The organism is Micromonospora sp. NPDC005174, assembly GCF_040608495.1.
In the GTDB taxonomy this organism is placed as follows: domain Bacteria; phylum Actinomycetota; class Actinomycetes; order Mycobacteriales; family Micromonosporaceae; genus Micromonospora.
Genome location: NZ_JBEXIJ010000022.1, coordinates 57,672 through 110,650, shown reverse-complemented (window position 1 = coordinate 110,650; position 52,979 = coordinate 57,672). Strand labels below are relative to the sequence as shown.

33 protein-coding genes (1 of these 33 only partly in view) are annotated in these 52,979 nt (G+C 73.9%); 28 read left to right on the top strand and 5 right to left on the bottom strand.

From position 1 onward, the window contains the following. Positions 1 to 91 precede the first annotated feature (91 nt). On the bottom strand, positions 92 to 1,645 hold the full coding sequence (locus ABZU91_RS22780) for a helix-turn-helix domain-containing protein (RefSeq protein ID WP_355243816.1): 1,554 nt from the start codon (positions 1,643 to 1,645) through the stop codon (positions 92 to 94). Positions 1,646 to 1,779: 134 nt separating this feature from the next. Between ABZU91_RS22780 and uraD the strand changes: the two genes are divergently transcribed. The 21 genes from uraD (at position 1,780) to ABZU91_RS22675 (ending at position 40,451) form a co-directional block, all read left to right on the top strand. Further along, entirely contained in the window at positions 1,780 to 2,283 is a 504-nt protein-coding gene (gene uraD, locus ABZU91_RS22775; protein ID WP_355243813.1) for a 2-oxo-4-hydroxy-4-carboxy-5-ureidoimidazoline decarboxylase, read from the top strand. Beyond that, the gene (uraH, locus tag ABZU91_RS22770; protein ID WP_355243810.1) at positions 2,280 to 2,606 is read left to right on the top strand and encodes a hydroxyisourate hydrolase; all 327 of its coding nucleotides are present in this window, start codon (positions 2,280 to 2,282) and stop codon (positions 2,604 to 2,606) included. The genes uraD and uraH overlap by 4 nt, the downstream gene beginning before the upstream one ends. Positions 2,607 to 2,611: 5 nt before the next feature. Then, the gene (gene pucL / locus ABZU91_RS22765; RefSeq protein ID WP_355243807.1) at positions 2,612 to 3,478 is read left to right on the top strand and encodes a factor-independent urate hydroxylase; all 867 of its coding nucleotides are present in this window, start codon (positions 2,612 to 2,614) and stop codon (positions 3,476 to 3,478) included. After that, positions 3,463 to 4,854, top strand: a complete 1,392-nt coding sequence (locus ABZU91_RS22760; protein ID WP_355243804.1) for an 8-oxoguanine deaminase — start codon at positions 3,463 to 3,465, stop codon at positions 4,852 to 4,854. Before pucL ends, ABZU91_RS22760 begins: the two co-directional genes overlap by 16 nt. A gap of 40 nt (positions 4,855 to 4,894) precedes the next feature. Continuing rightward, positions 4,895 to 6,448: a malate synthase A gene (gene aceB / locus ABZU91_RS22755; protein WP_355243824.1), complete on the top strand. Its 1,554-nt coding sequence runs from the start codon at positions 4,895 to 4,897 to the stop codon at positions 6,446 to 6,448. Beyond that, the gene (locus ABZU91_RS22750; protein WP_355243801.1) at positions 6,448 to 7,620 is read left to right on the top strand and encodes a hypothetical protein; all 1,173 of its coding nucleotides are present in this window, start codon (positions 6,448 to 6,450) and stop codon (positions 7,618 to 7,620) included. The genes aceB and ABZU91_RS22750 overlap by 1 nt, the downstream gene beginning before the upstream one ends. After that, entirely contained in the window at positions 7,617 to 8,933 is a 1,317-nt protein-coding gene (allB, locus tag ABZU91_RS22745) for an allantoinase AllB (RefSeq protein ID WP_355243798.1), read from the top strand. The genes ABZU91_RS22750 and allB overlap by 4 nt, the downstream gene beginning before the upstream one ends. Continuing rightward, the gene (alc, locus tag ABZU91_RS22740) at positions 8,930 to 9,922 is read left to right on the top strand and encodes an allantoicase (protein WP_355243795.1); all 993 of its coding nucleotides are present in this window, start codon (positions 8,930 to 8,932) and stop codon (positions 9,920 to 9,922) included. The genes allB and alc overlap by 4 nt, the downstream gene beginning before the upstream one ends. A gap of 73 nt (positions 9,923 to 9,995) precedes the next feature. Next, complete coding sequence (locus ABZU91_RS22735; protein ID WP_355243792.1) at positions 9,996 to 11,522, top strand: RICIN domain-containing protein; 1,527 nt, start codon at positions 9,996 to 9,998, stop codon at positions 11,520 to 11,522. A 130-nt stretch (positions 11,523 to 11,652) separates the two neighbouring features. Then, positions 11,653 to 11,940, top strand: coding sequence for a WXG100 family type VII secretion target (locus tag ABZU91_RS22730; RefSeq protein WP_355243789.1), 288 nt, complete (start codon positions 11,653 to 11,655; stop codon positions 11,938 to 11,940). Between the two features lie 38 nt (positions 11,941 to 11,978). Continuing rightward, positions 11,979 to 12,266 carry a hypothetical protein gene (locus tag ABZU91_RS22725; RefSeq protein WP_355243787.1) on the top strand — a complete coding sequence of 96 codons (288 nt, stop codon included), beginning with the start codon at positions 11,979 to 11,981 and terminating at the stop codon, positions 12,264 to 12,266. A gap of 81 nt (positions 12,267 to 12,347) precedes the next feature. Further along, a complete protein-coding gene (locus tag ABZU91_RS22720; RefSeq protein WP_355243784.1) occupies positions 12,348 to 13,034 on the top strand; it encodes a hypothetical protein in 687 nt (228 codons plus the stop codon). A 3-nt stretch (positions 13,035 to 13,037) separates the two neighbouring features. Further along, the gene (locus ABZU91_RS22715; protein WP_355243781.1) at positions 13,038 to 15,413 is read left to right on the top strand and encodes a hypothetical protein; all 2,376 of its coding nucleotides are present in this window, start codon (positions 13,038 to 13,040) and stop codon (positions 15,411 to 15,413) included. Then, a complete protein-coding gene (locus ABZU91_RS22710) occupies positions 15,410 to 16,165 on the top strand; it encodes a hypothetical protein (protein ID WP_355243779.1) in 756 nt (251 codons plus the stop codon). The genes ABZU91_RS22715 and ABZU91_RS22710 overlap by 4 nt, the downstream gene beginning before the upstream one ends. After that, the gene (locus tag ABZU91_RS22705; protein WP_355243776.1) at positions 16,162 to 16,614 is read left to right on the top strand and encodes a YbaB/EbfC family nucleoid-associated protein; all 453 of its coding nucleotides are present in this window, start codon (positions 16,162 to 16,164) and stop codon (positions 16,612 to 16,614) included. The genes ABZU91_RS22710 and ABZU91_RS22705 overlap by 4 nt, the downstream gene beginning before the upstream one ends. Then, on the top strand, positions 16,614 to 16,931 hold the full coding sequence (locus ABZU91_RS22700) for a WXG100 family type VII secretion target (protein WP_355243773.1): 318 nt from the start codon (positions 16,614 to 16,616) through the stop codon (positions 16,929 to 16,931). The genes ABZU91_RS22705 and ABZU91_RS22700 overlap by 1 nt, the downstream gene beginning before the upstream one ends. 20 nt (positions 16,932 to 16,951) lie before the next feature. Then, positions 16,952 to 33,022: a hypothetical protein gene (locus tag ABZU91_RS22695; protein WP_355243770.1), complete on the top strand. Its 16,071-nt coding sequence runs from the start codon at positions 16,952 to 16,954 to the stop codon at positions 33,020 to 33,022. Then, positions 33,019 to 33,432, top strand: coding sequence for a hypothetical protein (locus tag ABZU91_RS22690; RefSeq protein WP_355243767.1), 414 nt, complete (start codon positions 33,019 to 33,021; stop codon positions 33,430 to 33,432). Before ABZU91_RS22695 ends, ABZU91_RS22690 begins: the two co-directional genes overlap by 4 nt. Positions 33,433 to 33,444: 12 nt before the next feature. After that, positions 33,445 to 36,081, top strand: coding sequence for a LuxR C-terminal-related transcriptional regulator (locus ABZU91_RS22685; protein WP_355243764.1), 2,637 nt, complete (start codon positions 33,445 to 33,447; stop codon positions 36,079 to 36,081). A gap of 27 nt (positions 36,082 to 36,108) precedes the next feature. Beyond that, positions 36,109 to 38,511 carry a right-handed parallel beta-helix repeat-containing protein gene (locus ABZU91_RS22680; RefSeq protein WP_355243762.1) on the top strand — a complete coding sequence of 801 codons (2,403 nt, stop codon included), beginning with the start codon at positions 36,109 to 36,111 and terminating at the stop codon, positions 38,509 to 38,511. Continuing rightward, entirely contained in the window at positions 38,508 to 40,451 is a 1,944-nt protein-coding gene (locus ABZU91_RS22675; RefSeq protein ID WP_355243759.1) for an AAA family ATPase, read from the top strand. Before ABZU91_RS22680 ends, ABZU91_RS22675 begins: the two co-directional genes overlap by 4 nt. Here ABZU91_RS22675 and ABZU91_RS22670 read toward each other — a convergent pair. Both ABZU91_RS22670 and ABZU91_RS22665 read right to left on the bottom strand, forming a co-directional pair. Beyond that, positions 40,429 to 42,831, bottom strand: a complete 2,403-nt coding sequence (locus ABZU91_RS22670; protein ID WP_355243756.1) for a hypothetical protein — start codon at positions 42,829 to 42,831, stop codon at positions 40,429 to 40,431. The two genes, ABZU91_RS22675 and ABZU91_RS22670, sit on opposite strands and share 23 nt — an antisense overlap. Continuing rightward, entirely contained in the window at positions 42,828 to 45,059 is a 2,232-nt protein-coding gene (locus ABZU91_RS22665) for a hypothetical protein (RefSeq protein ID WP_355243753.1), read from the bottom strand. Before ABZU91_RS22665 ends, ABZU91_RS22670 begins: the two co-directional genes overlap by 4 nt. Before the next feature lie 50 nt (positions 45,060 to 45,109). Between ABZU91_RS22665 and ABZU91_RS22660 the strand changes: the two genes are divergently transcribed. From ABZU91_RS22660 to ABZU91_RS22630, 7 genes are all read left to right on the top strand, one after another. Next, positions 45,110 to 45,391: a hypothetical protein gene (locus ABZU91_RS22660; RefSeq protein ID WP_355243751.1), complete on the top strand. Its 282-nt coding sequence runs from the start codon at positions 45,110 to 45,112 to the stop codon at positions 45,389 to 45,391. After that, complete coding sequence (locus tag ABZU91_RS22655) at positions 45,388 to 45,678, top strand: hypothetical protein (protein ID WP_355243748.1); 291 nt, start codon at positions 45,388 to 45,390, stop codon at positions 45,676 to 45,678. The genes ABZU91_RS22660 and ABZU91_RS22655 overlap by 4 nt, the downstream gene beginning before the upstream one ends. Positions 45,679 to 46,210: 532 nt before the next feature. Then, positions 46,211 to 46,756: a hypothetical protein gene (locus tag ABZU91_RS22650; RefSeq protein ID WP_355243745.1), complete on the top strand. Its 546-nt coding sequence runs from the start codon at positions 46,211 to 46,213 to the stop codon at positions 46,754 to 46,756. A gap of 123 nt (positions 46,757 to 46,879) precedes the next feature. After that, positions 46,880 to 47,437 carry a sigma-70 family RNA polymerase sigma factor gene (locus tag ABZU91_RS22645; protein ID WP_355243742.1) on the top strand — a complete coding sequence of 186 codons (558 nt, stop codon included), beginning with the start codon at positions 46,880 to 46,882 and terminating at the stop codon, positions 47,435 to 47,437. 9 nt (positions 47,438 to 47,446) lie between these two features. Then, on the top strand, positions 47,447 to 49,006 hold the full coding sequence (locus ABZU91_RS22640; protein WP_355243739.1) for a S8 family serine peptidase: 1,560 nt from the start codon (positions 47,447 to 47,449) through the stop codon (positions 49,004 to 49,006). Between the two features lie 98 nt (positions 49,007 to 49,104). Continuing rightward, the gene (locus ABZU91_RS22635; protein ID WP_355243736.1) at positions 49,105 to 49,896 is read left to right on the top strand and encodes a zf-HC2 domain-containing protein; all 792 of its coding nucleotides are present in this window, start codon (positions 49,105 to 49,107) and stop codon (positions 49,894 to 49,896) included. 133 nt (positions 49,897 to 50,029) lie between these two features. Beyond that, entirely contained in the window at positions 50,030 to 51,424 is a 1,395-nt protein-coding gene (locus ABZU91_RS22630; RefSeq protein WP_355243734.1) for a hypothetical protein, read from the top strand. Here ABZU91_RS22630 and eccB read toward each other — a convergent pair. Together eccB and eccD are read right to left on the bottom strand one after the other, a co-directional pair. Then, complete coding sequence (gene eccB / locus ABZU91_RS22625) at positions 51,313 to 52,719, bottom strand: type VII secretion protein EccB (protein ID WP_355243731.1); 1,407 nt, start codon at positions 52,717 to 52,719, stop codon at positions 51,313 to 51,315. The genes ABZU91_RS22630 and eccB overlap by 112 nt on opposite strands. A gap of 1 nt (position 52,720) precedes the next feature. Next, a protein-coding gene (gene eccD / locus ABZU91_RS22620; protein WP_355243729.1) for a type VII secretion integral membrane protein EccD crosses the window boundary here: on the bottom strand, positions 52,721 to 52,979 show its 3' portion. 1,136 nt of this gene lie beyond the right edge of the window; the window shows 259 of its 1,395 coding nt (coding positions 1,137-1,395); the start codon falls outside the window, past its right edge; the stop codon is at positions 52,721 to 52,723.

The window sequence follows — 52,979 nt, the reverse complement described above, 5'->3', positions numbered from 1 at the left end:
TCCACACCGCCACCAGCAGCGACACCACAAACCCGAAGTCCAGCAAGAAATCAACGAATCCTCGACCACGCCGCACAGGTTAAAGATCAAGCTAGTGGCGTTGCAGTTGCAGCGCGAGGTACAGGTCGACGCGGTCGTCGAAGCGGTGCAGCTTGCGACCGGTGAGCTGCTCGATGCGGTGGATGCGGTAGCGCAACGTGTTGACGTGCACGTGCAGCTCCTTCGCCGTGCGGGTCCACGAACCGTCGCAGCGCAGGAACATGTCGAGGGTGTGCACGAGGCGGGCGTCGTGGGCCCGGTCGTACTCGGCGAGGGGGCGTAACAGCCGGCGGTGGAACGCCCGTCGGGCCTCGGTGGGGACGCCGGCCAGCAGCAGCGCGTGCGAGGACAGGTCCACACTCGACACCACCGCCACCCGGTCCTGCCCGGTGACGGCGTACCGGTAGGCGTGGCGTGCCTCCTCGACCGCCGTGTCCAGCGCGTCGACGCCGGACGCCGCGGCGCTCAGCCCGATCGCGAACCGTGCCCCGCGCAGGACCGGTGTCAGCGCCCGCGTCGCCTGACGGATTCCCTCCACGAGGTCGGCCGGGCCGACGCCGGCGGGGGAGTCGACGGGAATGACCGCCTGGACCTCGTCGCCGACGGCGGCGATGGCGGACAGGGGCGCCAGGGGTCGGACGACCTCCTCGACGACCGTGAGCGCCAGATCGTCGGACGCTGGCGTGGCGGGTCCGGCGGTGAGGGCGACGAAGGTGGCGTCCGGGTCCAGGCGACACGCTTCGAGACGCGCCGCGATCTCGGCGGGCGCGGCTTTGCCGACCAGCGGTCGCAGCAGGAGCGAGGCGAGGCGACGCTCGACGTGCAGGTGCCGGTCGAGGTGGGCGCGTTCGAGCGTGAGCAGGGTGATCAGCCCTTCGACGGCCTGGCGGCGCTCGGGCTCCCAGGTGGCCGCGTCGCCCGCGCAGGCGAGGAACCACGCGCCTACCCGGCGGCCGGGGTGTGCGCTCGCGCCGAAGAGCGAGAAGCGCCGGTCCCGGCCGACGCCGACAACGTGGGGCAGCCGAGGGGCGGTCAGGAACGTACGCGCCAGACGGGCACACAGGTCGTCGTCGATCGGAGCGGTGCCCGCGACGAGCCGACCGGTGGGCGACAGAACCCAGCAGGGGATCTCGGCCGCGGCCGAGGGCAGCAGGTCGGCGAGGTGCGCGTCCTCGGTGAGGGCCGCGATCAGCCCCTGGTGCCGGTGCACGGTCGCGGCAAGTCCGGTGGCCCGCTCGACCCGTAGGGCGGCGCCGATCGCATCGCTGATGACGGTGAACGACACCTCGACGGGCACCTCGAACACGGGGATGTCGTGACGTGCGCACGCCTCGACGACATCGTCCGGAACCGTGCCGAACGCCGCCGCGCCGGCACCGACCGCGCTGACGCCCGCCCGCGCGACGGCCGCCGCGAACACCTCGGAGTCCGTCGGACCGCGTCTCCACATGAGACCGGTGAGCACCACCTCGCCGCCGGACAGGTAGCGGCTCGGGTCGAGCAGGTCGGTGGTGAAGAACTGCTGGATCACCCGCTCGCCCTGGCTGTGGCCGCTGAGCAACGTCAGCTTGAGGCTGGCCTGGCCCAGGAGGTCGTTGAGGCGCATCGACAACTCCTTGCCTTGGAGGAAGCTCCAGAGACCGTAGGGCGGCAATGTTTCAAGTTCGGTTCGCTCGCCCAATGCACCCGGGTCGATGTCGCTGTTTGACTACCGCCACCGCAGGGTGGAGGGGAGATCCGGTGCACGAGCGTCTGACGTGGTTCAACGCGTTGTCGGCGGCCGACGCCGAGCGGGCGCTGTCGGCCTGCTGCGCGTCGCCGTCGTGGGCGCGGGCCGTGGCCGCCTCCCGTCCCTACGCCACGCCGCACGCGCTCGTCGACGCGGGCTCCGCGACGCTCGCCGCCCTGCCGTGGCCCGACATCGCCGAGGCGCTGGCGGCGCATCCCCGGATCGGGCAACGGGCCGACGGCGACGGGCGCGACGCGGCCTGGTCCCGCCGTGAGCAGGCCGGCGTCGCGGACGGCGACGAGGAGACCCGGATCGCCCTGCGCGAGGTGAACCGCGCCTACGAGGCCCGCTTCGGGCACCTCTTCCTGATCTTCGCGAACGGACGGTCGTCCGCGGAGATCGTCGCCGCCGCCACCGCCCGGCTCGCCAACGGCGCCGCAGCGGAGCGGGAGGTGGTCCGGGCCGAGCTGACACGCATCACGGCGCTGCGACTGACGAGGCTGATGGACGAGTGAGCCTCTCCACGCACGTCCTCGATACCGCCCGTGGCGAACCGGCCCAGGGCGTGGCGGTGCACCTGTACCGCTGGACCGGCGACCGGTGGATCGACGTCGCCACGGGGCGTACGGACCCCGACGGGCGGCTGCGCGACTGGGTGCCGAAGCGGCGCTGGGCACGGGGGACCTACCGGCTCTGCTTCGACACCGCCGGCTACCTCGGCCTCGGGGCGTTCTTCCCGGAGGTCTCGGTGGTGTTCGTGGTCACGGATGTCTGGCGGCACGTACACGTCCCCCTGCTGCTGAGCCCGTACGGCTATTCGACGTATCGAGGGAGTTGACCCCATTGGACGTTGTTCTCGGTCCCCACCAGTACGGCAAGGCCGAAGTGCGGCTGGTCCACGTCGTCCGCCACGGCGAACGGCACGACCTGACCGACCTGACGGTCGGCGTCGCGCTCGCCGGCGACCTGGCCGACACCCACCTGACCGGCGACAACAGCAAGGTCCTGCCGACCGACAGCCAGAAGAACACGGTGTACGCCTTCGCGCGCCAACACGGCGTTGGCGCGATCGAGGACTTCGCGCTGCGCCTGGCACGGCACTTCGTCGAGTCGCAGCCCGCCGTCACCCGGGCGACCGTCGACGTCCACGAGCACGCCTGGGATCGCCTGGGGGCGCACTCCTTCGCCCGCTCGACGGCGGAGACGCGGACGGCGACCGTCACCGTCGACGGGCCGGACGCCGTCGTCGTCTCCGGGCTGACCGGGATGGTGCTGATGAACACGACCGACTCGGAGTTCTTCGGGTTCGTCCGGGACGCGTACACGACGCTTCCCGAGGCGCACGACCGCATCCTGGCCACGGCGGTGGACGCCCGCTGGCGACACGCGACGAGCGGGAGCGACGACTGGGCGGTCTCGTTCGGCGAGGTACGGCGGCATCTCGTCGAGGCGTTCGTCGGCACGCACAGCCTGTCCCTGCAACAGACCCTGCACGCGATGGGGCAGCGGGTCCTGGAACAGCGGCCGGAGATCACCGAGGTGCGGATGTCGCTGCCCAACAAGCACCACTTCCTGGTCGACCTCGCACCGTTCGGGCTCGACAACCCCAACGAGGTCTTCCACGCCCCCGACCGCCCGTACGGGTTGATCGAGGGCGCGGTGCGCCGCGAGGACGCGCCACGGTGGATCGAGTCGTGGTGGGACGTGTGACCTCGCCCCGGCCGGAGCGCATCGTCATCGAAGGCTGCGCGGTCGCGACTGTCGACGGCGCGGGCCGGGAGTACGAGCGCGGCCACCTGGTCGTCGAGGGTGGACGGATCGTCGCCGTCGGCCCGGGCCCGGCGGCCGAGCCCGACGAGGCCGTGTCGGTGCGGCGCGTCGACGGCGCCGGCTGCCTCGCCACACCGGGGCTGGTCAACACCCATCACCACCTCTACCAGTGGGTCACCCGGGGTCTCGCGCAGCAGGCCGACCTGTTCGGCTGGCTCACCGAGCTGTACCCGGTGTGGGCGCGTATCGGCGAGGAGGACGTGTCGGCGGCTGTCGGCGCCGGGCTGGGCTGGCTCGCGCTGTCCGGCTGCACGACCACCACCGACCACCACTACGTGTTCCCGGCGGGGGCCGGCGACCTGTTCGCCGCCGAGGTGGCCGAGGCGGGTCGGGTGGGGCTGCGCTTCCACCCCGTCCGCGGCTCCATGGATCTCGGGTCGTCCGCCGGTGGTCTGCCTCCGGACCACCTCGTGGAGGACACCGACGCCGCACTGGCCGCGACGGCCGACGCGATCGACCGCTTCTCCGACCCCGCGCCCGACGCGATGGTCCGGGTCGCGGTCGGCCCCTGCTCGCCGTTCTCGGCGAGTGAACGGCTGATGCGGGACGCCGCCGCGTTGGCGCGGGACAGGGGCGTCCGGCTGCACACCCACCTGGCCGAGACCGTCGACGAGGAGGAGTACTGCCGGGCCACGCACGGCTGCGCGCCCGCCGAGTACGCCGAGCGGCTCGGCTGGCTCGGCGACGACGTGTGGCTCGCGCACGGCGTGCACCTGGACGCCGACGCCATCGGGCGGATCGCCGCTACCGGCACGTCGCTGGCCCACTGTCCCAGCTCCAACGCCCGGCTCGGCGCGGGCATCGCCCCCGTGCGGGACCTGCTCGACGCCGGCGCGTCCGTCGGGCTCGGCGTCGACGGCGCCGCCTCGCAGGAGGCCGGACAGATGGTCGCCGAGGTGCGCCAGGCCCTGTTGCTGGCACGACTGCGGGGTGGGCCGACCGCCCTGACCGCACGTGAGGCGCTCACCCTCGCCACCCGTGGTGGCGCCCGCTGCCTCGGCCGCTCCGACGAGATCGGCTCGCTGGAGGTGGGCAAGTGTGCCGACGTGGCGCTCTGGCGCATCGACGGACTCGGTCACGCCGACATCGCCGATCCGGTCGCGGCCCTCGTCCTCGGCGCGCCGCCACCGGTGGAGCTGCTGCTCGTCGGCGGGCGACCGGTCGTCGAGGGCGGCCGGCTGACCACCGTCGACGAACAGGACCTGCTCCTGCGGGCCCGGCGCGCGGCGGGTCGGCTGCGCGCCGCAACCCCGTGACGGCGTACCGACAGCGAGGACAGGAGCGGACGTGCCGACGATGACCGAACAGGAGATCCTCAGCCCCGAGGCGCTGGAGTTCGTCCGCGAACTGCACCGCCGCTTCGGGGCACGCCGTACGGAACTGCTCGACCGGCGCGCCCGGCGACGAGCGGAGATCGCCCGGACCGGCCGACTCGACTTCCTTACCGAGACGAAGGACGTCCGCGCCTCCGAGTGGCGGGTCCCCCCGCCACCACCCGGTCTCGTCGACCGTCGCGTGGAGATCACCGGCCCCACCGACCGCAAGATGGCCATCAACGCGCTCAACTCCGATGCGCAGGTCTGGCTCGCCGACCTGGAGGACGCCAACACCCCGCACTGGGCCAACGTCGTGGCCGGGCAGGTCAACCTGTACGACGCCGTCCGCGCCACCATCACCCACGACACGCCGGACGGGCGGCACTACGCCCTGCGCGGCGACGGGCCGCTCGCCACCATCGTCGTACGACCACGGGGCTGGCATCTCGACGAGCGTCACGTGCTGGTCGACGGGGTGCCGGCCGCCGGCGCGCTCGTCGACTTCGGTCTGCACGCCTTCCACAACGCGCGGGAGTCGATCGCGCGGGGCGCCGGCCCGTACTACTACCTGCCGAAGCTGGAGAGCCACCGGGAGGCGCGGCTCTGGCACGACGTGTTCGCGTACGCCGAGGACGCGCTCGCGATCGGACGCGGCGCGATCCGCGCGACAGTGCTCATCGAGACCATCACGGCGGCGTTCGAGATGGACGAGATCCTGCACGCGCTGGGACCGCACGCGGCCGGGCTCAACGCGGGGCGCTGGGACTACCTGTTCTCCATCATCAAGACCTTCCGCGAACGCACCGTCCTGCCCGACCGTGCCGCGATCACGATGACCGCGCCGTTCCTGCGCGCGTACACCGATCTGCTCGTCGCGACCTGTCACCGCCGCGGCGCGGTGGCGATCGGCGGCATGTCGGCCTTCGTTCCCGGCGGTGACGCGCAGCGGAACGCGGCGGCATTCGCGCAGGTCCGCGCGGACAAGGAGCGCGAGGCGAACGACGGCTTCGACGGTTCCTGGGTGGCCCACCCCGCGCTGGTGCCGGTCTGCCGGGAGGTCTTCGACGGTGTGCTCGGGCAGCGGGACAACCAACTGGACCGCACGCGCGACGACGTGCGCGTGCACGCCGACCGGCTGCTCGACTTCACGGTCGCGGGCGGCGAGGTCACCTCGGTCGGGCTGCGGACCAACGTCTCGGTCGCGCTGCGATACCTGGAGGCCTGGCTCCGGGGCGTCGGGGCCGTCGCCATCAACAACCTCATGGAGGACGCGGCCACCGCCGAGATCTCCCGGGCCCAGGTCTGGCAGTGGGTGCACCAGGGAGTCCGGCTGGGCGACACCGGCGAGACGGTCTCCGCGGACCTCGTCCGACGCGTCGTGGGGGAGGAACTGGCCGGCATCCGGCACGCCGTGGGTGAGGCCGGCTACGTGGCCGGACGGTGGACGGACGCGCGTGCCCTCGTCGAGAGGGGCGCACTGGACGACGAGTTCGTCGACTTCCTCACGGTGCCCGCGTACGAGGTCGTGGACTGATGGGCCGCCGACTGCACGAGCGGACCGGCCTCGAACTGGACCGCCGGCTCGCGCCGGTCGACGAGGCGCTGCGGCGGCGCTACCCGGGTGAGGCGCCCGGCCGGCAGCCGGTGCACACCGTGTACGTCCCGGCGGACCGGTACACCCCGGACCTGTGCCGGCGGTGGGGCGAGCAGGCGCTGGACGCGCTCGACGCGTGCCCGCCCCTGCCATTCCCGGTGGAGCTGCGCGACCGTGTGCTGGCGAAGCTGTCCACCGAGCCCGTCGAGGATCTGCGTCTCGACTTCGAGGACGGCTACGGCGTACGCGACGACGACGAGGAGGACGAGACCGCCCGCGTCGCCGCGACGGCACTGCGGCACGGTCCGCGCCCCGCGTTCGTCGGACTGCGCTGCAAGAGCCTCGACCCGGACAGCAGGGACCGGGCGATCCGCACCCTCGACGTGTTCCTCGACGCCCTCGGCCCACCCCCACCCGGCTTCGTCATCACCCTGCCGAAGGTCCGGGCCGTGGAGCAGGTCACGGCGATGGCCCTGCTGTGCGCGGCGCTGGAGGCCGCGTACGCGTTGCCGGCCGCGAGCCTGCGGTTCGAGCTGCAGGTCGAGACCCCGGAGGCGGTACTGGGCGCCGACGGCACCGCGACCGTCGCCCGCATGATCACCGCTGCCGGGGGCCGCTGCGTCGGGCTGCACTACGGCACGTACGACTACAGCGCCGCCTGCGGTATCGCCGCCGCCCACCAGTCGCTCGACCACCCCGTCGCCGACCACGCCAAGGCCGTCATGCAGGCGGCGGCGGCCGGCACCGGCGTACGCCTCAGCGACGGCTCGTCCAACGTGCTTCCGGTCGGCGACGCGACCGCCGTGCACCGGGCCTGGCGGCTGCACACGAGCCTCATCCGGCGGTCCCTCGCACGCGGCTTCTACCAGGGCTGGGACCTGCACCCCGCGCAGTTGCCCACCCGGTACGCCGCCACCTACGCCTTCTTCCGCGAGAGCCGCGCGACCACAGTGGAACGCCTCACCGCGTACCTGGCCCGTCGGGCCGGGGGCGTGCTGGACGAACCGGCGACCGCCCACGCGCTCGCGGGGTTCCTGCGCCGTGGCGTCGACTGCGGCGCGCTCGACCCGGACGAGGTCGGCGTGGACCGAGCCACCCTGGAGGCGCTGTGAGCTACGACCTCGTCCTGCGCTCGACGCGGGTCGTCACCCCGCAGGGCGAGCGGCCGGCGACGGTCTGCGTCACCGACGGACGCATCATGGCGGTGACCGACCACGACGCCACGCCCCACGGGCCGGTCACCGACCTCGGCGACCTGGCCCTGCTGCCCGGCATCGTCGACACACACGTGCACGTCAACGAACCGGGGCGTACGGAATGGGAGGGTTTCGCCTCGGCCACCCGCGCCGCGATAGCCGGCGGCGTGACCACGATCGTGGACATGCCGCTCAACTCCGTCCCGCCGACCGTGTCGGTGCCGGCCCTCGACGTGAAGCGCCGCGCCGCCGACGGCGCGGTCCACACGGACGTCGGGTTCTGGGGTGGTGCCGTGCCCGGCAACGCCGGAGACCTCGCGGCGCTGCACCGCGCCGGTGTCCTCGGCTTCAAGTGCTTCCTGGTCGACTCCGGTGTGCCGGAGTTCCCACCGCTGGACCCACCGGCGCTCGACGAGGCTCTGCGCGCGGTCGACGCCCTGTTCATCGTGCACGCCGAGAACCCGGACTCCGTCAGCGCCGCACCGCCATCCCGCCGCTACGCGGACTTCGTGGCGTCCCGGCCACCGAGCGCCGAGACGGAGGCCATCGCCCGGGTGCTGGACGCCGCCCAACGCGCCGGCGCGCGGGTCCACATCCTGCACCTGTCCTCCGCGGACGCCCTGCCGCTGATCGCCGCCGCGCGTGGCGCTGGTGTCAGGGTCACCGTCGAGACCTGCCCGCACTACCTCTGCCTGACCGCCGAGGAGGTGCCCGACGGCGCCACCGAGTACAAGTGCTGCCCGCCGATTCGCGACCGCGCCAACCAGGACCGGCTCTGGGCGGGACTCGTCGCCGGCGTCATCGACTGCGTCGTGTCGGACCACTCGCCCAGCACGCCGATGCTGAAGAGACCGCCGAGCGGTGACTTCGCCGCCGCGTGGGGAGGCATCTCGTCGTTGCAGATCGGCCTGCCGGCCATCTGGAGCAGTGCCCGGCGGCGCGGTCACCGGTTGGTGGACGTCGTCCGATGGATGGCGCAGCGGCCCGCCGAGATCGCCGGACTGGGCACCAAGGGGCGCATCGCCGCCGGCTTCGATGCCGACCTCGTCGCCTTCGCGCCGGACGAGCCGTTCGTGGTCGACCCGACCGCGCTGTGGCACCGCCACCCCGTCACCCCGTACGCCGGGCGGACGCTGCACGGCGTCGTACGCGGCGTGTGGCTACGTGGTCGACCGGTCTCGCCGGACGGTCCGCCACGGGGACGCCTCATCTCCCGGAGCAGCCGATGACCACCCTGCCCGACCTGGCCTCCCGGGTGCTGTCCGGAGGCGTCGTCCACGCCAACGACGAGTTCTTCGCCCCCGCCGACTATCTCGTCGACCCGAACCCGCCGACGTTCACCCCGGGCACGTTCGGGGCCAAGGGCCAGGTCTACGAGGGGTGGGAGACCCGGCGGCGGCGTACCCCCGGGCACGACCACGCGATCGTGCGCCTCGGCGTTCCCGGGATCGTGCACACGGTCGTCGTGGACACCAGCCACTTCACCGGCAACTACCCGCCGTACGCGGCCGTCGATGGCTGCCGCCTGGACGGTCATCCCACACCGGACGACCTGGCCGAGGCGACCTGGACGCCCCTGGTGCCCCGGGCGGCGCTCGCCGGCGACACCCGCAACGTCTTCGGAGTCGAACCGGGCCAGCGGATCACCCACGTACGCCTGTCGATCTTCCCGGACGGCGGTGTCGCGCGGCTGCGGGTGCACGGCGAGGTGACCCCCGACCCCCGGTTCCTCACCGGCGGCCTCGTCGACCTCGCGGCCCTGGAACACGGGGGACTCGTCGTGGACTGCAGCGACATGTTCTACGGCACGCCCCACAACCTGATCGCCCCGGGCCGGGCCCGCACCATGGGGGAGGGCTGGGAGACGGCCCGCCGCCGCGACGACGGCAACGACTGGGTCCTGCTGCGTCTGGCCGCGCCCGGCGTCGTCCGCCTCGTCGAGTTGGACACCAGCCACTTCAAGGGCAACGCGCCCGGGGCGGCGGCGCTACGCGGCTGCGCCACCGACCCGGACGACCCGGATGGCTGGTTCGACCTGCTGCCGGTGACCCGCCTGCAACCCGACACCCGGCACCGCTTCCTGGTCGCGGCCGCGGACGCCGTCACCTGGGTACGACTCGACGCGTACCCGGACGGCGGAATGGCCCGCCTCCGCGTCCTCGGTGAGATCACCCCGGCCGGCCTGGACACCCTGCGAAGGCGGTGGTCGTCGGCGTGAACCTGACGCCTGCGGATCTCGTTGCAGGTGCGTGGCGTCGTCGTCGGGAACACTCAACGTGCGAGTTCGGGGAATGTATCCGCGTGGTCGTGGCTGGGTCGTCGGCCTGGTCGCCGCCGGTGTCGCCGCCGTCGTCGGCATCGGGGTGACCGCGTACGCGCGTCACGACGAGCTGGTCGGCCGGTCGCTGTCCGACGACCAGATGTCCGCCGTACTGTCCGCGGGTCACGCCTGCCCGATGCTCTCCTCGGCCCGCGTCGCCGGGCAGCTGATGGCCGAGTCCGGCGTGGACACGGACGCGACACGCACGGTGTCCGGCGGCAGCGGCCTCGCCGGCCTCGACGACCAGCAGTGGCGGCGGTGGGCACCCTGGACGGGCGCGCGGCGCACCGACCCGGCCGCCGCCGTGGCAGCCCTGTCACACCTGATGTGCCAGCTCGGCGCTGAGATCCGGCAGGCCGGGATCGAGGGCGACCCGTGGCGGCTGTCGCTTGCCGGTTTCCGGGCCGGCGTCCCGGCGGTGACCAGGGCCGGCCGGGTACCCGACCCGGCGTCCGAGTACGTCGACCGGGCCGCCGGCTACGCCACCTACTACCAGGGCCTGCCGCACTTCGCGGACGCCGGCACACTGACCCTCACGGCCGGCACGGCCCCGGACGCCGTACCCCTGCCCGAAGCGCTCGCGCCCGTGCTCGCCGCCGCCGGCCGGCGGTGCTCGCAGGTGCCCGCCGCCGCGCTCGCCGGTCAGATGATGGCCGTGTCCGGGTTCCGGGCGGACGGACCGGGCGGCGTCGCCGGCGTGCCGCCGGAGCTGTGGCAGCGGTACGCGCCCGCGAACGCCTCGCCGTCGAAGGCCGAGGACGCGGTCGGCGTGCTCGCTCTCGCGATGTGCCGGCTGGCAACGGAGCTGGCCGGACTGCCGGGTGACCCGTACCTGCTCGCGCTCGCCTCGTGGCGTGCCGGCGAGGACACCGTCCGACGCGCCGGGGGCGTACCGGACGCGATGACACTGTCCTTCCTGGAACAGGTCCGCCGGTACACCGACTACTACCGGCTCGACACCCGTCTCGGTGCCGGGCCGGTGGCCGCGCCCTCGCCGACGCCCTCCGTGTCCGTCGCCCCGTTGACGTCCTCGGCGGCCACGCCGTCACGGCGGGCGAGCGCGCCGCCTCCCGCGTCGCCCAAGCCGACGGCACCCAAGCCCACGCCGAGCCGCAAGCCGTCTGGAACCATGTTCGCGCATGAGCGGTCCGGTCAGTGCCTGGACGCGGGCGCCGCCACCAACCTGCTCGCCTCCCGGATCGAGCCGTGTGACCCGTACAAGGTCTCGCAGCGGTGGAACGTGCGGTCGGATGGCACGATCCGGTCCGCCCGCAGCGGGCTCTGCCTCGACGTCAACGACAGCGGCGTCACCGACGGCACCCTCGTGCAGACCGCCACCTGCAACGGTGAAGACACCCAGCGCTGGACTCTCCGCGACGACGCCCTGATCAGCCCGGTGAACGGCGGCATGTGCGTGGACATCGGCTGGGACCTGGCGACCACGGCCATCTGGACCTGCAACTACGACGAGGACCAGACCTGGCGGCCGGTCACCTGATCGGACGTCCGTCTCCGGTGAGGGAAATCCCCGGAGATCGACCCGCGACTCTCCCGGTCGGACCTGTGCCGGCCCGCCGGCTGGTTGTCTATCGGTGCCAGCGATCACCGGTGCACAGGAGGCAGCCAGCATGGCGATCACCGACATCACCCCCGACGACGTCGAGGCAGCGGCCGACAACCACGACGCCGCGGAGCAGGACCTCGACAAGCAGCGTACGGGCCTCGACCAGACCGTGAACGACCTCTACGCGGCCAACTCCGGCGTCCTCATGGAAACGCTCAACAAAGTCCAGGACGAATGGAGTACCGACATGATCGGCATTCTCAAGCTCCTCGACGACTGCGAGCAGTATCTGCGTGATTGCAAGACGGAACTGGAGCGGCTCAACCAGGAACAGGGCGAATCCCTCTCCTGATCGCCGTCCCCCACCAACCTCGAGAAGGAGCACCTTCCGTGACGGATCCGGGCTACATCAAGTACGACTACGACTCCATGGACGTCGCCTACGACGAGATGAAGCGCATCAGCGACAACGTGATCGCCCAGTTGGACGTCCTGGAGCAGGAGGCGAAGAGGGTTCTCGCCTTCAACGGTGAGTACGTCCTCAACTACGAGCAGAAGGCCCAGAAGGTCCGGGACGGGATCACCGACTTGAACAACGCCACCCTCCTGCGGAGCAAGGAGCTGGCCGAGAAGTTCGCCGACTACGCGGCGACCGACAAGAAGCTCGGCTCCCGGTAGACCGCAGGGGCGGCGGGGAGTTTCTCCGCCGCCGCCCGCACCGCGCGACGCACACCTCGGCCCGGAAAGGAAGAGTGAGCAATGGCCAGCTCGGACAGCACCGAGATCGACCTCTCGGCGTTGCGCGACGCGGCGCGACAGATCGAGGACCTCATGAGCGACGGCAGCATGACGATCTTCGAGACGGCGGCGGACACCAGCGCGCTGGAGGCCGGCAAACTCGACGCCGCCCAGTGGCTCGAGGCCATGGTCGCCGACCGCGGGGCCGGTCTGCGCCAGCACGCCCTCGACCTACAGGCGTCCTTCGAGGCACTCGGCACCAGGCTGCGCACCATCGCCGACATCTTCGAGCAGCAGGACCAGGCCAACGGCGACTCGCTCCAGGGCAAGGCCGTCGACGAGATCGAGACCTGGACCGCATCGGTCGGCGGCCTCACCATCCCACCCGCCGACGGCGAGGAGACGTACGACACCGGCGACAACGTCAACCGCGACGGCGCGCGCCTCGGCTTCGAGGTCGACCCGATGACGGGCGAGGCGAGGAAGGCCGACGACGGCAGCATCGAGGTCACCCTGCCGGCGCCGGAGGACCTGAACGTCACCGTCTTCCCGGACACCTCCATCACCCCACAGGTGCTCTTCACCGACACCGACGTCCTCGACTACGACTACGAGGGCGGGTTCTTCACCGACGGCGAGAACAACCAGTCGGTGCCGACGAGCACGAGCGTCACCGCGACCGTCGCGCCCGAGGACGACGAGAAGTAGGCCATGCCCGAGGATTCGGTCGGCTCACTCCAGACGCCAGCTCCCCGTGGGCAGACGTTCGCCTCGCTGCACGTGTGGACGGACCTGCAGCCGTACGTCAGCGAACTGGTGGACAACACGGCGGAGACCGGCAACGCCTGGCACGACGCGGGGGCCGCCTTCGACAAGGCCGCCGCCGAACTCGCCCGCATCAACGACGAGTTCGACCGGATCAAGACGGCACTGGACCCGGGCTTCGTCGGTCAGGCCGGTGACGCGTTCCAGGAACGGACGACGGAACTGCTCAACCACAGCCGCGCCGTGCACGACCGGCTGGAGGGGTACGGGCAGCTGGTCGGCGACGTCGGGCACGACATCAAGGTGTTCGCCACCGCCTTCTGGGAGGCGGTGGAGACGTTCCATCAGCTCACCGACCAGCAGGAGAAGCTGTTCGAGGGGGCGGTGTACGACGCGTACAGCGCTGTCGAGCAGTCACCGCCGGCGGACATGCTGCAGAAGGCCCGCGACGCGGCGTACCAGATGGTCGAGCAGAACATCATGATGCCGCACATGCGGCAACTGCTGATGACGCTGAGCGACAAGTACGTCATCAAGGGCGAGGCGCTGGACCCGCTGGAGATCACCCCGCCGAACGTCTTCACCAGCGCGGCCGACGACTCGTCCTCGTCCAACGACGACGACTCCTCGTCGAACCAGGATGACGACGACTCCTCGTCGAACCAGGATGACGACGACTCCTCGTCGAACCAGGACGACGACGACTCCTCGTCGAACCAGGACGACGATTCTTCGTCCAACCAGGATGACGACGACTCCTCGGTGTCGGACGACTCCGACTCGGACTCCTCGTCGGACCGGGACGAGCGGGACGAGGCCGAGGACCGGGCTAACGAAGCGATCGACAACCTCCAGGACGCCGCGCCGGATGACAGCCTGGGCGGATCGACCGGCGGCTCGTCCGGCGGGGGACTCGGCGGCACCACGCCGGGCAGCAGCGGCTCCGGGTCCGGTGGCGGCGATGGTGCCGCCGAGCGGCAGGCCGCCCTGCAGGACGCGCAGAACGCCGCGAACGACGCCATCGACAGCCTCTCGAATCCGGCTGGCGGCACGTCCGGCAGTGGTGGGGCGCCGAGCGGGGAGACCTCCGGCGCGGGCGGTGGCATGCCGGGGATGGGCAGCGGCGGCAGCCCCGGGTCCGGTAGCTCGGGTGGCGGCAAGGGCAGCACCGGCGGCGCCGAGCAGGCACGTCAGAAGGCGCTGGACGACGCGCAGAAGGCGGCGAACGACGCGATCGAGGGTTTGCAGTCGGCCGGTGGTGGCATGCCGGGCGGCGGCTCCTCGGGAGGCGGTCTGCCGACCGAGTCCTCCGGCCCGTCCAGCGGCTCCGGCGGTGGTACCGGACCCGGTGCGGGCGGCGGTCAGCCGTCCGAGGCCGCCCGGCAGCAGGCCCTGAACGACGCCAAGAAGGCCGCCGACGACGCCATCGCGGACCTGTCGGGCAAGTCCGGCGCGGGTGGCGCCGAGCGTCAGCAGGCGCTCGACGACGCCCGGCAGGCCGCGGACAAGGCCATCGAGGACCTGCTGGGCAAGGGCGACGCCAGCACTCCCGGTGCGGCTGTCCAGGATGCCCGGGACGCGGCGACCGACGCCATCGACGATCTGTTGGAGGAGAACGAGAAGAGTGACGCCGATCCCGCGTCCAAGGAGCAGCGTCGTGAGGCGCTCGAGGACGCCCGGGACGCGCTCGACCACTCCCTTGACGACATGGCTGAGTCGGCGGACGTCGTGGACCCCCGCGACGCCCTGCACGACGACGCCGTCCGTGAGGCCCGGGAAGCGGTCGACGCCGCGCTCGACGACCTGGTCGCGGACGCCGAGGCGCAGCCGGGCGAGAGCGCCGAGGAGAAGACCCGGATCGAGGCGCTCCAGGACGCCCGCGAGAGCGCGACCGAGGCTCTCGACGACCTGATCGAGGAGAACGGCGTCCACACCGGGGACGGCCGGCCCTCCAGCCTCGCCGACTTCCTGCGGGGGACCGGCGCCGGTGGAGGGTCGGGCGGTGGCTCGGGCTCGTCGGGCGGGCTCGGCGCGGGCGGCGGTGGAGGCTCGGCGGGCAGTGCGGGCGGTGTCGGTACCGCCGGCAGCCCGCTCACCGATCTGCGTCCGGCCGTTCCGGTGGCGCAGGCCGGCCCGACCGGCCCGGCGGCCGTCGACCCGTCCGCCGGGCAGGGCATGCCCATGATGCCGCCGATGGGTCAGGGCCACGGGCAGCAACCGTCACGCGACCGGGAACGCAGCATCTGGTTGGAGGGCGACGACGAGGCCTGGCAGGAGAACGGCGACGGGGCTTCCGCCGAGGCGATCGGGCGGCCGTCGTGACCGTCGCGTTGCTCCAGGAGGCGGCGGCCCGGCTGAGCCGTACGCCGCCTGCCGTCCTCTACGCCGCCGCGGACCGCTTCGAGGAGCGCCGGCAGACCTTCGCCGAACTCGCCGACCGGTACCGTCGTGTGCTCCGCGACGCCGAGGACGCCTGTCGGACCACCGGCTCGTCGTCCTCGCTGCCGTCGTCATCCGCCCACGTCGCGGCCGTGCTCGACCAACTCGCCGCGACCGACTTCGCGAGCGCGCTGCGCCGGGCGGGCGACTCGCTCGCCGAGGCCCGCGACCGGCTGGGCGAGCTGGTCGCCCGCCAGGCCGCGGATCCACAGACGCGACCCGACGGGTACGACGTGCAGGGCCAGGTCGTCCTCTCGTCCACCGGAGCGGCGCTCCTGCGGGCCGGGCTGGACCTGCCGCCGCCACCGCCGGTCACCGCGACCGGGCGGGAGCTGGCCGGATCGGCGCCCCCCGGAGTCGAGTTGTTCGCGGGCGACCTCGACCCCGACCGGGACGTCCCGCCCAGCCCGCCCGGTGCCGCATCGCCCGGCGCGGGCGCACCCATGATGCCGATGATGCCGATGGGCGGAATGGGCATGGGCATGGGCGCGGTCGGCGCGCAACAGCGCGAGCGGCGCGTGGTCATCCCCGCGCCTGTCGATCCCGGCCCCTGGGCCGAATCGTCCGACGGCTGGGGAACGCCCGGACGTGCTCGCCCTTCGACACCCGTACGCCCCGAGAGGAGCCCGTCATGACCGACCAACGAGCACCCGGCGACGCGACCGCCGGTTTCGAGGCCGCCCTACAGACCCTCGCCGAGGAACGGGAACGCCTGGGACGCATGCACGAGCGGATGGCCGAGGGCACGACGACCACCTCCAAGGACCGGATGCTGTCGGTCGCCGTGAATGCCCGCGGCGAGATCCTCAAGCTGACGTTCCACAACACCAGGTATCGCCAGATGGCCCCGGCCGAACTGGCCGCGCTCGTCACCGAGACGATCGCGGCGGCCCGGGTCGAGTCCCTGACCCAGCTCACCGACGTCGCCGGCGAGGTGCTGCCCGGCATCTCGTTCCAGGACCTGGCCGGCGGCCGGGTCGACCTGGAACGGATGGTGAGCAGCTTCCTCGGTGCCTCGCTGGACGTTCTGCCGCCGGGCGCGGTGTCCGCGGCCGACCAGGCACGGCTGCGGGGGGACAGCTGATGTCCGAGATCACCTCCGCGGACATTCCCGGTGTGCACGGCGTGGCCGACCGGCTCGGGACCGCCGGCGACCGACTCGGCGATGCGCTCAGGGCGTTGCAGCGGGACCTCGATGCCGTCTACGGGTGCTGGGGCGACGACGACGCGGGCAAGTCGTTCGCCAACAACTACGTCGGGACCGCCGAACAGCAGCTCGCCGACCTCGCCACGACGGTCGAGACCCTCGGTGGGGTCGCCGACAACCTGGACGTGATCGCCGACGCGTTCCAGCAGCTCGACGCGCAGGGCGGCGGCTCGCTGGAGCTGACCAGCGAGTAGCAGAGGGCACGGAGGATTCGATGGCGGAGGATTCCGGGCCCGGGGTCGTCGACCTGCCTCCCGACCTTCAGCGGCTGCTGAAGGTCGTGGTCGGCATGGAATGGCCCGAGGGCAACGAGGCGATGCTGCGGCGCATGCACGGGCTGTGGAGCGACCACGGTGACGTCCTGCGGGCACTGCGCGAGGACATGCCCGGGTTGGCCCGTTCCCTCGGCGACTCGATGACCGGGTCGGCCGCCACCACGTACACCGATCTGGTCCGCTCCGACCTCCCCGGCGTCCTCGACGCCCTCGCCAGCGTGACCGACGAACTCGCCAAGACCTCGATGAACGCCGCCGCGGACATCCAGAAGACCAAGGTCACGATCATCGTGCAGCTGGTCGTGCTGGCGGCGTCCATCGCCTGGTTGCTGGCCACCCTCTTCGGCGCGCTCTTCATCCCGGTGGTCGTGGCCACCGCTCGCGGCATCCTGTATGCGATCCTGCGGACCCTGGTCACGGAACTGGCCGCCGAGGTCGCCCTCGGCTTCGGCGTGGACCTCGCCACCCAGCTCGCCCAGATCGCCCGCGGCCTGCGCATCGGTGGCCTGGACACCCAGTCGTTGCTGGTGTCCGGCGTCGGCAGCGTGATCGGTGGCGTCGCCGCCGGAGCAGGTCGCCTCGTCGCCGGCGAGGCCGCCCGACACCTGGCCAACGCGTGGACGAGCACCACCCAGAGCATCACCGGGAACGGGATGCGCGAGATCAGGGACATCCAGTTCAAGGGCGCGTACGCCGCCATCTCCGCGACCGCGCAGGGTGCCGGCGGGGCCATCGCGGACGCCAGCACCGGCGCGATCTTCGGGCAGGCGTTCAACTGGGGTTCGGTGACCGCCGCGACGATCGGCGGCGCGTCCGAGGGCGGACCCTCCAACGGCAGTCACGGCGGCGGCGTGGGCGAGGTGGCCGTGCCGGACATGGACGGCCTGCCCACCTACGCCGAAGCGGTCGGCGACCTCGACGAGAAGCCCGCCCTCGAGGAGAAGCCCGACGCGAACACCCCGGAGAAGCCGACCGAAACCGGCGGGGAGAAGGCGGGGGACACTGCCGCCGACCGGTCCACCTCGGACGCCACGCCATCGGCAGATGGGTCGGCGGCACCGAGTGCCACCTCCGGAGCGGCACCGGTGGGCACGTCCACCGGCGGTCCGGCCACCGCGCCGACGACCACCGCTCGTGCGAGCGGGTCATCCTCAGCCAGCCCGGCGGCATCCGGCGGATCCGCCTCGGCTCCGGCCGCCCCGTCGTCGGCGTCCTCCACGCAGGCAGCTCCGACGTCGGCCGCCCTGTCGTCGGCGGGGTCCGCGTCGTCTCCGGCGTCCTCTGCGTCGTCCGCGTCGGCGTCCTCCGCTTCGGCGTCGTCCGCGTCTGCATCGGCCGGATCGCCGTCCGGCGGCGTCGCTGCCGGTGCCGGTGCCTCGACGTCGGCCTCGGGGCCGGGTGTCCCGTCGGGCACGAGCCCTGGGTCGGGCGGCCAGGTGGGTACCGCCTCGGGGGCCGCCACCGCAGGCGGCAACGGGGCGGGCGCTCCCACGTCCGGCTCGACCGCCGGCAGCACGCCGGTAGCCACGGTCGGCGGGCCGTCGGGCGGGCAGACCGGCGGCGCTGCCACACCCACCGGTTCGGCCCCGACGACCACCTCGTCGTCACCCGCCGGCACGTCCACCGTGGCGGGTGGAGCGGCCGGTGCCGCCACCCCCACCACCGGGGTATCCACCGCGGCGGCGGCCGGCGGCAGCCCGACGCCTACCGCGACGACACCCGGCTCGACTGCCGCCTCGTCCCCGGCCGCGTCCGCCGCCACTGCGACCTCCACGCCGGTCTCGTCGGCCAGCTCGCCGTCGACGGGACCGACGCCGTCGACAACCGCATCCGGGCCGCCGGTCGCCGCCACGACACCGACGACGAACGTCGCCTCGACGCCGACGTCGGCGAATCCACAGTCCACGTCCATGCCGGCCGCGTCGCAGTCCAACACGGCACCTGCGCCGACAACCACGTCGAGCACGCCAGCAGCCCAGGCCGCCACCGCGCCGTCGACCACCGCGCCGTCGACCACCGCAACGTCGACCGGCTCGGCGTCGGCGACCACTCCAGCGTCGGCCACGACGTCAGCCCCGACGCCGAACCCCACGTCGACCGGTATGCCGTCCCCGAGGGTGGGGCCGTCCCCGACGGCGACGCCAGGTCCGACCGTGACGCCAGGTCCGACCGTGGGGCCGTCTCCGACCGTGTCGCCGGGTCCCACCGCGACGCCGAACCCCACCCCGACGCCGAGTTCGACCGCGACGCCGAATCCCACCGCGACGCCAGGCCCGACCGCGACGCCGAACCCCACGTCGACGGCGACGTCAGCCGCGACGCCGGCTCCGACCGCGTCGCCGTCCCCGACGGTCACGCCGCCGACCGCCGTCGGGGACGCCCCGGCGGGCAAGCCGGTGCCGGTCGTCTCCACCCCTGATCCCGCGACGGGTTCCCGGCAGCACCCGCCCACCACCGGCCTGAGCGTGACGCCGCACGTCATCGGGTCCGTGCCGACGGCACCCGCGTCGAACAGTGGCGGTGGTGACGTGGGCGGCGTCGTCTTCGGGTACGCGGTGCCGCGTCCGACCGAGCGTCCCCGTACCGACGGGGAACCGAACCCGACGTCGTCGCCCGCGCCCGACGAGTCGAGCAGCGCCGCACCGGCTGCCGCCGACGTCGCGGGCGCGGTGCCCGTCGACCGCAGCGGCTGGATCCCGGTCGGCGATCCGATCACCATGGACCAGATGCGGGAACGCTATCCGTACCTGGACCGGGTCAATCCGCTCCGGTCGCTGCTGAACTGCGTGTTCGCGGCGATCGTCACCGATCTGCTGGTGCGCGTCGGTGGACGGGAGCGGTTCGAGGCGCCCGCCTCCGTGGTCACCGAGGTGGGGGTGCTGAGCTTCTACGCGGGACGGCCCCTGCAGGAGGCCGACGGCTACCAGGCCGTCGTCGACGCGATGCGCGCCGCACCGGTGGGCTCGCGCGGCGTCCTGGTCGTCAACGACGCCCCGGGCTCGGTGGCGCACTCGGTGAACGTGGTGCGTGACGAGCACGGGGTGTTCCTCCTCGACGGTCAGACGAACGCGCCGGCGACCGTACCGCCCGCGCCGTCGCGGGTCCGCTTCGTCGCCACCACGGCGGACGTGCCGACACCTGCCGTACCGGCGGATCCGGCGCCAGCGACGGAGCCGGACCTCGCCGGATCGGACCACGCCGCGCTGTTCGGCCTGCAACCGCTCGGCGGCCGGCCGCGCGACCTCGTCGCCGCGGTGCTCGCGGCTGCGGGCCGCGCCGAGGAGCCGGCGCCGGTGGCGCAGCGTTGGGGTACGACCGATCCCGGCCGTATCGCCAACGGCCTCGGGCTCCGGCTCGTCGTGGTCGGCGAGGACGGCGCACTGCGGGCGTACGGCGATGCCGGCCGACCCGAGGCGTTCGTCGCGCGCAGTGGTGGGGGCTATCTGGCGTTGACTCCGACCGCCGGCCGCGAGCCGGAGTTGCCGGGCGACGGGGACGTCGAGGCGATCGGGCAGTCGCGGGGACTGACCGGCCGAGACGGTGCGGAGCCGGTACGCGCGGTGGCGTCGGAGCTGCTCGACGCCCACGACGGCGGCCTCGGCCGGTACCGCTGGACGCTCGACGGTCACCAGGTGAACCTGAGCGCGCTGCTGACGCTGCCCTCGGTGCACCGTCAGCTGCCCCGGCTGCTCGCCGACGACGCGCTGGTTCTGCGGTCGGACCGGACCGGTCCCCGGGCGCATCGCTTCGAGCTGCGGCTGACCGGTCGTCGCGCGGACACCTACGACCTCGGCGTCGACCACCTCACCAGCCGGGTCGACGTCACCGTGACCCTGCGCCGCATCGGCCAGGTACGCGGCAGCACCACCCGCGAGTGGCCGCGGACGGTGGCGCTCACCGAGGAGTTCACGCGCACGGTTCCGCTGCTGCTGCCGATGCCACCGTCCGGGATGCCGGAGCCGACCGGAGTTCCGTTCCCGGTCACGCCCGCCCAGCTGAGCGTCGGCGCGGTGACTGTCGGCGCGGCGCGTACCCCGTCGGGTCGGATCCGGGCCGGCGCGTTCACGGACGCCGTACCCCTCGGGTTCGTGCAGTTCGCTGACGGCTACCGCCTGGTGGTCCGGGCCGTCGGCGGCGAAGGGCCGGTGGAGCTGCTGCTCGACGTCACCGCCGTCGCCGAGTTGCGGGACCACTTCGCCGGGCCGGGTCTGGCCGGCCTCGCGTCGTACGAACGCCCACCGGGGTACGCCGAGCCGACGCGCAGCCTCGGCCCGGCACCGGAAGGGGTCGGCAGCGACCGGTGGGCCGCGCTGAACGACGACCCGTCCGTGGATCTGGACCGTCCCCGGTGGGACGCGCTCACCGCGCTCGCCCCGGACGTGCCCGCCGCGCGGCTGCTCAGTTGGATCGGGGCGGTCGGCCGCGCGCCCGGCGATCTCACCGCCCTGGCCGACCGGATCGGCGTCGCCCCACGAGCGTTGCTGACGCTCGCCGTCGACCTCGGCGTCGACCCGCGGGCGTTGACCGTGTTCGCCAGCCGCCTCGTGCGGCTCGACGGGGTCACCGTGCCGGAGTTGCGCAGCAGTCTCGACCCGTTCGGTCGGATCACCGATGACGACGTGGTGGCGATCGCGGACGTCGCCGGCCGACTCGACCTCGCCGCCGACGCCCTCCCGACGCTCCTCGACTTCGTTCGCTATGCGGTGCCGTTCGACCTGCTCACCGCGCTGCCGGACACCCTGCTCGCCGAGGCGGTGGCGGTGGCCCGGCTGCGGCACGACATCGACACCCGGCCCGACCGGGCCGCCGACGCGCTCGGCCTCGACGACCGTGACCAGGTCGAGGACCTGGCGATGGAGCTGGGCGTGCTGCCCGGCCACCTGGCGGTGATCGCGCCGGAGGTCCGCGACGCCGTGCTGCCGGACCTGGACGTGCCCGGTTCGAGCAGGGCGCCGGTGGCCGGACGGGCCGAGGCCGTTCGCGCGAATCTGCGCCGCAGCGGCTACCTGCCGCACGACAACGCCGCCGGCCTCACCCGTCAACTGACCCTGGCCGGCCGGCTCGGCTTCCACCCCGGCCAGCTCTCCTTCCTGTTGCCGTCGCCGCACATCGTGCTGCTGGCCCACGAGTTCCTCGCCGACGTGCCGTTGCAACGGGTCGAGCTCACCCTGCGGCTGCTCGCCGAGGACCTGACCGGCCCGTCCGAGGCCCTGCTGACCGGTCTGCCGCGCACCACCGAGGTCAGCGACGCCGAGCTGACCGCGTGGACGGGTTCGCTGACCAGCCTGGATGTCGTCGCCCAGGATCTCCGGGACGCCGCCCGACCGCTGCTCGACCGGCCGTGGGGCGATCTGCGCGGGGCGACCGCGCTGGGTTACCGGGTCGGGTCGTCGGCGCTGAACCGCTTCGTCGACGTCGCCCGGGTCGCGGTGGCCAGCGGCCGACTGCCGGTGGATCTGCTCCGCATCGCGCACCGGATGACCCTGTCGGCGGACACCCTGCTGGTCGCGGCCGGTGTCATCGGCACCGACCCGCGCTACCTGCACCCGTTCACCGCGCCGCTGCTGCGCAGTGAGCTGCCCGTGTCCGACCCGGACTACCAGAACGTGGTGGAGGTCGCCGCGCTGCTGCGGACGTACGCGGCCCGTCGCTCGCCGCTGTACGACGAGGCGTTGCGCGTACCGTGGATGTTCCGGCAGGCGGCGCGGGGCGTCATCGGGGCGTGGGGCGCGGCGGTGACCCCGGCGGTCCTGACCACGGCTCTGGGCCAGTTGGGGCGCGCGGAGGTGCCCGAGTCCCACACCGACGTGCTGCGCGACCGGGGTGACCGGCTCCGCGAGGCGACGCAGCGGTTCGTTGCGGACCTGCCCGCCGACCGGATCGGCCGTCTCGGTAATCTCGGCGGCCGTCTGCGGCGCTGGGCGGGAGGATTGCGGCAGCTCACCGGCATGCATGCGGCCGTCGCCGCGGCGGCCACCGCCAATCGGGATCCGCTGCGCAACGCCGTGGTGGCGCGCGACCGGTTGGAACGCGAGATCATCCAGCTTCTGGATGCCTCGGCGGGGCCGGCGCCGGAACTGCGAGCGGCGTGGGAGGACAGGGACCAGGCGTTGCGGAACCTCACCCTGGAACCGCAGGATCGCCTCGCCCGTACCCTGCCCGGGCTCTACCTCGCGGTGCTCACCGCCGACGCCCGGTACGCCCGGCTGCTCTCCGCGGCCGTCGCCGCGAACCTGCGGCAGCGTCCCGAGCTTCGGGAACCGGACGGCACGCCGCACCCGGCCGCCACCGACCTCGCCGGCGCGGTCGAGGCGGTGGGGAGGGCGTTCGAGGAGACCCTGCACGACCAGCCGTTCTTCCAGCGGCCGGACGACCTCAGCGCCCTGGAACTGGACGAACGTCTCGCCAACGCGCTGCCGGACACGCACGGCAGCGCCGTAACCGGTCAGCGCTCCGGTGAGGCGTGGCTGGGGACGTACTGGTCTCGGCGCTTCGCCGACCCCCGGTTCGATCCGTACACCTTCGCGCTCGACCACGAGGCGCGGCCGTGGCTCGACCACCGGGCGGTCCTGGCGCTCGCCCGGGCCGCCGGTCAACCACCCTGGACCATCCACCAGCTGGTCGCCGACGACCTGGAGCGGACGCCGGTCGAGCTGCTGGACCCGGCCAGCCGGCACGGTATCCCCCTCGATCGCCTGCTGGACTACACCGCTCGCTGGTTCCTCGATCCGGCCGTCTTCGGGCTGCTCGACCGGGCGGCGCTTGCCGACGACGACCGGCACGCGGAGTACGCCACGCAGCTCGAGGAGCACCTGGACGCCCGGGGCAGCGCCGTACGGCAGTTCGTGCTGGCCCGCGCGACGCAGGGCCGGTTTGCCGGTCCGCCGGCGGACACCCTGCTGTTCGACGATCCGACGGCCGTGGTGCTGAGCATGGGTCTGCCCCGCGCCTGGGGCACGGGGGACCCGGTCTCACCCGAGACGCTCATCGAGTTCGGCGAGCTCCAGGTGTCGCTGATCGGCCTGATGGACGTCCAGGAGTCGTCCATCAGGTTGGGTGCCGAACTCGGCGTGCCGGCGATGTGGGTGGCCCTGGTCGGCACACGGGTCGGCCGGGTGCCACTGGACGTCGCGGCGCACGCGGCGCGGCTCGGGGTGGTGGACCCGTTGCTGCTCTTCGCGCTGGTCGCCGAACTCGGCGTCGACCCCGCCGTGTTCACCTCGGCCGACGGGCTGCGCGCGCTCAACGATCCGGCGCCCCCGCAGGACCGGTACGCGCCGGTGCACGCCCTGCTGGCGGACCCGGTGACCGGCCCGCGACTCGCCACGGCGTGGACCCGGCCAGGGGCGCGGGTGAGCCCGATACCGGGCGGTGGCCGACCACCCCGGCCGTTGATCGAGTCGCTGTGGCAGATCTACCGGGCCACCGACCGTGTACCCACCGATCTCCTGCGGGTGGCGGCCAGCGCGTACCTGCACCCGGCGGTGCTCGCCGACATCGCCGCCGACCTGGGGATTGATCCGCGCACGGTGTCGGCGCTGGTGCAGTCCCTGCCGGACCCCCCGCAGCAGGAAACGGCATCCACCGCGCCTCGCGCGCCGCGTGTCGACCGGGCCGCCCGGGTACGCGACGTGGCGGTCCAGTGGGTGGACCGGCTCCAGCGGCGCTGGTCGGTGGCCGAGGACGACATCGCCTCGCTGTTCCACTTCCTCCGGGGTGAGGGGCACACCCTCACGGTCCTCGACGACGGGTCGGCCGCCCAGGTCGCGGACCTGCTGACACAGTGGCGGGCGGAGCGCGCCGCCCGGCAGGGACGCCCGGCGATCACCACACCGGCGAACTCGCTCGACCTCGACGAGGTCGTCAACTCCGCGGACGCCGGCCCCGGCGTCCGGCCCACCGAGATCGAGGACCCGCCCGGTCTGCTGGACCTGCTGCGGGCCATCCCGGGCGTCGAGGTCACCGACTTCGCCGACACCGCGCAGGCGGACGCGGCGGCGGCGCAGTGGCAGGCGGACGTGGCGGCGCAGTGGCAGGCGGCCGCGGACCGGGCCGACGACTCATCCGAGACCGACACCGAAACCGACACGGACAGCACCGTGGACGCGCTGACGCCCGCGCGCCGATCTCCCACCGAGCCGGGAGCGATCGGCGACCCCGAGACCCCGGGCCGCCCCCGGCTGCCGGCCGGCGATCTCGTCGGGCGGGCGCTGCCCGCTCTGGGTCGTGTCGGTGGCCGGAACCCGGAGCGGCTGCGTCAGTGGGTGGCCGCGGTCGAGCCGGACCGGTCCGGCGACGAGGTGACGCTGAGCGAGACCGACTGCGTGGTGCGGGCGTACGCGGCGTTCGTCGCCCTGCACGGTCGAAGCGCGAACGTGGTCGACAACCGGGCCGCCGCCGCGCCGCAGTCGATGACCGTCCGGGACCTCCAGGATCTGCTGGACGGGTCGTTGACCCGGTTGACGGACTGGCCCGCGCTTGTCGACGGGCTGCGTGGCGCTCCCGGCGCGCTGGCGCTCATCCACCTTCCCGCGAACGATCTGGTGCTCGCGCCGGACGCCGGTCCGGCCCGCGGTCACGTCTTCTGGCTGTGGTCCGACGACCGGACCGGGACGCCGACGCTGCGGGTGATCGACACACAACGCGCAGGCCTGCTCGCCGACGAGGCGTTCGCCGGGACGCCGAGCAGTCGGTGGGAGCGGGCGCTGACCGGGTACGGCGTCCGCGCCCTGATGCTCGACGCGGATGGCCGTCCCCGGCCGCTGCCGACGCCGGACGCTGCCGGCCGGCCGCCGACACAGTCGACGCCCGAGGCCAACGGGCGGCCGTCGACCCAGCCGGTGCCGGACCGGTCCAACCTGGACGCGGTGACCCTGGCGTCGCGCTCGCCCGCCGAGCCGGGCGTGCTGGGCCTCTCCGGTCAACGGCACGGCACCGGTTCAGACGCCGTCGCCGCCGCCCTGACCCTGCCCGGTCGGGCCACCGGCCGTGACCCGGACCGGTTGCGTGAGTGGGTGCGCACCGTCGAGGCGCAACGCCCCCAGACGGTGTTGCAGCACGACGTGGCTCGCGCGTACGGGGCGTTCGTCGCGATGCACGGCCGGGCGGCGAACGTGGTGGACAGCCGCAGGTCCCCGGACGTCGTCCGGCTCACCCTGCCCGAACTCCAGCAGCTGCTCGGCGGCACGGCGCGTCCCCTCAACGACGTACCGGGCATGCTCGCCGCGTTGCGCGGCGCGCCCGGCGCGATGGCCCTGGTGCACGTGCCCGACCGTGACCGCGTCTTCTGGCTCTGGTCGGACGACACCGGCGACGCCCCGATCGTGCGGGTCGTCGATCCCACCCACCCCGGGCTGTTGGACCGGCCCACGCCCCGTGTCCTCGAGCAGATGCTGCGCACGCCCGGCGTCACCGTCCTGGGGCTCAACGCGGACGGACAGCCCGGCGGCCAGGGCCCGGCCGACACGTTGCCGCCGCCCACGGCTGCGACGCAGGGGCCGACCGTGCCCTGGTATCTCGAGGACGGCGCGCTCGGCCAGTTCACCGTGTTGTCCGCCGGGCGACCGGCGAGCGCCCGCGTCGGCTCCGCCGCGCAGCTCGCGAGGGGCCTCGCGGCCGGCCTGCCCGTCCTCCCCGGCGTGCCGACCCGCCACGCGGAGGCGATCCGGGTCGAGATACGGCGGGAGATCGCCCGGGCGCTGACCGCGCCGGAGCGCGGCACCGGTCCGGCCGACGCCGCCTACGAGCAGTACCTCGAACACTGGGACGAGCGGCTGACCAGCGGCATCCACCTCAGTGTCGGCGACCGCCTGGTGTGGATCCTGCCGGTGCCCAGGGTGGCCCGTCCCGCGCCGCCCGCACCCGAGCAGGACGCCAAGGTCTACAAGGTCAGCTTCGGCTCGACGTCCCGGGGTTGGACCAGGGACAGTGAGCGACCGAGCGGCGGCATCTTCAGCCCGGACACCGCGCTCGGCGGCATCAGCCAGTACCTGACCCGGGTGATCTTCCAACTGCCGGACATCACGTTCGGAAGCAACCGCGAGCACGGCAGCTCCGACGGGCGAAAGGTGCTCGCCGGCCGCCAGATGTTCGTCGCCGACACCACCCCGTTCCAGGCCGGACTGGCCTTCAAGGTGTACGTCGACGGCCGGCTCTGGACCACCACGCGAACCCTGCCCGCGCACGAGAACCTGCTGCTCATCCAGTTCCCCACGCCGTACACCGACCCCGCGAACGGGCAGTACCGCCCGGCCCGCGCCGCCGCTTCCGTCGACGGCTCACGACCCCGCACCTCGTACGCCGACCGGGTGTTCAACGCCCTTGCCACCGAACAGTTGATCACCAGCTGGCACCGGGCCCTGCGGGAGAGCCTCGACGCGGACGCGGCCGCCGACTTCGCCCGACAGGGCGTGGCGCAACTGCTCAACGAGCGGACCGCGCTCAACCGCAACCGACGCCTGCTGCACGGCTCGGACCGCGCCACCGGCCTGCACCACGGCAGCACGACCATGTCGCTGCACCTGATGCTCCAGCCGATGAGCCTGCAGCACCTCGGTGACACGCCGGACGTGGCGGTCCGCGACGACCTCGGCGTCATCGCGGAGTCCGGCACCAGCGCCGACGGCAGCCGGCACGTCGCGGTCGCCGGCGAGGTCGCGTCGTACGGCATCAGTCACATCGCCCGTGCGTTGCCCACGCCGGGTGGGAAGTTGCCCAAGGACAACAGGTTGCAGGGCACTGTCAGCGGTGAGCTGGGCGGCAGCGTCGGCCGCGACGCGGGCGTCGAACTCGGCGAGAGCGTGCTCAACCACACGGTGTTCAAGCGCACCGACGCGCAGACCCGGTACCGCCAGCAGTTCGAGGCGGTCCTGGTGACCCGGCTCAGCTCCGGCGAGGTCCGACCGGTGGTGCTGCTCGGCCTGCCCGGCGAGGTGGCCGTCTGGCAGGACCAGCGCGGCGCGTACGAGCAGGCCCTGCTCGGCGCACCCGCACATGGTCCGATCGTGGCGGTGCCACCGGCGCCTCGGCGTATCGGCCGGCTGGTCAGCGAGGAGGAGATCCGCGACCGCCTCGGGCCGCGCGCCGTCGAGGTTCTCACCGGCGGCCGGGTCGTGGACCCGAAGACCCGCCGGTTGATGCCGAGGGTCGAGACGCCGCAGCTGCGGGGCCGCTACCCGGCGACAGCCGTGCCCGGCGAACCCCTGGCCCTGGCCACCCGGCGCGGCCTGGGCCCGAGCGCGCCCCTGTCGCTGCCCGGTGCCGAGGTGGTGCTCGACACCGCCACCCAAGGGCTGCTCGCCCTGTCGCAGCGCGACGAGCTGCCCGTCGACGTCATCGAGGACCTGGAGATCCACATCGGTCGCGACGCCATGGAGGCGGACCCGAGCCGGTTCCAGACGGGCGACCCGTTCCAGGTGACCATCGGCGGCGTCCCGTACGACGTGCTCGTCATCGCCTACCTGGAGGAGTTGCGCGACACGAGCGCCTATCCGATGGACGTCAACCTGCGCGCCCTGCAGGGCAGCTCGGTGGAGGGCTCGGTCGGCACCTCCCACGGCATGGGCGGTGGCGTCGGCGGTGGTCTGCTCGTCCCGCTGCCGCTCGAGGAGTGGAAACTTCAGCTCGGGCGGGCCGAGCTGCAGGGCGAGTGGGAGTGGTCCCGCTCCGACGCGTACGACGGGGCGGTCAAGCACTACCGGCGCACCGAGACGACGGGGGGCGTGACCGAATTCCGCTATCGGGTGATCTACGAGGTCGTGTTGCGTCAGGGGACGCAGCCACGGGTCACGTACCTCATCGGCGACGACCCGAGAGACCCGAACGATCCGAACAACCCCGACGAGCCGGACGTCACCGCGCTGCGGACCGTGCTGCCCGACGAGCACCGGTTGGACCGGACGGTCACACCGCGCGAGCAGGACCTGGCGGGCCGGGTGACCGACGTGACCTTCCGGGAGTGGGACCGGGCCAACCCCATCCCGTACGAGGACGAGTCCGCGGCCGGGGTGTTCCCCTTCCTGCCCGGGCTGCCCGAGGTCGCCGCTCGGGCCGCGCACGCGTACGCGCAGATCAACAACCTGGATCGACGATGGTTCAATGAACCGCTGAACTGGCCGCGGCCGCTGTGGGGCGTGGGCATCGCCAGCCAGGCCGCCGGGCACCTCGCCGAGATGACCGACCGCTACGGCTGGCTCGTCGCGCTGCCCGACGAGGGCGGGCACCACCAGGCGGTACGGGTGCAGATGCGGGCGTTCAACCCCGAGCAGACCCGGCCGCCCTCGGACGTCGAGATCGAGCACTACCAGCAGTTCAGCGCCGGGCACAAGTGGTCGCACGACGCCGGCAGGAGCGCCGGGATCAGCATCTCCACCGGTCCGGTCTTCCCTCTCGGCGGTTCCGGCACGGTCGACGATCCGACCGACCGGGTCGCCCCGTCCGACCCGACCCGCCGGCAGGTTGGCGGCGTCGGCGGTGGCGGCGGACCGTTGCCCGGTGGTGACACCGCGGGCGAGGGCGGTCTCGGTCGCCTCGCCTTCGGTCCGTCCGGTGGCTACCGGTGGTCCCGTGAGGACGGCGTGTCCGACGAGTCCGGTTACATCGACATCACCCGGGCCACCTACGGTGGGCTCACCCAGCACCACCGCAGCGACCTCGTCTTCAAGATCACTGCCGAGCGGTGGGACGGTGAGCAGGGCGAGGTCACGCGGGCCGTCCGCTACCTGCGCGTCAAGCTCGGCAAGGACTTCATCACACCGGACCGGCTCGCGGCGGCCCTCGGGCTGCCCGGCGCCACCGCCGTCACGCCGTCCGAGCCGCCGGCCCGCCGCCCGTTCGATCCGGAGCCGGTCCGCGCGTGGTCCCACCCGGAACGGCTCAGCGCCCACGCCGTGCTGCCCGCCGTCACCCGCGCGCTGTCGGTCTGGAAGTTGCTGCCGCGCCGCGCCGACCCGGTCGACCTGCCGCCCACGCTCCTCGTCCGCGCGCTCACCGCCCGGCTGCGGCCCTCCGCCCTCGAAGGACAGTTCGCCACCCTGACCGGCGCGGGACTGCGGGTCTGGCAGCCGATCGTCACCGACGGAAAGATGCGCTTCCTGCTCGTCCAGGTGACCGGCGACCTCCAGGCGCCGACCCAGGACCTGCCTCGCGACGACGTCGCCCTGACCGAACGCAGCGAGGCGGTGACGGCGCACTCGACCGATACCGCCCACTCGGGCACCCTGCACGTGGGCGGTCGGACCCGCGCCCGTGGCGAGATCTCCTCGAAGGCGGACCTGGCCGGCGAGTTCCGGGCCGAGTGGCAGCGCACCACCGGCGTGGGAAGCGGCCTGGCCGACGAGACCAAGGACATCATGCGGCTCGGCATCAAGCAGTCGCACGAGTTCACCCAGCCCATCACCTTCCGGGTCGACATCGGCCTCACCAAGGAACTGCCGGTGCTGATCCAGTTCCTCGCCACCAACAGCGTCAACCTCTACCGCGCCCTGGAAGGGCTGGTCCTGCGCGACGCCGGTTCGTGGAGCCGCTGGTCGGCCGACGCGCCGGTGCTGGGCCGGGCCGGCTGGTGGGAATGGACCACCCCGATCACCGACATCACCGGCAGCGGGCGGCTCGTCGTTCCCGCGTACCTGACGATCGCGGACGTTCCCCCGGCCGCCACCGGCTTGGTGGACGGCAGTTGGGCGCCGGCCGGCCCGTCGCGGGCGGCGGCGCTGCCGGCGGTCCGGGTCGAGCGGGGACCGCATCCGGCGCCGCCAGCCCTCAACGCGACGGTGCTCGCCGATCCCACCTTCACCCCGCAGTCGTTGCGCCCGATCGCCCGCGCCGCCCACGCCTGGGCCAAGCTGGTCACCGAACCGCTGCGGACCTGGCCGGATGTCCTCGACGAGGACAATCCGCCCCGGATCGCCCGCAAGGGCCACCTCAGCTCCCTGGAACGCACCGTGGCCCACCACACCTCGGACCGCCAGCTCAACCGTCGCTTCGATGAACTGCTCGAACACCGCTACCAGGTAGGCGACACCGGCATCCGACTCGGTCTGGACCTCCGAGGCTCGTCGTTCAACGTGGACCTCGCCCCGGACGGCACCGTGCGGCCCCGCGGGTTCGCCCACAAGGGCCGCAACTACCGGCAGCGGGACACCAGACCCAGCTACGAGGTCTCCCAGAGCACCAGCTCGTCGGTGGGCGGCGGAGCGACGCTGCGGGGGACCACCGGCAACATCCGCACCGGCCCGGGCGGCTCCGGGTACGGCGGCTTCGGCGGTGGCCGCGGGTACGAGGGCGAGACCAGCAACGTCGGCGAACGCAACAGCGAACGACGAGCCCAGTACCACCTCATGCGCTACGACGCGACCCTGGTGATCTATCCCCCGGGCGATCGGAACCATCGGCTGCTGGTCGACCGGGACGGGGGGCTGTTCGCGGTGACGACCGTGCGGCCGGACACCACGTACCAGCCGCCGGCCCGGTTCGCGCCGACAGTCGTCGACCCCGTGCAGGGCATGGAGCTGGGCAGCCGCATCGACAACACGCCCACGGCCCCGTTGGCGGCGCCGTCGCCGGCCAGGATGGACGAGCCGGCGTTCCGGCGAACGGTCGACGAGGTCGCCGAAGCCGGTAACGCGGCGTTCGTCCGCACCGGTCTGCTGTCGCTCGCCGAGTGCCTCGCGCTGGCCGAGCGGATGGTCACCCGGCTCTACCCGTCGGCCACGCCGGAGCTGCACGCCCTGCGTCCGAGTCGCACACGGGAGGCCGACGCCGCGACGTCCTGGCTGACCGGCCAGACCGACTGGACGCCCGTGACGAGTTGGCAGACGGTCGAGGCGGATCTGCGGGACCGGCCCGGCACGACGGCCGTCGTGCTGCTGCAACGACCGAACCAGACCGTGCACCACATGTTCCTCGCACACACCCTGGCGAGCGGCCAGGTGCTCTGGGCCGATCCGGGCCGCCCACCGGGTGAGCGGGTCTTCACGCATCCCGGGACGTTCGCGGACGCCCGGTTCGAGTCGGCCGTGGCCGCCCGGGCCCTCGTCATCGGCGCGGATGCCACCGTCGCGCCCGGTCGGACCATCCCGGAATCGGCCTCGACCGCGCGTGCCCTGGTGGACGCGCCGCTCGGCCACGACGTGCGGGGCGCCGTCCCCACCCGGGGGACCGCGCGTCCCCCGGCCGCGCCTGCGCCCTCTTCGGTCGCTCCGGCGCCCTCCTCGGTGGGCGACGGGTCACCGGGGCCGAGCGGTGACGCACCCGTGGCGCGGCCACAACCGGTCAGCGAACCCGAGCCACCCGCGCGCACGGTCGTCGACGTCGCGGCCGTACGGGCGACCCTGCGAAACCGGGCGGTTGCCGGTGACGATCCCATCCCGTACCGGACGGGTCATGTCCTGACCGGCGCGGACGCCGCCGGTCTCACGCTGACCCTGCGCACGGACGGCCCGGTGGACCTGGCCGCACTCTCCGGGCGGCTTGCCGACCCGAGCACGGTGACCATCGGGCCGGACGGCCACGGCGTGACCCTGCGCCTGTCCGACACCCGTGACACCTGGGCGGACCTGCGGGCCGTGGCCCGCCACGTCCGGTCCTCCGGTGCGCGGATCCTCTCGGGCACGGTCGACGCCCTGCTCGGTCCGGGCCAGCACAGCGCGCTCGCCGCGCTCCTGTCCGCCCACCACGCGGCCCTCGCCCGGATCGTCGGTGTCACCGAGACGACCGCCGGCGCGCTGCGCGCCGCGATCACCCGGACGGACCTCAACCTCGGCATCCTGCAGGCCCAGATCCGGTTGGTGCACGCGTTACGGGGAGCCGGTGCGGCGGACGCGCCGGCCTGGCTGGGCAACCACCACTACTGGTGGCACGACGACGAGCCGGCGGCCGTGTCGCACGAGGTACGCCGCCTGCTCGACGCCGTGGCCGCCGTCCTGCCCGACGATCCCGCGGATCTGGTCGCCCTCGCCCTGCTCGCCGACGACGTGAACCACGGACCGGCCGATCCCGTTGGTCAGTCATGACGATCCGCATGATCTCGGCCGATGGTGGCCGGCACGTGGTGGCGGAGCATCCCGCGGATCTGCTCGCCGCGTTGATCGACGGATACGCCCGCCTGCCGGCGCGGCACCGCCGCGCCGCGCGGGTCGCCCACGCACAGCGTTCCCTCACCCGCATCCGGCAGAGGCTGGTCGCCGGGTTCGGCGCGGAAGCCGTGCCGCCGGCGGTCCTCGTCGACGGGCAGCACCACGCCCCGTCGCGCGACGACGCCACGGTGATCTGGTTGGACACCGACGACGAGGAACGCTACCTACGGTCGCTGGCCGCCGTCGGGGAGATCTTCCTGACCGTGGGGGAGGGGCATCCGCGAGGGATGTCCCCCGACTTCACGGGGGCGAGCGGTGACGACGACCCGACCGCCCCCGTGCGCTGATAGGAACCGGGCATGGGGAGACGGCGTACGGCGGTGGGACGGCCGGCGGAGTGGGACGCCCTCGCCACGGCCGCACGCGAGGCCGGCGACGGCGGACGGTTCGCGCTGGTCCGTGGCGTCGCGGGTAGCGGGCGGACGGCAGTGCTGAGCGCCGCCGCCGACGCCTGGCGGTCCGCGGGCGTCGCGGTGCTGCGGTTGCCTCCGGCCGATCCGGCGGACACCCGCGTGAGCGGGTTCGAGTCGCTGCTCGACGCCGTGCGGGAACACTACGAGTCGCTGGCCGAGCCGGCCCTGGCGGCACCGGTGGCCGCCCTCGGCGCGCTGTGTGCGTCGGCCGTGGACCCGTCGCCGGGCCGGTTCGCCGTGCTGGCCCGGGAGACCGGCGCGCTCTTCTCCCTGATCGGCCGTCGCGGCCCGACCGTCCTGCTCGCCGACGACGCCGGCAACCATCCGGCCCGGGTCCTCCCGCTCGGCGCCGCCACCCGTCCGGGAGTCCTCGTCGTCGCCACCACCGAGCCGGACGCCCCGGCCGCCGGCCGACTCGACGCGGTGGCCGACGTGGTCGTCGACCTCCCACCGCTGCCCGCCCCGGCGGTACGCGAGCTGCTCGGTCGCCGGTACCGGACACCTGTCGACGACGCGTTCGCCTCGGCCCTGGCCGATGCGCTCGGTCCGCTGGCCGGGCATCCGGCGACCGTCGTGGCGACCGTCGACGCGTTACGCCACGACGGTCGGCTCACCGAGGCCGGCGGACACCTCTGCCTGCGCGACCCGTACGCGCCGATCCCCCTTCCGCCCGGCCACCCGCTGACCGTCCGCCTGCACGCGTACGGCGCCGACGCCGTACGTCTGGCCACGATGGCGTCGGTGGCCCGGTTCGGCATCGCCGACCTGCCACTGTTCGCCACGGCCACGCTCGGCGACCCCGACGGTCACGGCGCGATCCTCGACGACCTGGTGGAGGCCGGTGTGCTGGTCGCCGACCGGTCCGGCGGCATCCGGCCGCAGAGCCCCGCGCTGGCCGCCCGCCTCGTCCACGACGCCGGACCACGGGCGGTCGCCCGTCTGCACCGGGCGTGTGCCGCCGCACTGTTCCGCCGCACGGGCGCGGGTGACCGGGCGGACCGGGCCACGCTCGCCGACCACGTCACCTCGGCCGGTGCGGCCGTTCCGCCCGACCGGCGTACCGCGGTCACGCTGCTGTCCACCGCGGCTCGGGCGACCGAGCGGGAACCGGACCGCGCGGCGCACTGGTTGAGCGCCGCGCTGCGGCACTGCGACGGCGACGACTCGGCCGGCGACATCCAGGCGCGACTGCTCCGACTGCTGGTGCGGACCGGTCAGTTCACGCGGCTCACCGCCGAGGTCGAGCGGATCGCCACCCTCGGCGTCCCCACCGTGGGCCACGCCGACCTGGCCGCCGCCGCACTGCTCGCCACCCTGCACACCGGTCGGCCGCTGTCACGGCAGGTACGGACGGCCCTGGCCGGGACGGACGCGCTGGTGGCGTTCGGCGACGCGTGGCCGGCCGGTACGCCGATCCCGGTCACCGGCGCACCGGGCGGGGACGCGTCCCTGCTGACGGCGGACGAGTTCGCCACGGTCCGGCGTGCGCTCACCGTCGGCGCGGGGGACGACCCGCTGGTACGCGCCGGCAGCCTCGGCGACCTTGCCCTGGTGCTGCGCCTGGTGGTCGGCGACAGCCGGTACGGCGTACCGGTCGACGGTCCGCTCGCGGCCTACCACCGGCTGCACGAGCACCGCGCTCGCGGCGACCTCACCGGCGTGCTCTCCGCCGCCAGGGAGGCGAACGTCACCGACCTGCCGGACCGGCTCGTGCCCCGACTAGCTCGGCTGTGGGCCGCCGAGGCGTTGGCGCTGCGCGGGCAGAGCGAGGCAGCCGCCGAGTGGCTGCGGTCGGTGCCGGCCGAGCCGCCGTACGCCGCCCTGCGCTGGTGGGTCTCCAACGGACCCGGGTGGGTGCCACGCGACGCGGCGGACGTACGGGAGCGGCTCGCCGCCGGCTGGCGGACCTACGAGGCGCACCTGTCGTACGGCAGCGTGCTCGGCGTCGAGCAGCTGCTCGTCCGGATCGCGGAGCTCGGTGCCCGGTACGCCCCCGCCGCGGCGGGCCTCCGGCTGCCGGCACCACACACGACGGATGGCCCACGGCTCACCACCGAGGCTCAATCGTTGATCCACGCCCTCGTCGAGCGGGACGCCCCGGCAGCCGAGCGGAGCGTCGAGCAGACCCGCACGCGCGGCCACCGCCTCGACCTGTGGCACGCCACCCTGACGCTCGGCCACACCGCCGAGGACGCCGGACCGTGGCTACGCCAGGCGTACGAGGTGGCCCGGACGCTGGACGCGGCGCCGGCACGGACGGTGGTCGCCACCGCGATGCGCCGACGGGGCGTGGCGCCGCCGCAGACCCGGGGCGCCCGACCCGTGTTCAGCGCGACCGAGCTACAGATCATCGAGCTGCTGCGCAGCGGGCGCACGAACCGGCAGATCGCCGCTCGCCTGCGCCTCAGCGAGAAGACCGTCGAGAACCACCTGACCCGACTGTTCGCCCGCACCGGCCTGCGTTCGCGCGTGGAGTTGGCCGCGGCGAGCCTGGACAGGGACGTTCTCGGTGCGGTGTCCTGACCGGCCGACGCGGAGGTACCACCCGGCGTGAGAAGCAAGAGGATCCTCGTCTCCCGGACCGCCGGCGGGGCCACCCGCAGCATCCGCGAGGCGTTGCAGAAGGCCGAGCCGGGAGCGCTCATCATGGTGGCGCCGGGCCACTACCCGGAGAACCTGGTGCTGGACAAGGTGGTCACGGTGACCGCCGAGGAAGGGCCGGGCACCGTCAAGATCACCGCTGCCAGCGGCCCCGCCGTCGTGTTGACCGCCGAGTCGGCGGCACTCAACGCGCTGACGATCGAGGCGCTCGACGCGGACAGCCCCGCCGTCGCCTTCGAGGCCGGCCAGCTCGGGGTCACCGAGTGCGAGCTGTCCGCGGGGTCCTGGGCGACCGTCTTCGTCCTCGGCCGAGCCTCGCTCACCATGCGCGGCAGCCGCGTCACCAACCAGACCGGCGCCGGGGTGGTGGTCACCGCCGCGACCGGCACGGTCCTCGACGACTGCCGGCTCGTCCAACTGGGCACCTCCGGCGTGGTCGTCGGTGAGAGCGGTGTGCTGCGCATGCGGGCCAGCACCGTGCAGGGCGCGGGCGGCAACGGGGTGTGCCTCAACGGGCGCGCGTCCCTCGACCTGGAGGACTGCGAGATCATCGCCGCCGGTAAACCGGCCCTCGCCGTGGAGCAGCAGGCCGCAGCGGTGATCCGGCGGCTGACCGTCACCGGCGGCGACGGCATCGGCGCGTACCTGGCCACCACCGGCGCGGTGTCCATCGAGGACAGTGTCATCACCGGCAACGGTCACGACGGCGTGTTCGTCAGCGGCCGGTGCGCCCCACGGCTGACGCGACTGGCGGTGCGTTCCCCCGGTCGGCACGGCCTCCGCTTCGTCGGACAGGCCGCGGGTGTCGTCGAGCGGTGCGCGGTCGTCGGGGCGGGCGCCACGGCGGTCAGCGTGGACGAACGCTCCACACCCGAGTTCGGGGATCTGGAGATCGACGGCGGCGGCGACTCGGCGGTACGCATCGACGGCGGCGCGGACCCTTTCTTCCGCCGCCTCCAGGTGTCCGGCTGCCCCGGTACGGCCATCGTGGTCACCGGCGCCGCGCGCGGCACCCTGGAGAACGTCAGCGTGGACCGACCGGGCGGCCACGGTCTGGCCGTCGAGGGTGGGGCACGTACCACCGTCAGCGGACTCAGCCTCCGTGGCGCCACGGCTGCCGGTCTGCGGGTGGCCGGGGCCACGCTCACCTGCACCGACGCCGACATCGCGGGGTCCGGCGGCCCCGGGGTGGAGGCCGCCGCCGGTGCCGAGCTGTCCCTGACCCGGTGCCGCGTGCACGACGGCCGGGCCGACGGGTGTGCGGTGGCCGCCGACGCGTCCGGCGTCCTGGCGGAGTCGGAGTTCCACGGCAACGCGGGCAACGGGGTCACCGTCGCCACCACCGAGCCGCTGCGCCTGACCGGCTGCGCCGCGCACGACAACCGCGGCTCCGGGCTGCGCCAACTGGTGCCGGGCGACGTGACGGTGGACGGGTTCAGCAGCGCCCGCAACGGCGCGCCGGACGCGTACGGCACGACCGCTGCCGCCACCGCCAACGCGTACGCCGAGACGGCCCCGGCGGACCGCGCCGAGATCCGCCGCGCCGGCGACCCGCTGGCCGAACTGCACGACCTGGTCGGCCTGCAGAGCGTCAAGCACGAGGTGTCCTCGCTGGTCAACCTCAACAAGATGTCGCAACGTCGCAGGGAGGCCGGACTCAGCGCCCCGCCGATGGCCCGGCATCTCGTCTTCGCGGGGCCACCCGGCACCGGCAAGACCACCGTCGCGCGGCTCTACGGCGCGATCCTGGCCGACCTCCGTGTCCTGCGCTCCGGTCACCTCGTCGAGGTGGCCCGCGCCGACCTCGTCGCCCAGATCATCGGCGGCACCGCGATCAAGACCACCGAGGCGTTCAACCGTGCGCTGGGCGGCGTCCTGTTCATCGACGAGGCGTACACGCTCAGCACCGGGCGGGGCGGCACCGGCCCCGACTTCGGTCGGGAGGCGATCGACACGCTGGTCAAGCTGATGGAGGACCACCGCGAGGACATCGTGGTGATCGCCGCCGGCTACTCCGCCGAGATGCAGCGCTTCCTCGACACCAACCCGGGCCTCGAATCGCGGTTCAGCCGGACCATCGAGTTCCTCAGCTACAGCGCCGCCGAGCTGGTGACGATCGTCGAGGAGCAGTGCCGCCGGCACGACTACCACCTGGACACCGAGGCGGCCGAGCTGCTCCTGACACACTTCGAGACGATCCCCAGGACCGGAACGTTCGGCAACGGCCGCACCGCCCGCAAGGTCTTCGAACGGATGGCCGACCGGCAGGCGTCCCGTCTCGCCGCGTCCGACCGGCTCACCGACGCCGACATGCGCCTGCTCACCGCCGCCGACTTCGCCGGTGACGCGTGACGGGCGTTGACCTGCTCGGCGGGCCGGCGCTCACCGTGGTCACCGGGCCGCCCGGCGTCGGTCGTACCCATGCGGTGCGGGCGGCCGCCGACGCCGCCGCGCGGAACGGCGCGCCGGTGCTGGCGCTGCGCCTGGCACCGCAGGACCGCGACGAGCCGTGGTACCTGGCCGGACGCATCCTCGCCGCGCTCAGCCCGGCCCGTCCGTCCGGCCGCGTGGCCGAGCCACCGGCGACCGCCCTCGCCGGCGTCCTGCGCCGACGGCCCGGCCTGCTCCTCGTCCTCGACGACGCCCAGTGGGCCGACACGGAGTCGGCAGAGGCGATCGGTGACGTGCTGGACGACCCCGCAGGCCCGCCCGTGCGGTGCGTGGCGGCCCTCTGTACCGGTGGCGGCCTGGCCGTTCCGCGCCCGCGCCCCGGCCTGCGCGCCCGCATCGTGCCGCTGCGCCCACGACGCGCGGCCGAGGCCGACGCGCTCGCCGCCCGGCTGCTCCGCGCCACCCCGCACGAGGACCTGGCCGCCGCGCTGCGCCGCTACGGCGCCGGCGTGCCCGCCGCGATCGACGCGGTCGTCACCGGGTACCGCGACGGCGGGCAGCTCGTCGTGGCCGACGGCCGCGCCGGCCTCCGCGACCCGGCAGCGGTCCCGGTCATCCCGCGCGGTCACCAACTGCTGCGGCCGGTACGTCGGCTCGACCGTTCAACGCGAGCGGTGGCGCGTGCCCTCGCCGTGCTGCAACCGTTCGGCCCGGCGGCGCCCGCCCTCATCGGACAGGCCCTCGGACTGACCCCGGACGAGGTGGACCGGCAGCTCGCCGTGGCGCGTACCGAGGGGGTCACCCGGGCTCGGCCGGGCGGTTGGACGGTCACCCCGCCGGCCCTGGCGCTGGCCCTCGCGGCCGACCTCGGTCCGTACGAGCGACACCGCACCGCCCAGGTCGCATCCGCGGCGCTCGGGCGCGACACGAACGCGTCCGACCTGCCCGATCTTCTCGTCGAAGCCGGCACGTCGGTCGACCCCGAGCGGGCTCTCGTCCGCGTGCACGCCGGTGGCCGAACCGTCCGACCGTCCCTGGCCGACCGCTGCCTCCTGGACTTCCGCGCTGGTCGCTGGGCCGCAGCCCTCGACGGGGCGGTGCTCGCCGAGGCGGCCGGGCAGCCCGGAACAGGCGTACCGGTCGCCCGGGTGGCCGCCGAGGTGCTGCTCGCCCAGGGCCGGCCGGCGCGGGCCCGAGCCCTGCTGGACGCCGCCGCCGACCAGCCGCCGCACCTGCTGGCACCGGTACGCGCCGACCTGCACCGGGCTCTCGGTGACCCGGCGGCGGCCGCAGGGGCGGTACGGGACGCCCTGGAGCTGTCGTCCGGCGGCGAGCTGTGGGTGCTCGCCGCCGAACTGGCGACCGAACACGGCGACCACGCCACCGCACGCGCGGCGCGAGCGGTGCCGCTGCCCGCGTACCCGGCGGCCGTCGTCCGCCTGATCGTCGACGGGGACGCCGACGCGGCGGCCGAGGCGGTGGAGTGGACGCGGCGACAGGAACGACCGTACGAGCTGGCCCGCACCCTGGAACGCGCGGTGCGTTGGGCGGGCGCCGACCCGGGCCTGCTCGCCGAGGCGTACGACGTCCTCGGCGCACTCGGGGCGCTGCTCCACCGGTCCCGCCTGCGGCAGTTCGCCCGGCACCGGGGCGCCCCGGTCGCCGGTCGCGCCGAGACCGTCGCCGAGGGCGACCTGCTGCTCGCCGTCCTCGTGGCCGAGGGACTGTCCAACCGGGAGTTGGCCGCGGCGACGCAGAGCAGCGAGAAGAGCGTCGAGGGCCGGCTGAGCCGCCTGTTCGCGCGGACGGGCTACCGCTCCCGCGTCGAGCTGGCCACCGCCGTGCTGGCCGGGACGTTCCCCGGGCAGCCCGACGCGGTCAGCGCCGTTCCGGGGCGATGAGGCTGGACAGCGGCAGCTCGATGCCCTTGGCCCGGGGACGCCAGCGGTCGTTCTCCGCGTGCAGCACCTGGTCCACAGTCGTCCGCTCGTAGTACCGGCTGGGCAGCAGCATCGTCACCCCGTCCGCCACCAGCTCCGGCAGTCGTGACCGCACCGAGGTCAGACCCGCCAACACGGCGGCGCTGGCCAGCACGTCCACCGCCCGGTTCGGCGCGACCCGTAACCGGACCAGCCGGTGCCCGGCGCGGACTCCGGGACGCCGCGCCAGCAGCACCAGGAGGTCGTCGTTCGTACCGCTGGGGTCGGGCCGGTCCGGCACCACCGCCCACATCCGCCCACCGCGCGGCGCGAAGACCACCTCGTTCGGCAGGCCGTCGGCACCGTGCCGGGCACCGGTGCAGCGCAGCGTCAGCGGATTGGCCGGCAGCTCGACCGGATCGCGCGGCTGCCCGGCCTCGTCCACCCGGAAGCCCTGTTCGAGGCGAGCCAGGTCCAACCAGCCCGCCGGCAGCAGGAACGTCCCGTCGCTCGCCTGGTGGCGCAGGTCGGCTGGCAGGTCGACTCCGGCCCCGCCCAGGTGCACCGCTCCACCCGCCTCGACCCGCAGCGCCAGCAGATGCTGGTGCGGACCCGACCGGGCCAGCCCGTCGCCGGCAAGGTGGCCGACGAGATGGAGGTTCGCCGACGGCACCCCCTCGACCGCGACGCGCTGTGCCGGCCACGGCGACGACAGCCACAGACGTACCGGCGTCGCGTTGACCTCCGGTCGCTCCGGCAGCCAGCGGACGCCGTGCGGCCGCCGGCCCCGGGCGGACACCGTCAGCGACGGCCGTGGGCTCGGCGGCGGCAGCGGACCGGCGGTCGCCGGAGCCGTCGCGGCCGGCTCCGCCACGCCGCCGCGGGCGGGCGACAGCTTCGGGACCTGCCGACGCAGGGAGACCAGCCAGCCGTCGTCGTTGCGCCACCGGCTGTCGTCCGGGTCCGGGCCGGTGGAGGCCGCGCGCTGCCAGCGCGCGGGCAGCCGCTGGTCGTCGACGGCCCGCGGCAGTCCCTCCTGTACGGACACCACAGCGCCGGGCGCGAGCGACCACACCTGGACGCCCAGTTCCTCCTCCAAGACCCGCAGGTGCTCGTGCAGACCGTCCGCCCGCTCCGGGGGCACCGGGGTGAGCACCATCAGATCGCCGCCGTCCCAGCCGGCCATCTCCAACAGCCGGCGCAACTGGGCGGTGCCGGTGGCCAGGACGCCGCCGTCCCCGTGGCGCAGCCCCAGCCGGCCGTCCTCCAGGATCGTCAGGTCGACGAGCGTCATGCCCGGCTCGGCGTTCAACCCTCGGTACCGGTCGCGTGTCGCCGCCTCGCGCTGTCGCGACGTGCTCATCAACGCCACCGCGCCGGCCGAGGTCGTCGTGACGCCGCGCGCCGGCGTGAGCCGCCCGTCCAGGTCGGTGTCGAACACCGGCCCACCCGTGGCGTACGGGGGACGGGCCGGCCGCCATGGCACCGCCTGTCCGGACCGGTCCCGCGCGGCCAGGTCGCGGCAGCCCTTGAGCAACACCGCCTCGGCACCGACCGGAGGGGTCCACACTGTCGCGCCGGTCGCCTCGGCCAAGGCCCGCACCTGGGCGTCGAGCAGGCGCTGCTCCGCCTCGTCCGCCGGCCAGCGCAGCCACAGCCGCAGGTCACCACCGTGCAGGGGGATCGACGACAGCGCGGCGGCCACCTCGTCGGCCCCGTGCACCCCGCTGCGTCCCCGATAGGTGGACAGCACGAATCCGCCGCCACGGGTGGCGAGGGCAACCGTCGCCAGATCGGGGTGCGCCGCCCCCAGCCGGGCCGCCGCCGCCCGTCGTACGACGTAGCTCTCCCGGTCGGCGAACTCCAGACCGTTCGGCAGGGGCAGGGTGACGAGCCCGCCGCGTTGCAGGACGAGGCCACCCGCCAGGTCGTACCAGCCCGGCAACGACGTACGCATCGACGCCGGCTGCACCAGCACCCAGTCGACCACCTCGCCGCTGGCACGGTTCACCGGTACCGCCTCTGTCCGGCCCCCGGCCGCGGCCACCGGCTGGACCGTCGCCCCGGTCGGGGTCACCAGCACATCACTGCCCAGGGCGTCCGCGAGCCGGCCGAACAACGCCGCCTGCCGAGCGCCGTCGTCCATCAACACCCGCAGGTCTCGTTCCCCGGCGCCGGCCTCGCGGGCGAGATCGGCCAGGGCGTCGACGCCCAGCGCGGTCACCGGATCCTGCGGCGTGGCCAGCCCGCCCTCGTCGCAGCGGACCAGCGCCAGATCGGCGAGGCCGGGAACGGGCGACGGGCGATCGTCCGGGTCCCGCGTCACCGCGTCCGCCACCGGTTGCGGGGCCTGTCGCATCATGTCGCCAGCCCTTCAGCCATCGCGCGCACGGACCATCGGGCAGCCGGGGCCGCACCGATCACCACCGGGACGGTACGGTGCCCGACGGGCGTCAGCGAGCGGCGCTCCCGCCACAGAGCTTCCACGGACGTCGCCGGGCAGAACACCACACGCAGCGGTGCCGGGTCCAGTCGCGCCAGCTCGTCCAGGGACGTGAGGCGGCGGGCCCGCTCCGGCAGTGGCTCCGCGCCGAGCGCGTCACCGATGACCACGACGTCGACGGCCGGCGCGAGCTGGGTGAGCAGCCGTGCGCCCAGCCGCCGGCTCGCGTCCGGATCGCCGCCGAGGGTGAGGACGTCCGGGGCGGCCGCCAGGTCGACCCAGAGGCGGCGTCCGTCGCGTTCGCCGAGCACGACGGGGATGCTCGACGGCGGTGGGTTCCAGCCGTCCTCAAGCCACCCGTAGGCCGAGCCCCAGCGTGCCGGCCGTGCGCCGACCAGCCGGACGGTCGTGGTGGCCGTGCCGGTGTCCAGGTCGGCGACCAGGGGTGGGAACCAGCCGGGCATGGTCGCCGCGAGCGATCCGATGCCGGCCACCCGTTGCAGGTCACCGGCGGGCAGCACGATGGCACGTCGCAGTCCCTCGACCACCGGCGCGGGCGTCTGCGGGTCCGCGGCCTGACCGACGCCGATCGGCGGGGGTTCGTCGGGCGGGGTGGACGGTCCGACCGGGACGAGCGGAGCGTCGTCCGCCGGCTGCCGGGGCTCGGGCACTGGCGTCGGGCGGGCCGCGGCGATCGGGGGGGACACGCGCGTCGGCGACGTGGTGGGCGTGAGTGGTGTGACCGGTTGCGGTGCGACGGTCGGGGCCGGGCTGAGCGGTCGCGGCGCGACGAGCCGCGCCGTGGCGGTCGGTGACGGCGCCGACGTCGGCTCCGGCGGCCCGATCCGCTGCGGCCCGGGCCGCTCCGCCGCGACAGGCAGTGGCTCTGCGGGCAGTGGCTCTGCGGGCATCGGCTCGGTGAGCTGTGGCTCGGTGAGCTGTGGCTGGGTGGGCAGTGGCTCGGTGGGCACCGGCTCGGCCGTCCGTGGCTCGGGGGCTTCCGGCTTCTCCGCCGGTGGCTCGGCGTCGCCTGGCACGGTTGCACGTGGCTCGGCCGCGCGCGACTCCGCAGGAGACGGCTCGACGGTCTGCGGCGGGGCGGCCGATGGCTTCGCGGCCGGTGGCTCTGCGGTCGATGGCTCGGCAGTCGATGGCTTCGCGGTCGATGGCTTCGCGGCCGGTGGCTTCGCGGTCGATGGCTCTGCGGTCGATGGCTCGGTGGCCGGTGCGGCGGACAGTGGTGGCCGGCGGGGTTCGGTCGTGGAGGCCGGCGGTGTGGCGGATGTCGGAACCGCACCGGAGGTCGGGTCGGACATCCTCGGGACGAGCGGTGCACCGGGACCGTCGACGGGCGCGGGCGCGGGCCGGGTCGCGGCGGGTGGCCGTGCGTCCTGGTCGGGCGGCGGTGCGGTGGAGGCCACGGGCGCGGCCGAGGGGCGGGTGGTGACCGGCGGCGCGGCGGCTGACTCCATGGTGGACGCACGGGGCACGGAGACGACGCCGACGGCGGCGGGGGTGTCGGTGCTCGTGCGCGCGGTGCGGTCGCGGCGTCCACCGATGGCCCGGCGGGACGGGCCGGCCGACGTCGGTGCGCCGCGGGTGCGCAGGACCAGCAGCGGTACGGCCAGGGCCGCCAGCAGCAGGGCGGTCAGGGTGACCAGCAGGATGGGGGACATCCCGCCCTCGTCGGTACGCGGCCCGGCGTCGGCGGACGAGTCCGGGGCCGCGGGGGACGGCGGGGTGGACGCCGGCGCGACGGACGGCAGCGGTCCGGTCCGGACACCGGGGCCGCGCGCGTCGGCCGGCAGCAGCAGGATCCAGCCCGGTTCGAGGACCGTCGGGTCGTCCATCACGCGACCGTCCGGCTGCGCCCGCCCCCGGTTGAGCTCGAAGATCTCGCGGTAGCGCTTGCCGTCCCCGAGGGTCTGTGCGGCGATCGCGAAGAGGAACTCACGCCGGCCGTCGACCGGATCACCGACCACGTAGAACTTGTCGGCCGTGGCCGTGGGTGCCGGCGCCGCGTGTGCCTCCCGGGTCGGCCCCCAGGTCAGGAGCAGCCCGATCACCACCGCGGCCAGGACCGCGAACACTTTGCCGCGATCCGTGGCGCGGATCGTGAACAGCGGAGCCACGCACTTCGTTCCCATGGTGAACTCCTGAGTGTGGAGGCATTATGAGCGGAATTACACCGTATTCGTTGGGCGAGGGCAACGTCGCTGACCGATGCCGTGCCGCCGTCCTGGAAATCGGTGAACAGGTCGATCGGCTGCGTGTCCATCTTGGTCGGCTCGACCCCGAGCGGCTGCGCATGTCCCCCCTACGGTTCCAGGCACTGCTCGTCGGGTTCGACATCTACGCTCGGATGCTCGACGACGCGCTGAACGACCTCGTCGCCGAGCTGCGTCCGCCCGCCGAGCTGCGCCCGCCCGCCGCGCCCGGGCGTCGCGACCTCGAGATGGTCGCGGGGGAGAACCGATGACCGACACACCGTACGAGGTGGACCCCGGCTCCGCCATCGGTGAGCTGGCGGCGGATCTCGTCAACCGGTTGGCCATGCTCCGGCAGCTCGTGGAGCCCGCCACGGCGGCAGCCCCGGCGTCCGGCCTGGTCGCGTTGCCCCCGGCGCACGAGTGCGCGATAGCGGTGGACGGTCTGCTGGGGCGTACCGGCATCCTCAGCCTCATCGGCGGCGCCCTGGAGGCGGGCTGGTCCGTCGGCGGCGACGCCGGTTGGGACGCCGGCGACGTGGCGGGACGGGGTGCGTGAGATGTACTGCGAGGACGCCATCATGCGTGCGCAGGTCGGTCTTCTCACCATCGGTCGGGTCGACGACGCCGAACGCTCGGAGGTGGCGCGCCACCTGACGGAGTGTCCGTCGTGCCGGTCCGAGCGGGACGACATCGCCCGGGTCGTCGGCATGCTCGAAGTGCTGCGTTCCGCTCCGGACGACGCTGCGGACGACTCTCCGTACGACCTGCTCGCGTCTCCCGCCGTGGCGCGGCCGCGACCCCGCCCTCCGGCCCAACTCTTCGGTGCCCCCGGCACGCCACCTCCGTGGACCCCTGTGGCGGAGCGTCCGGCGCTTCCGCCCGGGAGTCCGTCGAGGCCGGCTCTCGGACCGGCCGGTCATGCCGCGCGCGTCGCGGTGACAACACCGTGGTTCGATCCGCACCAGCCTCCGAGGTCCCGCCCCGGCGCGTCCGAGCGCCTGGTGCCACGGCCGATCGAGTCCTCCCGCCCGACGCACCGCGTGCCCGCGCCGCAGGACCCCGTGCCCGTGTCGCAGTACCCCGTGCCCGTGTCGTATTGGTCGGCCCTGCCGTACGCGCCCGTCGCCGCGCTCCCGTCCCGCCCGGATGGTTACCTGCCGCCCCGCCCCGCCACCGGCCCCCTCTCCCGGGGCCCGCACTCGCACCGGCGGCCGCGCCGCAGGTCGGCCCGTTTCCCCGTCTCGCTGGTCCTGCTCACCGTGACCCTGACCGCCGGTGCGGTCCTGGCTCCCTGGCCCCCGGCCGACGGGCGGGCCCCGATCGTGGCGACCGCCGCCTCCGGCGACACGGCGCAGGTCGACCTGCGGGTCGTGCTGCGCGGTGGTGGGGACAGTGTTCGCGTCGAGCTGACCGTCGCCGGGCTCGCCCCGGGCGCCACCTACCAGGTGTACGCCGGCACGGTGCACGGTGACCTGGAACTGCTCGGCGAGCTGCCCGGTGACGCCGGCCCCGCCGACTGGTCGGGCGTGGCGAAGGTACCGGTCGACGATCTCGCCTACCTCAGCGTGTGGGAGGTGGGCGGTCAGGTCGTGGCTGCGGCGAACGTCGTCGAGGACCTGCGACGGGCGGTGTGACGTACGCCACATCGCGGGTTTGAACGGTGTTTGCACAGGTCCCGATCCCCAGTGGACACCAAAGGAGTCGGTAGGGTCCCCTCGTCCGTGAACCCGGCATTCGGCGGCATCGTTATGGTTTCCGTGGATCAGGCCACCGCGCAGGCGGCGTCCGGTGAGTTGTCACAGCCTCCGGCGGATGACGAGGCGTTACGGGTCGCGTATCGGACCCATGGTCCGATCCTGCTCAACTACCTGTCGCGCATGACGATGGGCAACCGTGCCCTGGCGGAGGACATCCTCCAGGAGACACTGGTCCGCGCCTGGAACCATCCGCAGGCGCGGACGGCCGACGGCCAGTGGAGCCGGGGCTGGCTGCTGACCGTGGCCCGGCGTATCGCCATCGACCACATGCGGTCGGTGCAGGGCAGGTCGACCGAGGTCCTCGACGAACGCGTGGCGGAACGTCAGGTGGCCGACGACGACTTCGAGCGGTTGCTCAACGCGCGGACCGTGCGGGAGGCGGTGGCATCGCTGCCGGAGCGGCTGCGCGGGACCCTGATCGAGATCTACTTCCGGGAGAGTTCGGTCGCCGAGGCGGCCCGTAACCTGTCCGTTCCCGAGGGGACGGTCAAGTCCCGGACCTTCTACGCGCTGCGGGCGCTGCACGAGGAACTGGTGAAACGTGACTTCGCGCTCTAGGGGGTTCCGGTGACGGTCCGATCGATCCGCCGGTGGGCGACGGCCGCGCTGGTGGCCGCGCTGCTCGCCGTGCTGGCACCGGGCTCCGCGGCGGCGGCCGACGAGTACGTCCTCTATGCCACGGTCACGGCGGGCGGCGCGAACAAGGCGACGACCCTGACCGACATTGCCCAGCGCTACCTGGGCGACGCCGAGCGCGCGCAGGAGTTGTTCAACCTCAACAGCGGCCGCCAGCAGCCGGACGGCGCCGCGCTGACCGACCCGAACCGGCTGACCGCCGGGTGGTACATCGTGCTGCCCTGGGACGCCGTCGGGCCCGGTGTCCAGTACGGCGTCCTGCCGACCCGTCCACCGGCGGCGTCTCCCGCTCCGACGTCGTCGTCCGCCCCCGGCGGTCCGGGAAGCCCACCGGTGGGCCCGGGCGCGGCCGGGCCGGCGCCGACGTCGCGTCCGGGAGGCAGGTGTGTGGCCGCCGCTGTCGCCAGCGACCCGTCCAACTGGGCCTCCACCAGGTTGGCGGCGAGCCGTGTCTGGCCCCGCACGAAGGGCGCCGGCCAGTTGGTGGCGGTCGTGGACTCCGGTGTGGACGGTCGCCTTCCCCAGTTGGCCGGCCGGGTTGCCCAGGGAGCGGACCTGGTCACCGGCGGCGGGCGCGGTGATGCCGACTGCCTGGGCACCGGCACCGCGATGGCAGGTCTGATCGCGGCGGCGGCCCCGGCCGGTGGCGGTTTCGCCGGCGTCGCGCCGGAGGCGGTCGTGCTACCGGTCCGGATCGCCACCGACGGCAAGCCGGTGGGTCCGGCCGACCAGGCCGCTGCCATCGAGGTCGCCGCCTCCGCCGGCGCCACCGTGATCGCCCTCGGCGACCATGTCCTGGTCACCGACGAGAAGGTACGACAGGCGATCGACCAGGCGCTCTCGCGGGACATCGTGGTCGTCGCGAGCGCTCCGGCCGGCGCCGAGAACGCCGGCGCGGCGGCCCTGCTGCCGGAGTACCTGCTCTCGGTCGGTGGGGTGAGCGCCGACGGCAAGGCGGCCGAGGAGTACGCCACCGACACCGTCGACGTCGTCGCCCCGGGCGTCAACATCTCCAGCATCGGCATCACCGGCACCAACGGGTTCGTCGGTAGCGGCACGCGGTACGCGGTGGCACTGGTCGCCGGTGAGGCGGCGCTGGTCCGGGCCGCCCATCCGCGCCTGTCGGCGGTCCAGGTCGCCCGCCGCGTCGTGGTGACCGCGGAGGAGATGGGCGGATCTCCGGCTGGAAGTCCGTACGGCCACGGCATGATCGACCCCGAGGCCGCGGTCGTCGAGGACCTGCCGGACGAGACCGAGTCGTTGCCGCCGGAGTCGACCGGCACGGCCGGCGGGGCCGGGGGTGCCAGCACGGTCACGCAGGTCGCCATCCTGCTGGTCATGCTGGCCGCGCTGGTGGCCGGCGCCCTGCTGGTCGTCCGGCTGCGTCGCTCGGCACGTCGTACCGCCGGCGAGAGCGACGATCCCTCGGGCAGCGCCGAGCCGGTCCGTGACACGGATCAGGTGCCGTCGACCCCGGGTGGTGGCCGATGAGTCGATCCACGACTGAACCTCCATCTGGCCACACTCGTTCTCCAGGTGCAGCGGAACGTGCGGAGCGGGCGACCAGGATCATGAGGACTTGATGCCCAGTGGGCGACAACGGATGTGACGAACCGGAGGTGCGCGACAAGGTCGCGCTCTACGTCGTCGGCCAGATCTCGGACAGCGAGCGGTGGGCGGTGGAGGAACACCTCGCCCGCTGCGCCGATTGCCTGGACGAGAGCCGGGTCCTCGGCGACGCCGTGCTGGCCCTGACGCTCCTCGGCGACGCGGATCGGCAGGAGCTGATCGCCGAGTTCGGCGTGCCGGGCGGCGTGACGACCTCCCACGTGGCCGCGCGCACGGCGACGGCGTCCGGGCCGCCGGCACGGATCGAGGCGGACCGGCGGCCGACACCCCGGGCGCCCGGCACGACCGGGCCCGGATCGCGCTCGCGGCGCCCCCTGCGTCGCAGGCCCGTCATGGTCGCGGGTGGGCTGGTCCTGGTGGTCCTCCTGGCGGTCGGCGGGGTGCTCGGCCAGGCCGCCCTGTTCGGGCCGCCGGCGTCCGCGCCGACGGCACTGGTGGCCGACTCCGGAGGCAGTGCCACCGGTGCCGTCCTGTCGGTGACGGTGTCGGCGGGCGGCGGTGACGCCGCCGTACGGGCCACCGTGTCCGGTCTGGAGCCGAATCGCAGCTACCGCTTCTACGTCACCGACGTGGACGGCAACAGCTATGACATGGCCGCGGTGACCGGTACGGAGCAGGCACAGGATTTCACCACCGCGTGTCCGGTGCCGATGGACCGGGTGGACAGGTTCAGCGTGACGGCCCCCGACGGCGCGCTCGTCGTGGCGGCCACGGTACGTCGGGACACCGACGCGCCGACCGCACCCGGTTAAAGGTTCAACAAACTCTCAGTTGATAGTTGCCCACCGGAAACAACCAACGCCTACCATCGGCTAATGCCCACCCCCGGCGGCGTGCGCCACGCCCGTCCACCGTCGCCGCCGGCATGACGCCCGACCAGTCCCGATGGCCGAGCCTGTCGGCGGCCCGCCCCTGATGTCACCGCCCGCAGTCCCCTCCACCGGCCCGCGTCGACAGCTCTCCGGCTCCCTGCGCTGGCTGACCGACGGACTCGCCGTCGTCGGACCGGACCCGGACGGGGCCATCGCCGTGGCGGCCGCCCAACTGCCCGCGGAGCCCGGCGTGCTGACCGTGGTGGGCGAGGTGGCCGGGCATCAGGACTGGCAGGCCGTCACCGAGACGCTTCCGACGCTGATCCGGCCGGGCACGGCCGTGCGTCTGGGGCTCTCCGGCGCCGGCACCACCCTCGGGCCGGGCACCACACCGGAGTCCGACGCCTCACCCGCCGCCGCTCTCTCCCGGCTGCTACAGACCGATGTGTACGCGCCGGACGGGCCGGTGCTGCTGGTGCCCGGCGGCACCCTGTACGCGCCGCACGGCTGGCGGCGGTTCGGCGAGCCAGGCCCACCAACCCGCACCGTCCTGCGCCATCCGCGCCCGAACTGGGAACGAGAGGTCGACACGGTCGCCCGGCACACCTCGGGTCCCCTCCGCGCACGCTCGATCCCGGCCGGTCTGTGGCTGCACCGGCAGACCCGGCAAGCGGCGCCGGCCTCGTACGACGACCCGGTGTACGCCATCCCGGCGGACGGCGACCGGCCCGTGGTGGTGGTCGGCCGACCCGGGCTCGCACCGCCGGACCCGCGCGCCGTCCGCACCGTCCTCGACGCGCTCGACCCCTCGCTGCTGTTGACGCCGTACGGCGTACCCCTGTCGCTGGTCGTGGATCTCGCGACCGAGCTCGCCGGGCGGTGGGGACGCCCGGTGGAGGTGGCGACCGGCCTGCCCACCGTGGACGAGCGGGGTCTGGTGTCGGCGGCGGTGGACCCGGACGGCCTCAGCTGGTGGGTCCCGCCGGCGTCGCGGCTGCGGTGTGCTCCGGGCCGGCCGCCGGTCCCGATCGCGAGTGGGCCGGTGGTCGCCGGGTTGCCCCCCGACGGCGACGCCTTCCGACTCGGCGACGGGTGGGTCGTGGAGCCCACGGCGTGGGGCCTGTGGGTGCGCTCGCCCTCCGGCGGGGACGACCGCGACGACGTCCGGCAGCGCCCGACCGACGGCACACGGCTCACCATCCTGGTCGGTCTCCCGGGTCAACCGCCGCCGCCCGGCGTCCGGACGCTGCTGTCCGGTCTCGTTGCCGGGCTCACTCCGCAGCAGTGGGCGCGGACGACGTTCGCGCCGGCCGAGGTCGACGAGCTGCTCGGGGGCGGCGGCGTACCCGAGCGCGCTCACCGGCCCCAGGTGCGCCCGACGAGCGCGGCGTCGCGGCCGAGCACGGGCCCGGTCGGCAGCATTGCCAGGAACTCGCGTGGCACGTCCACGGGGGACACACCGGAGTAGCCGAGCGCGTCGACGGTCTGGTCGTCGGGCAGCGGGAACTTCACCCCGAACTCCGACACCAGGTAGACACCCGTGGGCACCGCCGCGGGGGAGGGCCGATCGCGCAACAGCATCCCGCTGCCGGTGCTCATCACCACCTCGTCGGCCAGACCGGCCGCGTCCGCTTCCGTGGACGCGCTGACGGCCCGCTCCAGCGCGGTGTCGGGAACGGCGAGCGCCTCGGACCGTACGCTGCCACTGGTGATCGTGTGTCGCACGCAGGCGACCGCCCCCCGCAGGTCGTTGACCGTGGACGGCGGTTCGGCGGGGAATCCGGTGATGTACTCGCCGCCGTCGAGCACGGGCGTCCCGTGCAGCGCGTCCGCGTCGATCGGGATCGGCCGTGGCGTCGAGCCGGGGTACGACCGGCGGGTCGCGGGATCGCCGAGCAGCAGCGCGCCGATCGTACGGCTGATCGGCGCGAGCCCGTCGGCGCGCGCGAGATAGAGCTCGCGCGTGGCGAGCGCCGGGTTCGCCACCTCGAAGATCTGTCCGACCACCGAGGGGCCACCGGCGATCGGCGGCCCCGGCCGTCCCCGCCCGGCGACCGCCGGCACGACCAGGTCCCGCCCGGAGTCGAGCGGGTTGAGCCACGCGGCGGTGACCCGGACCGGGGGCGCGCCGCCGTATCCCAGTGCGAACCGCACCTGATCGCCGCCGAGGCGGTAGCGGCGGCCCTGCCACACCAGGTGCAGGGCGTTGTCCGGTGTGGACACCAACAGCGCGCCCGGATCGCGGCCCTCGACGTCGTCGAGCACCAGGGTGGTGCGTTCGGCCTTGGTGCGGTCCAGCGGGCGTCGGGCGCACACGGTCCACGCGCCCCGGTAGAGCTGCTTGCCGGTGGGCACCGCGTCGGGCGCGTCCGGGATGCCCACCGGCGCGCCGACGGGTACCCCGGTCAGCGAGTTGCGCGAGACCGACCGCACCGGTGCGGTGCTGTTCATGATCAGCACCGCGGACGTGTAGTTGAGCACCGGCCGCAGTTCACCGCCGAGCAGCAGGTACCGCGCTCCGGTCTCCTTGACCAGGATGATCGAGCCGGGCTGCCGCCACTTGTCGCTGCCACCGGGTCGCAGCAGCCCGTAGATGCCGAAGCCCGCGGCGATCAGGACGCTGAGCAGCAGTCCCACGGCGGCTCCGATGGTGAAGCGTCGGTGTGGTGGGTCGTCGCCCTCCGGGCGGCCCTTCATGAGCGCGCCGATCAACCGGCCCGCCTCGAAGAGGTAGGCCTGGACCTGGTCCCTGCGCGATCGCACGTCAGCCCGCCCAGGCCCGGATCGCGGAGTACACGCCGAGCACGGCGCCGAGCACCGGCAGGACGGCGAGCGCGACGACCAGCTCCAGGATGTCGGCGGCCCGCGCCCAGTAGGGGCGCAGCCTCCGCCCCGGCAGGGCCGTGCTCGCGGCGAGGAAGGCCAGTCCGGCCGCTGCGAGCACCGGCAGAGCCGCGACGCGCAGGTAGAACGGCTGCTCGCCGCTGAAGCCGAAGAGCACCAGGAGGATGAGGACCGTCGCC

Bases quoted from the DNA above. Each gene is read 5' to 3' on its own strand.
- ABZU91_RS22780 (WP_355243816.1), bottom strand. From the start codon at position 1,645: ATGCGCCTCAACGACCTCCTGGGCCAGGCCAGCCTCAAGCTGACGTTG.
- aceB (WP_355243824.1), top strand. From the start codon at position 4,895: ATGACCGAACAGGAGATCCTCAGCCCCGAGGCGCTGGAGTTCGTCCGC.
- ABZU91_RS22750 (WP_355243801.1), top strand. From the start codon at position 6,448: ATGGGCCGCCGACTGCACGAGCGGACCGGCCTCGAACTGGACCGCCGG.
- alc (WP_355243795.1), top strand. From the start codon at position 8,930: ATGACCACCCTGCCCGACCTGGCCTCCCGGGTGCTGTCCGGAGGCGTC.
- ABZU91_RS22735 (WP_355243792.1), top strand. From the start codon at position 9,996: ATGTATCCGCGTGGTCGTGGCTGGGTCGTCGGCCTGGTCGCCGCCGGT.
- ABZU91_RS22730 (WP_355243789.1), top strand. From the start codon at position 11,653: ATGGCGATCACCGACATCACCCCCGACGACGTCGAGGCAGCGGCCGAC.
- ABZU91_RS22720 (WP_355243784.1), top strand. From the start codon at position 12,348: ATGGCCAGCTCGGACAGCACCGAGATCGACCTCTCGGCGTTGCGCGAC.
- ABZU91_RS22715 (WP_355243781.1), top strand. From the start codon at position 13,038: ATGCCCGAGGATTCGGTCGGCTCACTCCAGACGCCAGCTCCCCGTGGG.
- ABZU91_RS22705 (WP_355243776.1), top strand. From the start codon at position 16,162: ATGACCGACCAACGAGCACCCGGCGACGCGACCGCCGGTTTCGAGGCC.
- ABZU91_RS22700 (WP_355243773.1), top strand. From the start codon at position 16,614: ATGTCCGAGATCACCTCCGCGGACATTCCCGGTGTGCACGGCGTGGCC.
- ABZU91_RS22695 (WP_355243770.1), top strand. From the start codon at position 16,952: ATGGCGGAGGATTCCGGGCCCGGGGTCGTCGACCTGCCTCCCGACCTT.
- ABZU91_RS22690 (WP_355243767.1), top strand. From the start codon at position 33,019: ATGACGATCCGCATGATCTCGGCCGATGGTGGCCGGCACGTGGTGGCG.
- ABZU91_RS22685 (WP_355243764.1), top strand. From the start codon at position 33,445: ATGGGGAGACGGCGTACGGCGGTGGGACGGCCGGCGGAGTGGGACGCC.
- ABZU91_RS22670 (WP_355243756.1), bottom strand. From the start codon at position 42,831: ATGATGCGACAGGCCCCGCAACCGGTGGCGGACGCGGTGACGCGGGAC.
- ABZU91_RS22665 (WP_355243753.1), bottom strand. From the start codon at position 45,059: ATGGGAACGAAGTGCGTGGCTCCGCTGTTCACGATCCGCGCCACGGAT.
- ABZU91_RS22655 (WP_355243748.1), top strand. From the start codon at position 45,388: ATGACCGACACACCGTACGAGGTGGACCCCGGCTCCGCCATCGGTGAG.
- ABZU91_RS22630 (WP_355243734.1), top strand. From the start codon at position 50,030: ATGGCCGAGCCTGTCGGCGGCCCGCCCCTGATGTCACCGCCCGCAGTC.